Source organism: Pseudomonas sp. (assembly GCF_035512415.1).
GTDB lineage: Bacteria > Pseudomonadota > Gammaproteobacteria > Pseudomonadales > Pseudomonadaceae > Aquipseudomonas.
Genome location: NZ_DATKDZ010000028.1, coordinates 54,576 through 110,046, shown reverse-complemented (window position 1 = coordinate 110,046; position 55,471 = coordinate 54,576). Strand labels below are relative to the sequence as shown.

Below are 55,471 nucleotides of genomic sequence, written 5' to 3'. Positions count from 1 at the left end.
TGGTCAGCATATAAGCGAAGTTCAGGCCCAGCTGAGTGTCGCTGTCCAGGGTCGCCTTGGTGCCGGCTACGTCGGTGTTCAGTGCGCCAACCCAGATGTCGCTGCTGCTTTCGTGCGGGTCAACGGTGATCGCACCGGCGCGAACGATAATGTCGCCCGCCTGGTAGGCGTGAGCCATTGGGGCGGCGATGGACAGGGCCAGCAAAGAAGCGGTGAGAAGAGATTTGCGCATGGTGTGCTCCCAGAAAGCATCAGTTCGTATTGGCTGAGTGCGATGTTAGGCCTGCGGAAAAATCATCTTTTGATCCAGCTCAATAGATTAGCCTGCTATCTAAATCTTTAGCGCTTTGGTGCTGTCAGGGGCTTTTGGGGCAGGGCTGTGCATTTCTCTTCTGGCCAACGGTTGCCGGGAGAGGTTAATGCAGTTGATAATGCTTCTCTTTAAAGCACCCTCTCAAGGAATCTCTAATGCCCCTCGTGTCGACGCGCTTGCTGGCGGTTGCCCTGGTTTTGGCCAGTGCGCCGCTTGCGGCGACATCCCTGGACGCGGCGCTGGACGAAAGCCAGCGCCTGGCCGCCGAAGCCAAGGCCTCCCAGGCGCGCATCGAACAACTCGATGACGCCAGCCGGGAAATGCTTACCGAGTACCGCAACGCCTTGCAGCAGGCCGAAGCTTTGCAAGGTTATAACGCCCAGTTGCGCGAGCTGGTGGCGGCGCAGCGCAAGGAGCTGAGCGGTTATCAGGAGCAGCTCGATGGCATCGAGCGCACCCAGGAGGCGGTAACGCCACAGATGCGTCGCATGGTCGAGGTGCTGGGCGAATTTATCGCCGCTGATTTGCCCTTTCTGCCGGACGAACGCAGTGATCGCCTGGCCCAGCTGCAGGACCTCCTGCCGCGGGCCGATGTCAGCCTGGCCGAGAAATACCGGCGCATCCTCGAGGCCTACCAGGTGGAGAGCGATTACGGCCGCACCCTGGAAGCCTGGCGCGGTGAGCTGCCGAGTGAAGGCACTTCGCGCAGCGTCGAATTTCTCCGTCTGGGCCGGGTGATGCTGTATTTCCAGACCCTCGATGGCCATGAAAGTGGCTGGTGGAACCCGCAGACGCGCAGCTGGCAGATCCTCGACGGCAGCGCCCGCCGCCCGTTGCGTCAGGCTATTGCGATTGCCCGCCAGGAGCAGGCCCCGGCCTTGCTTGACCTGCCCGTGAAGACCCTGGCGCTGGAGGCCAAGCCATGAATTCTCGTGTTCTCGTTTTTACCCTGGCCCTGCTGCCCGCCCTGGCTGGCGCTGCCGAACCATTGAGCCCGGATCAACTGCTGCAACGTATTCGCAGCGAGCGCGCGGCGGAAGTCAGCGCCATGCAAAGCCGCGAACAGGCCTTTATTGCCGAGCGCGGCGAGCGTGCTCAACTGCTGGCTAGCGCGCGCAGTGCCCTGGCCGCACAGAAGGCTGAAGCCGAACAACTGAAAGCCGAGTTCGACCGCCAGGAAAGCCTGCTCGCCGAACAGGAAAAACTGCTGACCCAGCGCGTCGGCCATCTCGGCGAGCTGTTCGGCGTGGTCCGTCAGAGCGCCGGTGATGTCGCCGGCCACTGGCAGGACAGCCTGCTCAATGCCCAGTACCCCGAGCGCCTGGCGCGGCTCAAGGCGCTGGCCGAAAGCCGTACACTGCCCTCGGCTGCTGATCTCGATGGCTACTGGATGCTGCTGCTCGAAGATCTGACCGCCAGCGGCCGGGTTGAGCAACTGCAGCTGCCGGTGGTGGCCGCCGATGGCACGCGTAACGCGCAGGATGTGCTGCGGGTTGGCGCGTTCTCCGCCTACGGCGCCGATGCCTTTCTGCGTTATGACGCCGATGCCGGCGAGCTGTTGGCACCGCCGCGTCAGCCGTCTGGCTTGGGCCAGGTCGCGGATTATCTGGACAGCAGCGCGGCGGTTGCCAGCTTGCCGATTGACCCTAGCCGCGGCACCTGGCTGGCGCAGTTGCAGCGTCAGCCAAAACTGTGGGATCGCGTGCAGCAGGGTGGTCTGGTCGGCGGGGTGATTCTGGCCCTCGGCGCATTCGGTCTGCTGCTGGCGATCTGGCGCATGGTCTACCTGACCCGTGTGGGCCGCGGCGTCAATGCGCAGATGCATAACCTGAGTGCGCCTCGTGGCGACAACCCGCTGGGGCGGATCATCGGCGTGCTGGGGCCGAAACCGCAGTTGGCGGATCTGGAAACCCTGGAACTCAAGCTCGACGAGGCGATCCTGCAGGAAACCCCGCCGCTGGAAAAAGGCCAGGGCCTGCTCAAGCTGCTCTGCGCCGTGGCACCGCTGCTCGGCCTGCTCGGTACCGTGACCGGGATGATCGTCACCTTCCAAGCGATTACCCAGGGCGGTGGCGGCGATTCGCGGCTGATGGCTGACGGTATCTCGCAAGCGCTGGTGACCACCGTGCTGGGCCTGGTGGTGGCGATTCCGCTGCTGTTTCTGCACACCCTGTTGGCCAGCCGCAGCAAGGGCCTGATTCAGCTGCTCGAGCAGCAAAGCGCCGGGCTGATTGCCCTGCACCTGTCCGGGGCTCCGCGTCGTGACTGATTGGCTGGCGCTGTGGTTGCGCCTGGTTGACAGCAGCCACGCCCTGCTCGATTTCATGAGCGCCGGTGGCGTGGTGATGTGGGCGTTGGCGGGTCTGTGCGTGGTGTTCTGGACCCTGGTATTCGAGCGCTTTTGGTATATGCGCCGGGTGTTTCCGGAGTGGGTTGCCGAACGCCGTCAGGCCTGGCAGCAGGTGCTGAGCGATGACACCGGCAATTGGCAGCGGGCGGTGCGCAGTGCCTGGTTGGCCCAGGCGCAACAGCACCTGCTCGGGCCTTTGCGCCTGAGCAAGACCCTGGTGGCCATGTACCCGCTGCTGGGCTTGCTTGGCACGGTCAGCGGCATGGTCGCGGTGTTCGACGTGCTGGCCATCAACGGCACCGGTAACCCGCGCGGCATGGCGGCTGGGGTCTGGCAGGCGACCCTGCCGACCATGGCCGGCATGGTATTGGCGATTAGTGGATTGTTCAGCCTGGCGCGCCTCGAACGCGATGCGCGCCGGGCCCTAGAGCGGCTGGCTGACCAGCTGCGTCACGAATGAGACTCGACACATGAGAATGCGCCGTCACCACCAGCAAGACGAAGACACCGGCATCGACCTGACGCCGATGCTCGACGTGGTCTTTATCATGCTGATCTTCTTTATCGTCACCAGCTCCTTTATCAAGGAAGCCGGCGTCGAAGTGCAGCGGCCCCAGGCGCAAACCGCCAGCCCGCAGGACAAAGGCAATATCCTCATCGCCATCACTGCCGACGGGCAGGTGTGGATGGATAAGAAAGTCGTCGATGTGCGCAGCGTGCGCGCCCACGTCGAGCGCATGCGCGTCGACCAGCCGGACGGTGCCGTGGTGGTTCAGGCGGATCAGGATGCGCGTACCGGTCTGGTGGTGCAGGTGATGGATCAGGCGCGCCTGGCGGGTGTGCAGGACGTTGCCCTGGCCGCTACGGCGGGAGCGCTTTGATGCGTTTGCCACTGTCCTTTGTCGCGGCCTGTGTGATGGCGCTGGCGCTGTTTGGCCTGATGCTTTACATGGTCGCGCCGCCCAGCAGCAAACCGAGCGATGAGCCGGTGACGGTGGCCAATTTCGTCCGTCTGGACAGTGCTTCTAGCGATACCGCGACGCGCACCCGCCAGCAGGCACCGCAACCGCCGCAAGCACAAACGCCGCAAACCCCGACACCACCGACGCCGATAGCGGCTACCCCGAGTGCCAACCTGCCGGCACTGGATCTGCCGGTGCCGAGCCTGAGTACGGGTATTGCCGTAAACAGCGCGCCGACGCCGAGTCTGACTGGCCTGGCGGCGGGGGAGTCGGCACCGAGCGTGGCGACGCCCGGCGCTCCAGCCCCCAGCGATGCTGGTGGTCAGCCGGGCGGCCCGGAAAGTGAAGTAATGCCGCTTAACGATGTGAGCCCGGATTACCCGCGCTACGCCTTACAGCGCGGCATCGAAGGTCACGTAAAACTGGCGTTCACCATCAACCGTGCGGGCGCGGTGGAAAACCTCCGGGTTATCGAAGCCAGCCCGCAGAACGTGTTCGAACGCGATGCTCGCCGCGCCGCCGTGCGCTGGCGCTTTGCGCCGCGTACCGAGGGCGGCCTGGCGGTGGCCCGCGAAGCGGTGAAAACCCTGTACTTCCGCCTGGAAGGAGGTCGCTGATATGTATCGTCTAGTGTTGCTGATCGCGCTGTGTAGCGCTGGTGCCGCGCAGGCGGCTGGGCAGAGTGTTGACCCAGGCGTATTTCGCGCCCTGGATACGGCGCAGAGCGCACAGAAGAAGGGCGACTACGCAGCCGCGCGACGCGCTCTGGATGCTGCCAAGGGCGCGCCGGGTAGCCTGGAAGAGGCGTTGCTGTGGCGCAGCCGCGGTTATCTGGCCTGGGCCGAAGGGCAGAATGCCCAGGCTATCGAACTGCTGGAAAAGGTACTGAAAAGCGGCAAGCTGGACGCCGAGTTGCAGGCCGCTGAAGAGCTGAACCTGGCCCGCCTGAACCTGGTCGAGCGCCGCTACGCCCGGGTGGTGGCCCTGCTCGCGCCAGGCCAGGCCAACGCCAATGAAGAGGTGCTGCAGATGCTGGTGCAGGCCTATCAGGGCCTCGGCCAGCCGGCCAAGGCGCTGCCGCTGGCCGAGCGTTATATGCAGGCTAATCCGCAGGCCGCTGATAGCTGGCTGCAGTTTCTAGTCGCAATAAATGCGGACGTTAAACGCTACCCAGCCGCCGAGCGCTGGCAGCGCCAGTTGCTGGCGCGTCAGCCGAACAATGCTCAGGGCTGGCGTCAGCTGGCAGCCTTGCAGCAGCTGAGCGGCAGCCATGACAAGTCGCTGGCCACCTTGCGCACGGCCTACCAGAAGGGCCTGCGCTTCAATGAAAGCGAGCTGGACAATCTGGTGCTGCTGGCCGGGGCCGCCGACCAACCCTGGCAAGGGGCCAAGCTGCTCGCCGGCATGCTTGATCAGGGCCTGTTGCCGCGCACCAGCGCCCGTGAGGAGCGTTTGGGACTGCTCTGGTGGCAAGCCCGTGAACGCAGCAAGGCCGCCCTGATCTTCCGCGAACTGGCAGCCCGCTCAGGCAGCGCCAAACACTGGCTGAGCCTGGCCCAACTGGAGCTGGAGCAGGCGCGCTGGCAAGCCGGGCTGGATGCCCTGGCCAAGGCCGAGCGTGCCGGTGCCGAGCGCAGCAAGGTGCGCGCCTGGCGTAACTGGGCGGAAAGCGAGTTGAGCTTCGCGCGGGAAAAACGCGTAGCCAGCCGCGGCTGAGGCGCTGAGCGGATACAAAAGGCTATGTCCCAATAGCGTGCGCATGGTGCGTCCGACCGCCTCCTGGATGCAGTAACCCAGCCGAATACCTTGCGGGTAACGCTCAAGCATGAGGCACCAGCCAAGATAGTTCGGCAGGTGGCGCGTGGCAACGCGATGAAAGTGGCCGATCCAACTCTTCAATCGGCTGTGATAGGCATTGACGTTCTGGATGTGGAAAACGCCTTGGCGTACACGTTGACCCGGACGGGCATGCGCTATGTGGTGCGTAATCTCTTGCGCCCGAGCAACGCTCGGCATACACCGCTGCGTCTTTTCCCCCGCGAAAGGGCCGCGATAGCTACACCGGTACAGGTATCCGCGTAACCGCCTTAATTTCCCGCAGGGCAAGACTCGACTGAATCGATGAAATACCGGGCTGTCTACGCAAGACATCCTCGACGAATTGCCCATAGCTCTCAAGATCGGTCGCCAGCACCGTCAACACATAGTCTGCTTCCCCTGTCACCTTGTGACAGGACAGAACCTCCGGAAGCCCGAGGATTACCTGCTCGAAGTCATCAGGGGCGCTTGCCGAGTGGTTGCCAAAACGAACCTGGGCGAACGCCAGCACATCGAACCCCAGCTTGCGCCGGTCCAGATTGGCCTGATAGTCCCTGATAACCCCAAGATCCTCCAAGCGCTTACGGCGCCGCCAGCATGGGGTCACCGTCATCGAAAGCCGCTCTCCGAGCGCCGCACTGGACAGAGTGCCGTCCTCTTGCAGAAAGCGCAGTAGAGTCCGGTCAACCCCATCCAACCTGTCAGAAGCAATATTTTTGCCCATTAACCCCACCATTCACGAACATCTTTGCCAAAAGATCGGGTAATCACGAGCATAAAGCAAAGCATTTTCAGCACTTCATCGCGAGAATTGTCCTTATCAGATCTCCAACAAAAGGACACTCGCGTGCTGACAGTCTTCAGTTCCAAGCACCGCCTGCATCATGGCTCCGAGCTTAAAGACGGGGCTATAACGCCTTCCTTCGAAAATCCGCAACGCGCCGACACCGTGCTGGCTCGCGTGCAAAGCACGCGCCTGGGGGAGATCATCGCCGAGCAGGAATTCGACCGTTCCTGCTATGTCGCCGCTCACAGCGAGCGCTATGTAACCTTTCTCGAGAATGCCTGGACAGAATGGGCCGCCACCGGCAAAACGCATGACGCCCTGCCGCTCGTATGGCCGGTGCGTGACTTGGCCATCGACCAGGAGCCTGGCTTCATCGACGGCAAGCTCGGCTTCTATGCCATGGACGCTGGAGCCCCGATTACCCCTGGCACCTGGGAAGCGGTGCGCAGCAGCGCCAACGTCGCGCTGACCGCCATGGAACGGATCATTGCTGGCGCCCCTAGCGCCTTCGCCCTGTGTCGCCCGCCAGGTCACCACGCCGCTCGCGAGTACATGGGCGGCTACTGCTATTTGAACAATGCCGCTATCGCCGCCGAGCGCTGCCTGAGCCGAGGCGCGAAGCGTGTGGCCGTCCTCGATGTCGACTTCCACCATGGCAACGGCACACAGAACATCTTCTATGACCGGTCGGACGTTTTCTTCGCCTCGATTCATGGCGACCCCTACGTGTCCTACCCCTATTTCTCGGGGTACGCGCACGAGCAAGGCACCGGCCCGGGAACGGGTTTCACCGCCAACTACCCGCTGGCGAAAGGCACCACCTGGGATTGCTACCGCGAAGCGCTAAAGAATGCCTTGGATCGCGTCGTGGCCTACCAGCCGGAATTTCTGGTCGTATCGCTGGGCGTGGACACCTTCGAAGACGATCCGATCAGCCATTTCCGCCTCACCAGCGAGGACTTTCTGCGCATGGGCGAGCAGATCGCCAGTGCCCGTATACCCACGTTGTTCGTGATGGAGGGCGGCTACATGGTCGATGAAATCGGCATCAATGCGGTGAACACCCTGCAAGGGTTTGAAAGCAACAGCTAAGCCATTCAGCCCACATGAATACCCCGGCAGGCTAGGCGCTCGCGAGGGTTCACTACCTCCCTTGTGGCCACTTTTGCGCATACCTATCCCTGAAACTGACGGAGGTTCCCATGACCCGTTTCGTAGACGTCCCGACCATGTCGCAACTGGTCCATGACATCGGTATCGCCCAGTTTATCGGCGACCTTGCCGGTGCCATCCGCGATGACTTTATCAACTGGCCTTCGTTCGACAAATCGGCACGCGTCGCCAGCCACTCCGACCTCGGTGTCATCGAGCTGATGCCGGTGTCCAACGCCCAGCGCTATGCCTTCAAGTACGTCAACGGCCACCCCAAGAACACCCAGCGCGGCCTCTACACCGTCATGGCCTTCGGCATCCTGGCCGATGTCGAGACCGGCTATCCGGTGCTGCTCTCCGAGCTGACCGTCGCCACCGCACTGCGCACCTGCGCCACCTCGCTTATGGCGGCGCGTGCCCTGGCCCGCCCCGACTCCCGGCGCATGGCCCTCATCGGCAACGGTGCGCAGAGCGAATTCCAGGCGCTGGCCTTCCACTATCACTTGGGCATCGAGGAGATCGCGGTCTATGACGTGGATCCACTGGCCACCGAAAAACTCATTCGTAATCTGTCGGCCTACCCGTCGCTGAAGATCGTCCGGGCCTACTCCACGGCACGAAGCCGTGCGTGGCGCCGATATCGTCACCACGGTGACCGCCGACAAGGCCTACGCGACCATTCTCACCCCCGACATGATCGAGCCCGGCATGCACATCAATGGAGTCGGCGGGGATTGTCCGGGGAAGACCGAGCTGCATGCGGACGTACTCAAGGCCGGCAAGGTGTTCGTTGAGTACGAGCCACAGACACGCATCGAGGGCGATATCCAGCAAATGCCCGCGGACTTCCCGGTGGTCGACCTTTGGCGCGTATTAGCGGGCCAGCTTCCAGGGCGTGTCAGCACCGAGCAGATCACCATCTTCGACTCGGTGGGTTTTGCCTTAGAGGACTACTCCGTCCTGCGCTACATCAACGAGCAGGCCGAGGCGCGCAACCTGGGTATGGGCATCGAGCTAGTTCCCTGGGGCGAGCATGACGATAACAACGACCCGAAAGACCTCTTTCGCTACACCCGATCCAGCAAGGCTCGTAAGTCCGTGCGGCGCATAGCCTGATAGCGCAGCAGGAGCAGGGGCAGCCCCCGAATAATTTCGCATCTGCTTGATTATTCAAGCCAATACCGTGGCCTAACACAACAACAACTGGAGGCTTTACTAATGAAGATGATGAAATCCACCCTGGCTGTACTGGCTACGGCAGCAGTACTCGGCACCGGCAGCTTCGCCCACGCGGGGACAACCCTGGATGCGGTGAAGAAAAAAGGCTTCGTGCAGTGCGGTATCAGTGATGGCCTAGCAGGTTTCTCCTATGCCGATGAGAAGGGTAACTATCTGGGGCTTGATGTCGATGTCTGCCGCGCCGTGGCCGCCGCGCTATTCGGTGATGCCAGCAAGGTCAAATTCAGCCCGGTGACAGCCAAGGAGCGCTTCACCGCACTGCAGTCTGGTGAAATCGACATCCTTGCGCGCAATAGCACCTGGACCAGTTCCCGTGATAACGCTATGGGCATTACCTTCACCGGCGTGAACTACTATGACGGCCAGGGTTTATTGGTAAACAAGAAGCTGGGCGTCACCAGTGCCAAGGAACTCGATGGTGCCACCATCTGCATTCTGGCCGGCACCACCACCGAGCTGAACCTCTCCGACTACTTTCGAGCCAATGGCCTGAAGTACACCCCGATCACCTATGACGCCATCGATGAGAGCACCTCGGCGATGGAGGCCGGTCGTTGCGACGTGCTGACTGCCGATCAGTCTGCACTCTATGCACAGCGCATCAAACTGGGCGCGCCGCAGGAGTACATGGTGTTGCCGGAAGTGATCTCCAAGGAGCCGCTCGGCCCGGCAAGGGTGACGAAGAGTGGTTCGGCATCGTGCGGTGGACGCTGTTCGCTCAGTTGAACGCCGAAGAGCTGGGCATCACCTCGAAGAACGTCGAGGAACTGGCCAAAACCACTAAGAATCCGGACATTGCGCGTTTACTCGGCACTGAAGGTGAGTTCGGCAAAGACCTGAAACTGCCGAAAGACTGGGCTATGCAGATCGTCAAGCAGGTGGGCAACTATGGCGAGAGCTTCGAGCGCAACGTCGGCACCGGCAGTGAGCTGAAGATCGAACGTGGCCTTAATGCCCTGTGGAACAACGGTGGTCTGCAATACGCGCCGCCGGTGCGCTGACCGTCTTTGCTAGGGTCTCGCACCGTTCTGATGAGATGAACCCCATGCCCGCCAGTGCGGGCATGGGGGCCAAGAGGGGTCCTATGTACACCAATGTCATCAACTTAAGCCCCGCCGCACCTGGGGCAAGAAAACCCAGCGCGGGGGATCTCAGGGGCGGACCTACGCAACCCTGTACTTCCTCCTTTAGGGAGGTCACTGAGAGGCGGCGTTGGTTGTTATTGATGTTGTGCACGACGGCTGGCGTACAGGCGTCCGGACAAAGCGTCGAACCGAGTGTATTCCGCGCCCTGGATGTGGCCCAAGCGGCTCAGCAGCAGGGCGACGGACTCTGCTTCAGCTGTCCGGCATCTCATAGGCGTAAATTTTCTCGGCTTCCATCTGGTAGCCAGCCTCGGCCAGCTCGCTGGTGGTCTGCTCGACCTTCATCGACCCTTCGATCCAGAACGGCTGGTACAGCGCATCAAGCAGCACGCCCAGTTCGCTGGTGACGTGGACGATCTGATTCGAGGGCGGTGGCGGCACGTGGATGCACGCGCCGAAGTACGGCACTAGCAGGAACTCGGTCACCCGGCCTTCATCGGTGACATCCAGCGGCACGATATAGCCCGGCAGTTTTACCGATTGGCCATTCAGCTCCTCCACCACCGGCGCGGTGGGGGATTGCTGCATGGCCGCCGGGCCTGCTTCATCCTGTGAGGCGGCGAGGGCGTCGGCCAGCTGTGAGAGGTCGTGGATCGCTGCCGGTTCAACGACTTGCGGCGGCGCATCGGCCGGGACCATTTCCGACCAGGTCAGCTCGCGCACCTCGGCCGCCGCCAGAGGCAGGGCCAGGGTGAACAGCAGGGTGGCGAGCAGGGAGCGGTGCATGCAAAAAGCCTCATAAACGGATCGATAAGCCATCGGCCAGGGATTGGCGGTACGCGCGCCAGGCCGGTACACAGCCCATCAACAGGGCGGCGCTCAGGATAGCGCCGAGCAGCGTCCACTCATAGCGGCTCGGCAGATTCAGTGGCAGGTACAGGCCGTAATGCGCCTGCACATAGCCCTGCGAGCCGGCGATGCCCAGGTACAGCAACAGCAAACCGAGCAGCACGCCGGCCAGGGCCAGGGCAAAGGCCTCGACGATCAGCAGGCTGGCGATATGCCAGGGCCGCGCGCCCACCGAGCGCAGAATCGCCATTTCCCGGCGGCGCTCGTTAAGACTGGTGAGAATTGCCGTAAGCATGCCGATCAGCCCGGTCAGCACGACAAACAGTGAAACCACAAACAGCGCTTTCTCGGCGGTGCCCATCAGGCTCCACAGCTCCTGCAGGGCAACGCCAGGGAGAATTGCCAACAACGGCTCGCCGCGAAATTCGTTGATCTCCCGTTGCAGGCTAAAGGTGGCGATCTTGCTGTTCAGGCCCAGCAGAAAGGCAGTGATCTGCTTCGGCTGCAAATCCATATTTCTGGCTTGGTCGGCGCTGACCACGCCAGCGCCGCGGGCTGGCATACCGTTCTGCCAGTCGACGTGCAGGGCTTCCATGCCGGCCAGGGAAATATGCAGGGTGCGGTCCACCGGCGTGCCGGTGCGTTTGAGTATGCCGACCACCTTGAACGGTTTGTCGTCATGTTTGACCAGGCTGATGGTGGCCACGCCATGGGCCAGCACCAGTTCCTGCTCGAGCTGGTAGTTGAGGGCCTGGGCCACCTCCGCGCCGAGCACCACCTCGAACGGATCATCGGCAAAGGCGCGGCCGCTGCTCAGCTGCAGCTGTTGGGTGCGGGCATAGCGATAGTGTTCGAAGTACGCCGGGCTGGTGCCCATTACCCGGTAGCCACGGTGCGAATCGCCCAACGAGATCGGGATGGCCCATTTGACCTGACGATGCTTGGCAAACTGCTCGAAGCTTTCCCAGCGAATATTGTTGGTGGCATTGCCGATGCGGAACACCGAGTACAGCAGCAGATTCACGCTGCCCGAACGCGCGCCGACAATCAGGTCGGTGCCGCTGATGGTGTTGGCAAAGCTGGCGCGGGCCTCGGTACGCACCCGCTCGACCGCGAGCAACAAACACACCGAGAGCGCGATGGCGAACACCGTCAGCCACGCAGTAAAGCGGCGGTTGCCCAGGCTGGCCAGGGCGAGACGCAGTAGATACATCGTTAAATCTCCGCCAGACGAGTGGCTTTGTTCAGCTCGGCGAGCGACAGGTCGCGGTCAAACAGCCGCGCCAGGCTCTGGTCGTGGCTGACAAACAGCAGGCTGGAGCCAGCCTCGCGGCACTCGGCAAACAGCAATTCGAGAAAGGCTTCGCGGGCGTCGGCATCCAGGGCCGAGGTCGGTTCGTCGGCGATCACCAGTTCCGGCTGGCCGATCAGCGCGCGGGCTGCGGCCACGCGCTGTTGCTGGCCGATCGACAGGTCACCGGCGCGGCGTTGCAGCAGTTCCGGCTGCTGCAAACCCAGGTGGGCGAGCAGGGCGCTGGTGGCCTTGGCCACGCTGCCATGGCGCTGCACCGCGCGGCTGGCGCGTAGTTTGGAGAAGTGACAGGGCAGTTCGACGTTCTCGCGTACCGAGAGAAACGGCAGCAGGTTGAACTGCTGGAAAATATAACCGGTGTGGTCGACGCGAAAACGGTCGCGGGCGCTGGCGGACAGTGTGCTTAGGTCCTGCCCCAGCAGCTGAATGCTGCCGCGATTGGGCTTCTGTACGCCGCCGAGCAGGCCCAGCAAGGTGGTCTTACCGCTGCCGCTGGGGCCTTTGAGAAACAGGCTTTCGCCGCGTTGCAGGGTGAAGCTGTCGATATCCAGCAGCTCGGGCTGGCCTGGCCAGGCAAAGCCGAGGTTGGACAGTTGGATCAGGGCTGAACTCATGGGGAACTCGTTTGGCGCGTAGGGCGGGTCGGGGCGCGTAGCTGACGCTCTTTTCATCCACCACAAAATTGAATGGTGGATGGGTGAAGCGTCATCCACCCTACGTTAAACCGGCAAATCAGAAACTCAGGGTTGGCTGTGCGGGCGTCAGCTCCAGGCCCTGCTGGCCATTCGGACCGATCAGTTGTACCTGAATTTTCTCGGTGGCGGGGAAGCGCTTGAACAGCTCGCCCAGGTCAAGTTGTTGCAAATCTTCAGGTTTCTGACAGTCGAGGCTGTAGTGCGCGTGGATATCGCTGTGCTCGCTGTCATGGGACTCTTCATGCTCATGCTCATGCTCATGCTCATGCTCGTGTTCAGCGAACAGCGGGCTTTGCAGTTCCTGCTTGCTGATATTGCAGTCGCCCGCGTTCAGGCCGAACAGCGTCTGCGGCTGTTCCAGCTGGCTGCGGGCGGCGGCGACCTTGGCTTTGTCGGCGTCACTTTTGGCTGCATGCTCGAAGCCCACCAGGTTCATCGCTGGGCTATCCAGTTGCAGGTGCAGCATCTTGTCGTCGAGCACCACATTGAGCTGCGCCGCGCCGTGCTCATGGGCATCCAGGCTGCCGTGTTCGGCGTGATCGTGGTCGTCATGTTCATGGCTGTGTTCAGCAGCAATGGCGGCGAGGGGCAGCAGGGCGAAAGGCAGGGCAAGTAGCAGGCGGCGCATGGCGATCTCCGGTCAGAATAATTACTTGTTACGTTATAACAACTTTATGGCGGTCATGGCCAGCCTTCCTTGGCGACCCGCTGTGGACGTGGGAGCATGGCGGCTGATTAGGAGAGGGCAGAGTGATGGTGCGAATTCGTGGGCAGATCGGCACCTGGCCGGTGGACCTGACGGTTGAACTGGATGCGCAGGATTGGGCGCAGCTGGCCCAGCACATTCCCCTTGAGGCGGCACCTGCGCCGGCAGCAGCTGCCGCGCCAGTGGCTAATGATGCTTTGTGGCAGACCACGCTGGAGCTGCTGCGCCAGGCCGGGCAGATCGAAGGGCCGCAGTTGCTTGGGCAACTGGCCGGGCTGGCGGGTGGAGATGCGGCAGGCAAACGCCTGCTGGTGCGCCTGCGTCATTGCGACCAAGTGCGCATGGAAACGGGCGTGGATGCGCCTATCTATCACTGGGTGGGCTAAACCGCGTCGATGGGGGTTACCCATCGACGGTTGTTGCGATCAGTAAATCGCCTGATACAGTTTGCGCCGATAGGCGGTGACCAGCGGATGCTCGTTGCCCAGCAGATCGAAAACTTGCAGCAGGGTCTTGTGTGGCAGGCCGTCGGCGTAGCTGCGGTTGCGGATAAACAGCTTGAGCAGGGCGTCGAGCGCCGGCTCGTAGTGCTGGCGCGCCAGTTGCTGGATGGCCAGCTGGTAGCTCGCTTCATCGTCTTCGGCGTTTTGCGCCAGGCGGGTTTTCAGGCTGGCGACATCGGGCAGGTCGGCGGCCTGGCGCAGAAAGGTCAGTTGCGCGCGGGCACCGGCCAGGGCCTGTTTGTGTTCATCGCCTTTTACCGCGCCCAGCACTGCCTCGGCTTCGCCCAGCTCGCCACGTTCGGCCAGGCAGCGGGCGTAGAGGATCAGTGCCGCGGCGTGTTCGTTGTTCTCTGTCAGCAGCACCTTGAGCACGGCTTCGGCGTCGGCAAAGCGGCCTTCGTTGAACAGTGCCTGGGCCGCTTCCATCGGGTCGGCGGCGGCCGGTGCCGGTTCGGCGACATGGGGCTTGAGCATCTCGCGGATCGCCGCTTCGGTCTGCGCACCGGCAAAACCGTCGACTGGCTGGCCATTTTTGAACAGCACCACGGTGGGCAGGCTGCGGATGCCGAAGCGGGCGACGATGTCCTGTTCGATATCGCAGTTGACCTTGGCCAGCAGCAGCTCGCCCTGATAACCCTCGGTAATCTGCGCCAGCAGCGGCATCAGCGCCTTGCAGGGCGCGCACCATTCGGCCCAGAAGTCCACCAGCACCGGTTTCTGAAACGAATTTTCGATCACCAGCTGTTCGAAGCTGGCGCTGCCTGCAATATCAAAGATGTAAGGGGAGTCGCTCATGGTCGGTCTCGGCTGGGCGCAAGTTGTAATGGGCTGAAGTGCGATGAACTATAAATATGGGCGCGGCGTGGCGGATGCAAGTCTGTGATTCAGGCGCGCTCGGCGTGATACAGGCTGACATGGCGAAACTCCGCCGGCTCGGCTAGATCCGGCCAGGTGCAGGCCTCCAATATGCCGAGACGCTGGTACAACGGGTGCTGGAAGTCGCGTACCCGAGAGTCGGCCACCAGCGCCTGGCGGCCACGGCTGAGGAACTGGTCGAGCAGCGGCAGGTTGGCTCGGTCGTAAAGCACGTCGGCGACGATAATCAGGTCGAAGCGGTCAGTCTCGGCGAAGAAGTCTGCGGAGTAACTCAGCTCCACATCATTGAGCGCGGCATTGGCCTGGCAGGAGGCAATCGCCAGTGGGTCAAGATCGCAGGCCACCACTTCCAGCGCGCCGGCCTTGGCTGCGGCAATCGCCGCCACACCGGAGCCAGCGCCGAAATCCAGCACGCGCTTGCCGCGCACCCACTCGGGATGCTCGGCCAGCCAGCGTGCCAGCACCAGGCCGCTGGCCCAGCAGAAGCACCAGTAGGGCGGCTCTTCAAGGATCAAGCGGGTTTCTTCCGGGCTGAAGCAGCGGTCCATATTCGCCGGGTCGATCAACCACAGCTTGATTGCGGTGCCGGGCAGGGTTTGCGCGCTGAGCTGGGCGTCGCCCAGCAGTTCGCTGAGGGCAGCCTGCAGGGCGGCCGGTGCTGTCATGGTGCTGGTACCAGACGCAACTCTCCGAGGGCCTGGGTTTCGCTGCGGGCAATCGGCTGCGCGGGCAGGCGCAGAATCAGCCGACCGGCCTGGTTGGCGCGGCCGTGCAGTTCGATGCGCGGGTGCTTGTTAAAGGTCTCCGGGTTGAATGGCAGGCGAAACGCCAGCGGGTTACCGGTGCCGCGCAACTGGATATTGCCCAGCAGCGCCTGCGGCCGGCCGCGCTCGTCGACCGCCAGCAGGGCCAGTTCGACATCCGCCTCATTGGGCACGTTCAACAGGCTGCCGCTCAGCTCGCGCTGATAGGCCGGCAGTGGCGCTGCCTCGGCCGGGGCCTGAACCGGTGCGGGCGGGGTGGGCTTTGCGGGCGGAGGGCTGTCGCTGGCGCAGGCCGTCAGCAGGGCGATCAGGCTCAGTAGAATCAGCGGTTGTAATGGCATAGGGGTTTTCATCGAGGGCATCAACTCCGCTGGTTTGATTGGTCGCCTGTATACCGCAAAGCCCTCGGCTTGTCTTGCCCGGGGGATGCGCTAACATGGCTTCTTTCGTCCTAAGGCTAGCTTTAATTTATGCACTGCCCCTTTTGCGCTGCCAACGACACCAAAGTCATCGATTCGCGCCTGGTTGCCGAGGGCGAGCAGGTGCGCCGTCGGCGCGAATGCCTGGCCTGTGGCGAGCGCTTTACCACCTTTGAAACCGCCGAGCTGGTGATGCCGCGGCTGATCAAGCAGGACGGCAGCCGTCAGCCCTTCGATGAAGACAAGCTGCGTGCCGGCATGCAGCGCGCGCTGGAGAAGCGCCCGGTGAGCATCGAGCGCCTGGAAGCGGCCATCGCCCATATCAAGCACAAGCTGCGCGCCACCGGCGAGCGCGAGATCAAGTCGCTGGTGCTGGGTGAGTTGGTGATGGGCGAGCTGCAGAAACTCGACGAAGTTGCCTATATCCGTTTCGCCTCGGTGTACAAACGCTTTCAGGACCTCAACGAGTTCCGCGAGGAAATCGACCGCCTGTCCCGCGAACCCGCCCAGGGCTGATGATGAACAGCGATCATGCCCTGATGGCCCGCGCCCTGGAGCTGGCCCGTAAAGGCCTGTATTCCACCCATCCCAATCCCCGGGTCGGCTGCGTCATCGTCCGCGACGGTTGCGTCGTCGGCGAGGGCTGGCATGTTCGCGCTGGCGAGCCCCATGCCGAGGTGCATGCTCTGCGTCAGGCCGGCGACCAGGCCCGCGGTGCCACCGCCTACGTCACCCTGGAACCCTGTAGCCACCATGGCCGCACCCCGCCCTGCGCCGATGCGCTGATTGCGGCCGGGGTGGCGCGGGTGGTGGTGGCCATGCAGGACCCCAATCCGCAGGTCGGCGGCAACGGTCTGCTGCGCCTGATGCAGGCCGGGATCGCGGTGCAGGGTGGGGTACTGGAAGCCGAGGCGCGGGCACTTAATGTCGGCTTTATCAAGCGTATGGAGCAGGGCCTGCCGTTTGTCCGGGTCAAGCTGGCCATGAGCCTGGATGGCCGTACCGCCATGGCCAGCGGCGAAAGCCAGTGGATTACCGGGCCGGCGGCGCGGGCGGCAGTGCAGCGCCTGCGCGCCCGTTCCAGCGTGGTGCTGACCGGTGCCGATACCGTGCTGGCCGACGCCGCGCGTCTGACCGTGCGCCCCGACGAACTGGGCCTGGACCCCGAGCAGACGGCCCTGGCCGCCAGTCGTGTACCGTTGCGGGTACTGGTCGATGGACGTCTGCGGGTACCGCTGGATGCCGCCTTTTTCCAGGCTGGTGCCTCCATGGTGGCGACCTGTGCGACCTGTGCGGCCGTCGAAGCCCGGGATCGCTATCTGAACGAGGGGCACGAACTATTGGCCTTGCCCAGCAGCAGTGGGCAAGTTGACCTGCAGCGCTTGCTGGCCGAGTTGGCGCAGCTCGGTGCCAATGAAGTGCTGGTGGAAGCCGGACCGCGCCTGGCCGGGGCCTTTGCCCGCCTGGGGCTGGTGGATGAGTACCAGCTGTTCGTCGCGCCGAAGTTTCTCGGCTCCAGTGCGCGGCCGTTGCTGGAGTTGCCGCTGACGCGCATGGTCGATGCGCCGGCGCTGAAAATTGTCGAGATGCGTGCGGTCGGGGATGACTGGCGGATTATCGCGGTGCCGCAGCCGGCTGTTTGATGGGCGGCCATTGGCGATGACTAGTCATTAGCAATGCCACACCATTCATCCTGTCGTTTGCCGATGCAGGGCGTCGGCAATTTGTGGTAAAACGCGTCTCGGCTGCGCAAGTAGCCGTAACGTTCTCAGGGCGGGGTGTGATTCCCCACCGGCGGTAATGGCTGCAAGGCTTAGCCCGCGAGCGCTTGTCAGGTGGTGTAAATCACTGGGCAAGGTCAGCAGACCCGGTGTGATTCCGGGGCCGACGGTTAAAGTCCGGATAAAGAGAGAGCGGGATTGCCTCAACAAGGCGCGTTCAGGCGTGCCTCGAAATCCCTATCGATCAAACGCGCCCTGTTTTTTATAAAACAGGAGTTGGTTTAGATGTCTGATTTTTATTCTGTGCCCCGGGCTTCTGGCGTTGTTCGCCAGTGCTTTGCTATGGGCGCGACGCAGGGGGTGGCATGTTTACCGGCATAATCGAAGCCATTGGCAGCATCCGCGCGTTGACCCCAAAGGGCGGCGATGTGCGGGTCTATGTCAGTACCGGCAAACTCGACCTGGGCGACGTCAAGCTGGGCGACAGCATCGCGGTCAACGGCGTCTGCCTGACTGCCGTGGAGCTGCCCGGCGATGGCTTCTGGGCGGATGTCAGCCGCGAAACTCTGGCGCATACCGCTTTTATCAGCTTGAAAGCCGGCAGCCCGGTCAACCTGGAAAAGGCCCTGACGCCCACCAGTCGCCTCGGCGGCCACCTGGTCAGCGGCCATGTCGATGGCGTCGGCGAAGTCATCGCCCGTGCCGATAACGCCCGCGCCGTGCAGTTCACCATTCGCGCGCCGCGCGAGCTGGCCAAGTACATCGCCCACAAGGGCTCGATCACCGTCGATGGCACCAGCCTGACTGTCAATGCGGTCAACGGCGCTGAATTCGAACTGACCATCGTGCCGCATACCCTGGCCGAGACCATCATGGTCGACTATCGCCCTGGCACTCAGGTCAACCTCGAAGTGGACCTGTTGGCGCGTTATCTGGAGCGTCTGCTGCTCGGCGACAAAGCCGCCGAGCCGAGCAAGGCCGCCGGTATGACGCAAAGCTTTCTGGCCGAACACGGCTACCTGAAGAATTAAGGAATCGCCAGCATGGCTCTTAACAGTATCGAAGAACTGATCGAAGACATCCGCGCCGGCAAGATGGTCATCCTCATGGATGACGAGGATCGCGAGAACGAAGGCGACCTGATTATCGCCTCCGAGTGCGTCAAGGCCGAGCACATCAACTTTATGGCGCGCTTCGCCCGCGGCCTGATCTGCATGCCGATGACCCGCGAACGCTGCGAAACCCTCAAGCTGCCCCTGATGGCCCCGCGCAACGGCTCCGGCTTCGGCACCAAGTTCACCGTCTCCATCGAGGCCGCCGAGGGCGTCACCACCGGTATCTCCGCCGCCGACCGCGCGCGCACCGTACAGGCCGCCGCGGCGAAAAGCGCCAAGGCCGACGATATTGTCAGCCCCGGCCATATCTTCCCGCTGATGGCCCAGCCTGGCGGCGTGCTGGCCCGTGCCGGCCACACCGAAGCGGCCTGCGACCTGGCGCGCATGGGCGGTTTCGAGCCGAGCGGGGTGATCTGCGAAATCATGAATGACGACGGCACCATGTCCCGTCGCCCCGAGCTGGAGGAGTTCGCCAAGGAGCACGGCATCAAGATTGGCACCATCGCCGACCTGATCCACTACCGCCTGATCCACGAGCGCACCGTCGAGCGCGTCAGCGAGCAGGTGCTGGACAGCGAGCTGGGCCAGTTCAACCTGGTCACCTACCGCGACTCGGTGGAGAACGACGTGCATATGGCCCTGACCCTGGGCACCATCTGCGCCGAGGAACCGACCCTGGTACGGGTGCACAATATGGACCCGCTGCGCGACCTGTTTATGGTCAACCAGCCGGGCCGTTGGAGCCTGCGTGCGGCGATGAAGCAGGTGGCTGCGGACGGCAGCGGCGTGGTGTTGCTGCTGGGCAATCCGCTGACCGGCCCGGACCTGCTGGCGCACCTGGAGCGCCAGCTGGGCGGCGAAACAAAAGTCGCCAACCCGACTACCTACAGCACCGTCGGTGCCGGCTCGCAGATTCTCCGTGACCTCGGCGTGCGCAAGATGCGCCTGATGAGTTCGCCGATGAAGTTCAATGCAATATCCGGTTTCGACCTGGAAGTTGTAGAATACCTGCCCTCCGAATAAGAGCGGCCGAAGGCCGCAGCCTTTCTTCTCCCTCGGGAGAAGGTGGCGCGTAGCGCCGGATGAGGGTTGCTGATTCACCGAAGCCGCAAGATTGCGGACGATTTTATTTTCAGGGCGCGCCACTGTGCGCTCTGGCTCTTTAAACACTGTGAGAACACGCTATGACCCTGAAGACCATCGAAGGTACTTTTATCGCCCCCAAGGGCCGCTTTGCCCTGGTGGTCGGCCGCTTTAACAGCTTCGTTGTTGAAAGCCTGGTAAGCGGCGCAGTTGACGCCCTGGTTCGCCACGGCGTGAGCGAAAGCGACATCACCATCATCCGCGCGCCGGGTGCCTTCGAAATCCCGTTGGTCGCGCAGAAAGTCGCCCAGCGTGGCGATTTCGACGCCATCATCGCCCTCGGTGCAGTGATTCGTGGCGGCACCCCGCACTTCGAATACGTCGCCGGCGAATGCACCAAGGGCCTGGCCCAGGTGTCCATGGAGTTCGGCGTGCCGGTTGCCTTCGGCGTACTGACTGTTGATTCCATCGAACAAGCCATCGAGCGTTCCGGCACCAAAGCCGGCAACAAGGGCGCGGAAGCTGCACTGTCCGCCCTGGAAATGGTCAGCCTGCTGGCGCAGTTGGAGGCCAAGTGAGCCAGAACGACGGTAACGGGCAGCAGCCACAAGCACCGAAAAAAGGTCCTAGTACCAAGACCCTCGCGCGCCGGCAGGCGCGCACCCTGGCCATGCAGGCGCTGTACTCCTGGCATATGGCTGGGCAGCAACTGAACGAGATCGAAGCACAGTTCCGCGTCGATAATGACTTCACTGCGGTGGACGGTGCCTACTTCCACGAGATTCTGCACGGCGTGCCGCGGCAGAAAAGCGAGATCGACGGGGCCTTCGAGCCGCTGCTTGACCGTCCGATCGCCGAGATCGACCCGGTCGAACTGTCGATCCTGCGTCTGTCGACCTACGAGCTGAAAAACCGCATCGATATTCCCTATCGCGTGGTGATCAACGAAGGCATCGAACTGGCCAAAGTGTTCGGCGCCACCGACGGGCACAAGTTCGTCAACGGCGTGCTGGACAAGCTGGCACCGCGCCTACGCGCGGACGAAGTTCGCGCTAATAAGCGTTAAGCCTGTTTTGGGTGAGTTCGAGCTGATCCGTCATTACTTCGCCGCTGCGTCCTGTGCGCAGGCTGGCGAAGGCGTGGCATTGGGCATCGGCGACGACTGCGCCCTGCTGCAAGTGCCGCCTGGCGAGCAGCTGGCAATTTCTACCGACACCCTGGTCGCCGGGGTGCATTTCCCCGAATCTGCCGATCCTTTTCTGCTGGGCCAGCGTGCGCTGGGCGTCTCGGTCAGTGACCTGGCCGCCATGGGCGCAGCGCCTGTTGGCTTTACCCTGGCCTTGACCTTACCCAGTGCTGAGCCGGGCTGGCTGCAGGCCTTTGCCCGTGGTCTGGATCAGATGGCGCAGCACTGCGCGATTCGTCTGATCGGCGGCGATACCACCCGTGGTCCCCTGAGTCTGACCCTGACCGTCTTCGGCCGTGTGCCGACCGGTATGGCATTGACCCGCAAGGGCGCGCAGGTCGGTGATCTGCTCTGCGTTGGCGGTGAGTTGGGCGATGCCGCTGGTGCCTTGCCGCTGGTGCTCGGGCAACGCCAAGCCGAGCCCGCAGTGGCCGAGGCGCTGCTGGCGCGCTACTGGTCGCCTATACCGCAGCTCGATCTGGGCCTGGCGCTACGCGGCAAGGCCACGGCCGCTCTGGATATTTCCGATGGCTTGCTGGCCGATTGCGGGCATATCGCCGCGGCGTCCGGTGTGGCGCTGCTGATTGAACAGGCGCAGGTGCCGATGTCCGCCGCTTTGCTGGCATTCGCCGGGGAGACGGCGGCGCGCCAGTGCGCATTAAGCGGTGGCGATGATTACCTTCTGGCCTTTACCCTGCCGGCGCAGTATCTGGCGGATTTGCAGCAGGCTGGCTGGCCGGTGCGAGTGATTGGTCGTGTTGTGGCCGGCCAGGGCGTTACTCTGTTGGACTCGCAAGGCCAGCCCGTGCAGCTGCCACGCAGCGGCTATCAACATTTTGGAAGTGCCAGTGACTGATCATCCCAAGCAAGTCCCCGCCGAGTTCGTCCCGCCTTCGGTATGGCGCAACCCCTGGCACTTCCTGGCCTTCGGCTTTGGCTCCGGCACCTTGCCGAAAGCTCCCGGCACCTGGGGCTCGCTGGTGGCGCTGCCGTTTATCCCGCTGTTTCAGATGCTGCCGGACTGGGGCTACTGGCTGATGCTCGGCATCACCATGCTGTTTGGCTTCTGGCTGTGCGGCAAGGTGGCCGATGACCTGCGTGTGCACGATCACGAAGGCATCGTCTGGGACGAAATGGTCGGTATGTGGATCACCCTCTGGCTGGTGCCGGACGGTTGGGGCTGGCTGCTGCTAGGCTTTCTATTGTTCCGCCTGTTCGACATCCTCAAGCCCTGGCCGATCCGCTGGATCGATCGGCATGTGCATGGCGGTGTCGGCATCATGCTCGATGACGTACTCGCCGGCGTGTTCGCCTGGATGGCTCTGCAGTTGTGTGTTTGGGGCTGGGCCAACGGCGTGGCGGCGGCATTGTTGGGTTGATCATTGGTTGGGCTGATCATTAAGAGGTGGCGTATGGGCCGCAGATATTGGATCTCGCTCTTCGCTTTACTGGCCTGCTGCACCGTGCAGGCCAATGCCCCAATGCCGGAACAGGTGCGCATTGCCAGCGAGGTATGGACGCAGCATACCCATGCCGATGGCACGGGCCTGGCCTGGGACATTATGCGCCTGGTATTCGAGCCGGCCGGTGTGGAGCTGCAGATCCAGAGCGTGCCTTACACCCGCTCCATCGGCCTGGTGCAGCGTGGCGAGGCAGATGCCTGGGTCGGCTCTTACCACAATGAAGTCGATGAGGGGGTGTTCTACCCGCGCCTCCCCTACGATGCCGATCGGATTGCCGCCCTCGGCCTGGCGGACAAGCCGCTGCCCAGCCTGGCCAACATCGGCGAGTTTCGTCTGGTGTGGATCCGCGGTTATGAGTACCAGCGCTATCTGCCAGGCTTGCGCCAATACCGCGAAGTGCAGCGCCGTAGCGGTATTCTGGGCATGCTTGACCTTGGCCATGCCGATTTCTATATCGATGCCCTGAGCGAGGTCGAGGATCTGCTGGCCACGACCGAGGCTCCGGAACGTTACCGCTCGACCATTCTGACCGCGCTGCCGCTCTACCTGGGTTTTGCCGATAATCCACGGGGCCGGGCACTGGCCGAGCTCTACGACCGACGCATGGAGCTGCTGCTGGAAGAGGATCGTTTGCGCGAGCTCTTTACACGTTGGCAGCAGCCCTATCCCTTCGATTAACCGCCACGAGAAGCCGTATGCAGGGTATCAAGTTTTTCATTCTGGGCTGGCTGCTGCTGGCCGCCAGTTGCGTCTGGGCCGCTCCCCAGGTGCGGGTTGTGGGGCTTTTCCCGGGCGCAGCGGTGTTGAATGTCGACGGCCAGCGCAAGCTGGTCAAGGTCGGCCAGACCGGCCCCGGTGGAGTGGTGGTGGTCAGTGCCGACAGCCGTGGCGCGGTGTTGCGCGTCGATGGCGTGGAGCGCAGCTATGGCCTGAGCCGTGAATACAGCGAAGGCTTTGCCGCACCGGTGAAGAAGCAGTTCAGCATCGCCAAGGGCATCGGCGGGCATTACTGGGTTGCCGGCTCGGTGAATAGCCAGTCCGTGCAGTTTCTGGTCGACACCGGGGCAACGTCGATAGCCCTCAATGATGGCCATGCCCGTCGTCTGGGTATCGATTACCGGGTCAGCGGCAGGCCGCTGCAGGTCAGCACGGCCAGCGGTACGGTGCGCGGCTGGCAGGTCAACCTCGATCGGGTCAAGGTCGGCGAGCTGGAAGTGCTGGGCGTCGACGCCGTGATACTGGAGGGTGGTTCACCCACCGAAGCGCTGCTCGGTATGAGCTTTCTCGGTCGGATTGGCTGGCGCGTCGAGCAGGACATGCTGGTGCTGGAATCCAAGTTTTAACGGTCGCGTCATGCCACCCGCGTGCGGGGCAAGGCCAGGCGCTGCTTCGATCCTTATCATCGGTAATTCAGGCTGACCCGCTGACGAGGCCTGCTGTTACAATGCCGGCCTGAATTTATCGTTCATTTCTCTATCTTAGGAGCATCCGGTGCCCGTCGTATTCGTCGCCGCCTCCCAGCTGCCTACGCCCTTTGGCGTGTTTACCATGCATGGCTTTCTCGAAACGGCCTCCGGCAAGGAACACGTCGCCCTGACCTATGGCGATGTGGCCGATGGCGAGCCGGTGCTGGGGCGCCTGCATTCCGAATGCCTGACCGGCGACGCGCTGTTCAGCCTGCGCTGCGATTGCGGCTTTCAGCTCGAAGCAGCGTTGCGCGCGATTGCCAACGAAGGCCGCGGCGTATTGCTCTACCTGCGTCAGGAAGGCCGTGGTATCGGCCTGCTGAACAAGATCCGCGCTTACGAGCTGCAGGATGGCGGTGCCGATACTGTCGAGGCCAATGAGCGTCTGGGCTTTGGGGCCGATCAGCGTGAGTACGAGATTTGCCTGCCGATGCTCGAACACCTGCGCATCAAGGCACTCAAGCTGATGACCAATAACCCGCGCAAGGTCAAAGCGCTGGGCGATATGGGCATCAATGTGGCAACCCGGGTGCCGCTGCAGATCGACCACAACCCGCACAACAAGAAGTACCTCGCGACCAAGGCCGGCAAGCTCGGGCATATGCTCGGCAGCCTGCACCAGGGCGAGGTCGAGGAGAGCCTGTGACCCGCAGCGAAGTGCGCAGCCGTCTGGCGCTGGCCTGGTGGCGGCAGCTGGCGCTGACCCTGCTGCCGCTGTTTGTGCTCAACCTGCTGTTCGGCGCGGGCCAGCAAACCAGCGTGCTGACCATGCCGCTGTTTATCGCCGGGGTCGCCTCGATGTTTATCAGCCTGCCGCTGTTCAGCGCCTACAAGCGCGCACTGGTGGCCACTGAAAAAGCCCTCGATACCCCCGCCGAGCACGATGCCTGGCTTGAGCTGGCGCGCGTGCGCCGTACTGCTTTTCTCGGTGCCGGCCTGCCGGCCTGGATCGCCGCATTTGCGGTGTTCGCCGGGCTGGAGGCGATTCCCCTGATCCTGCTGGCGATTTCCAGCATCGTCCTGCTGTACCTCTACCGCATACCTCGCCAACTCGGCTAACAGGCCGCTGAAGAACTACCTGCGTAGCCGATGCTGCGTTGAAACCGGTCTCGAAATGCTCATTTACAGCAGTAAACTCCGCTTAACTCGCTGTGCTCGCCCTTTGGGCCAGCCGTTGGCTGTTACTTCGCTGCGCTCGTGTCTCGACCGTTTTCGCCTTGCCTCGGCGTCCTCGGTAACGTTCTTAAGCGGCCTGCTGATGCGTGTCATTACTCTCTGCCTGATGCTGTTGCTGGCCTGGCCGGCAGCGGCGGTCGAACGGGTGGTCAGCCTGGCACCCTCCCTGACCGAAATCATGCTGGAGCTGGATGCGGGCGATTTGCTGGTTGGCCTGCTCGATGGCGGCGAGCGCCCGGCAGCGCTAGCGCAGCTGCCTTCGGTGGGGCGTTATGGCCAGCTTGAGCTGGAAAGCCTGCTCCAGTTGCAGCCCGATCTGGTGCTGCTCTGGCCGGATAGCATCGGCAGCGCCCAGCGCCAGCAATTGCAACGTCTGGGCATTCCCCTACTGATCGCCGAACCGCGCAAACTGGCCGATCTGGCGGAGAACTTCGTCGAAATCGGCGCACGTATTGATCGCGCCGAACAAGGCCGGCAGCTGCAGCGACAATTCAATACAGGCCTGGCCGAGTTGCGTCAGCGCTACCAGCGTGAAAAGCCGTTGCGCCTGTTCTATCAGGTCTGGGATGTACCGCTGTATACCATCGGCGGCCAGCAGATTATCAGTGACGCCCTGGGTATCTGTGGGGCCGAGAATATCTTTGCCGAGCTTGCCTTGCCTGCGCCGCAGATCAGCGTGGAGGCGGTGCTGCAAGGGAACCCCGAGGTGATTCTGGCCGGCGTGCAAGGGCAGCTGGATGCCTGGCGCAGCTGGCCGGGGGTGGCCGCGGTGGCCCGCGAACAGCTGTGGCTGGTGCCGGATGCAGGCCTGGAGCGGCCGAGTTTTCAGATGCTGGGGGCGCTGCAGCAACTCTGTGAGCAGTTGGCCGAGGCGCGCTAAAGCCCTGAGCCAATCCAGCAATGGTCTTTAACCCTTGCAGCGAATCCCCGGATTTCATCCGGGCTACCCAGTGCGCTTTTGTAGGGTGTACATAGCGAAGCTTTGTCCACCGCTGGCACCCTAATGGCGGACAAGCCTTCGGCATATCCGCCCTACGAGATTGCAGGCTTTGCAGGCAAGTATAGGAGCTACGGGGCTCCTACGTTCTGGCGTTTACCCGCTACGTTAGGGGCTTAAAGCTGAGGAGTCCAGGTCACGGCAAACAGCGCGGTGCGGCCTTCGCTGTTGTAGCCGAAGCGTCCGTTGGTGGTGCTGTAGGTCGCCTCGGCATAGTCCTTGTCGAAGAGGTTGTTCAGTTTCAGGTCGAAGGCCACTTCCTCGCTGGCTTGCCATTTGCCGCGCAGGCTAAGCAGGCCGTAACCGCCCAGCTCACGAGTGTTGGCGGCGTCGTCATAGCGACCACTGACTGCGCGCCAGCTGGTGCCCACGGCGAAGTCACCGAACTGGCGATCCAGGTCCAGGCTCAGCGTGCGTTTAGCGCGGCGGGCGAGGGTGTGTCCCGTGTCGCGATCCCGTGGGTCGATCAAGGCGAGTGCCAGGTTGCTTTGCCAGCCGAACAACTCCTGTTTGAGCGCCGCCTCGAAGCCATTGATGCGGGCGGTCTGGACGTTCTGCGGGATAAAGTTCTGGTCGAGAACAATCGCGTCCTGCAGGTCGATGCGATACAGCGACAGTTCCAGTGCGCCGGTTTCGCTGTAGCGACTGCGCCATTGGGCTTCGTAGCTTTTGGACGTTTCCGGCTCTAGGTCCGGATTGGCACTCGGGAAGCAAAAGCCGCTGAAGCAGAAGTCCGGGTAATACAGATCGTTGAAGGTCGGTGCGCGGAAGCTTTCGCTGTAGGACAGGATCAGGTCATTGGCGGTGTTGAACGGCACGGTCAGCGCGGCGTTCCAGCTGTTTTCACTGCCGAACTGCTGGTTCTTGTCATGGCGCAGGCCCAGTTCGGTCGAGAAATATTCAGCGCTGTAGCGGTGCTGAATAAATGCCGCCTGGTTCCAGCGCGAATCCTCAGTAAAGGTCTCGCTGCCCGTCACTCGATCTTCATACCAGTCGGCCCCCAGCAGCACCTGGTGGCGCTCGTTGAGCGCCAGGGTATTCACCCAGTTGATCGAGTCACGGTAGGTGTTGAAGCTGTAGAACGCGTCGGCGCTGGCTTGTGGCTGATCGTTGCCGGTGTCGCGCTTGTCCTCGCTGTGACCGATTTCCAGGCGGCTATTCCAGGCTTCGCTAAGGTTGGCGTCGATATAGCTGGACAGACTGCTGAGCTGGAAGTCCGTGGTGGGCAGCGAGGTGCTGAAGATATCCTCGAACTCGGCCTGGCCGCGCTGGTCGAGGGCGCTGAAGCCGACCTTCAGGTCGTCATTGAATTGGTGCGAGAGGTTCAGGCTCAGCGATTTATTGCGGTAGGCATCGTCATCGCCGTTGGCCCCGAAATTGTCGCGTGTGGCGTCTATACCCTGGGTTTCATCGAGTGCGGCCCCCAGGTTGAAGCGGGTTTGCCCGTCGCCGCCGGACAGGCCAAGGCTGCGCTCGAAAGTCTGGTTGCTGCCGACGCCAAGGCGAACATAGGGTTTGAGGCCATCGCCACTGCCTTGGCGGGTGAAAATCTGCACCACCCCGCCGATGGCATCCGAGCCATAGAGCGCCGAGCGCGCGCCACGCACCACTTCCACCCGCTCAATCTGCTCCGGGCTGAGAAATTCCAGGCTGCTGGTGCCACTGGAGGCGGCGGAAATACGTTGGCCGTCTACCAAAACCAGGGTTTGTGCGGTCGAGGTGCCGCGCATAAACAGGCCAGTCTGGCTCCCCGCGCCGCCGGTACGGCTGACGCTGATGCCGGGTACACGCTCAAGTAGCTCCGCCACGCTGCGCACTTGCAGACGCTCGATGTCCTTGCGGGTAAACAGGGTGGTGGCAGCGGTCGCTTGCTGAACCGGTTCGGCGTGCCGTCCGGAGGTCACGATCAGCGGCTGCAGCTCGAGTGAGTCGACAGGGCTGGACTGATCAGCATGGGCAGCCAGCGGCAGCAGTGCCACAGCCAGAGCAAGACGGGACAATTTCATTGGAGAATCCTCAAAAGACAGAAAAACTTTCGAGGAGGGCAGGGACAAGCACCGGGCAAGGAGGCGATAGCCAGCGCTTGACGGTGATGCCCTCCGCAACACCAGTCACTTCACGCCGAGGCAGGTCTCCGGGCTGCCGACTGTCTTTCTCACCTTCCCAGGCGAACCCAGTGGTATTTGAGAAAGGCTGCGCTTGCGCGCTGTCGGTTACCGTTGCGGGGGCAGCGCAGGCCTTGCGGCTGTCGAGTCGACAGCGGCGCACCTGCTTCCCTTTTCACGCTGCTGGTTTGGCAGCGACCTCAGACAGATAAAACGTCGCGCACCTTAAGGTGCTGCGAGTAGAAGCACAAGCCGCTCGCCGTAGCGAGCGGCGCGCCTACATTATTGGGGCGTTTCCAGCTGCACCAGGCGCTGGCGTACTGCTGCTTCAATGCCGGCCGCATCCAAACCGCACTCGGCGAGCATCTGGGTCGGTTTGGCGTGTTCGACGTAGTAGTCTGGCAGGCCCAGCTGCAGCAGCGGCTTGAGGATATTCTCGCGGGCGAGGCATTCGCCGACCGCACTGCCGGCACCGCCCATCACGCTGTTTTCTTCGACTGTAACCAGCAACTCGTGGCTGGCGGCCAGCTGGCGCACCAGGGCCTCATCCAGTGGTTTGACAAAGCGCATATCGACCACTGTGGCGTCGAGTGCTTCGCCGACCTTGAGCGCCTCGCTCAGCTGCACGCCGAATACCAGCAGAGCCACTTTCTGGCCCTGGCGGCGGACGATGCCCTTGCCGATTTCCAGCGGCTGCAGGCCCGGCTCGATAGCCGCATTCGGGCCGCTGCCGCGTGGGTAGCGTACCGCCGCGGGGCCGTCGAACAGGTGGCCGGTGGTGAGCATGCGGCGCAGTTCGTTTTCATCGCTTGGCGTCATCACCAGCATGCCGGGGATGCAGCGCAGGTAGGACAGGTCGAAGCTACCGGCGTGGGTCGGGCCGTCTTCGCCGACCAGGCCGGCGCGGTCGATGGCGAACAGCACATCGAGGTGCTGCACGGCCACGTCGTGAATCAGCTGGTCATAGGCGCGCTGGAGGAAGGTGGAGTAGATCGCCACCACCGGCTTGGCTCCGTCGCAGGCCATACCGGCGGCCAGGGTCACCGCATGCTGCTCGGCGATGGCGACGTCGAGATAGCGCTCGGGGTAGCGCTCGCTAAAGGCCACCAGGTCCGAGCCTTCCTTCATTGCCGGGGTAATGCCGACCAGGCGTGGGTCCTGCTCAGCCATATCGCACAGCCACTGGCCGAATACGCTGGAGTATTTCGGGCCGGCGGCTTGCTTGGGGGCTGCTGGCGCGTTGATCGGCTCCAGCTTGGTGATCGCGTGGTAGCCAATCGGGTCGACCTCGGCCGGGGCAAAGCCCTTGCCCTTCTTGGTCACCACATGGAGGAATTGCGGGCCTTCCAGATCGCGCATATTGCGCAGGGTGGCGAGCAGGGTCGGTAGGTCATGGCCGTCGATCGGGCCGATATAGTTCCAGCCCAGTTCCTCGAACAGGGTGCCGGGCACCAGCATGCCCTTGGCGTGTTCTTCTGTCTTGCGCGCGATTTCCCAGGCACCGGGCAGGCGCGAGAGGATCTTCTTGCTGCCCTCGCGCATGCTGGCGTAGGTGCGGCTGGAGAGGATCTTGGCCAGGTAGTTGGACAGGCCGCCGACGTTCTTGGAGATCGACATATCGTTGTCGTTGAGGATCACCAGCATATTGGCGTTGACGTCGCTGGCGTGATTCAGCGCCTCGAAGGCCATGCCGGCGGTCAATGCGCCATCGCCGATCACCGCCACGGCCTTGCGCTTGCTGTTCTGCAGCTTGGCGGCGATGGCCATGCCCAGTGCGGCGCTGATGCTGGTGCTGGAGTGGCCGACGCCAAAGGTGTCGTACGCGCTTTCCGAGCGACGCGGGAAGGCGGCGATGCCGTCCTTCTGCCGCAGGCTGCCCATCTGCTCGCGGCGGCCGGTGAGGATCTTGTGCGGGTAGGCCTGATGACCCACGTCCCACACCAGGCGGTCATCCGGGGTGTCGAAGACGTAATGCAGGGCCACGGTCAGCTCGATCACACCCAGGCCCGCGCCGAAATGCCCGCCAGTCTGCCCGACCGTATACAGCAGGTACTGGCGCAGCTCGTCGGCCAGGGTTTCCAGCTCGGCTTCGCCCAGGCGGCGTAGCTCGTCCGGCGTGTTGGCGCGGTCTAGAAGGGGCGTCAGCGGGCGCTCACGGGGAATCTCGTGGAAGGTCGTCGGCATCAGGCAGATCGTTATAGGTATAAAAGATGCGGCAGTTTACCCGAAGCGCCGGAAACTGCCCAAACATGGTTCGGCCAGTCCGGCAGCCAATAAATTCGTAGGATGGGTGGCAACCCATCACCGCGATTGATGGGTTGCCACCCATCCTACGTTCTACCAGGTATCGACCGTGCGCTTTTTGCCTTCACGCGCTGCCGGCCTGGGTGTGGCATTTAGCCCGCGCAGCAGCCAGGCGCGGGTTTCCACGGGGTCGATGACCGCATCTATCTCGAGAAAACTGGCCATATTGATGCCCTTGCCGTTCTGGTAAGCCTTGGCCACCAGCTTGTCGAACAGCTGCTGGCGCGCCGCGGGCTCTTCGATAGCCGCCAGCTCCTTGGCAAAGCCCAGGCGCACCGCCCCTTCCAGCCCCATCGCACCAAACTCGGCGCTGGGCCAGGCGATGGTAAACAGCGGCGAATGGAAACTGCCGGCGGCCATGGCCTGGGCACCGAGGCCGTAGCCCTTGCGCAGCACCACGGTAAAGAACGGCACCGTCAGGCTGGCGGCGGCGACAAACATGCGCGACACATGGCGTACCGTGGCCTGTTTTTCCGCCTCCGGGCCGACCATAAAGCCGGGGGTGTCGCACAGCGACAGCAGCGGAATATCGAAGGCGTCGCACAGCTGCATAAAACGCGCAGCCTTGTCGCCGGCCACTGCATCGATGGCCCCACCCAGATGCACGGGGTTATTGGCCAGCAGGCCGAACGACTTGCCCTCGATACGGATAAAGGCGGTGATCAGCCCCGGCGCGAACTGGCGGCGCAGTTCCAGCACCGAGTCCGTGTCGGCCAGGGTGGCGATCACCTGGCGGATATCGTAGACGCGCAGGCGGTTTTCCGGGATCAAGTGGCGCAACTCGCGCTGATCGGCACAGTCCCATTCGCTTAGCGCCCCCTGGAAGTAGCTCAGGTACTGCTTGGCCACGCGCACCGCCTCGGCTTCATCGGCCACCCGTACATCGATCACCCCATTGGGGCCCTGCACACTGACCGGGCCGACTTGCTCGGGGGTAAAGCTGCCCAGGCCGCCGCCTTCGATCATCGCCGGGCCGGCCATGCCGATGGTGGCGTTGTCAGTGGCGATAATCACATCGCAGCAGCCGAGCAGGGCGGCGTTACCGGCAAAGCAGCGGCCGGAGACTATCCCGACGGTGGGGACCAGCCCGGACAACCGCGCCATGCCGACAAAGGTGTGGCAATCCAGCCCGGCCACGCCGACAAAGTCGGTATCCCCCGGTCGGCCACCACCGCCCTCGGCAAACAGTACCAGCGGCAAGCGCCACTGCGCGGCGAGGCCGAGCATGCGGTCGGTCTTTTTGTGGTTCATCACCCCCTGGGTGCCGGCGAATACCGTGTAGTCGTAGGCGATGGCCATGCAGCGCGCGGCCTGGCTACCGAACGCCTCGGCGTTGACCGTGCCGGTACCGGCCACCAGACCATCGGCTGGGCTTTGTTCGATCAGCTCTTCCAGCGAACGACGACGCCGTTGCGCGGCAATCGCCAGCGCGCCGTATTCGCTAAAACTGCCGTCATCCAGCAAATCCGCCAGGTTCTCGCGCACGGTGCGCTGGCCAGTCTTACGGCGTTTGGCCACGGCCTGGGGACGGCGCTCGTCGCGGGTCAGCGCATGGCGTTCGAGCACTTCGGCCAGATCCGCGCGGATATGCGTGAGGCCCAGGCTGTGTTCGTTCTGGCTGGCGGCGGCGTCGACGTCCGCGGGTTCGATAAACAGCAGCGCCTGGCCTTCATTGAGTGCGCTGCCGACCTGCACGGCCAGTTGGCGGACGATACCGCTGTGGCTGGCAGTGACCACAAACTCCATCTTCATCGCTTCCTGCACGGCGATGCTCTGGCCGATGGCCACCGCATCGCCCTCGGCCACCTCCAGGCTGACTACCACACCGGTGCTGTGGGTCAGCAGCGGCAGGCAGCCTGGCGGCGCATCCTGTACCGGCTCGGCGTTTTGGCTGGCGGTCTGCGCACCGGCAAAGAAGTGATGTGGGTGGGCCTGGGCTTGAGCGGCTAATAGCTCGCTTAGCTGGCTTTCGACAAAGCGCGTGGTCAACTGGTAGCTCGCCACCTGGGGCAGACGCAGCAGGTTCTGCAGCAGATGCAGATTGCTGGCCACGCCTTCCAGGCGGAATTCGCACAGCCCGCGATAGGCGCGGCGCAGGGCGCTGGGGTAGTCCGGGGCATGGGCGATCAGCTTGGCCAGCAATGAGTCGTAGCTGGGGCTGACCGGGTAGCCAGCGTAGCCATAGCCATCCACCCGCAGGCCCGGGCCGCTGGGCGGTTGGTAGGCCGTCAGGGTACCGGCGGCCGGGCGGGTGCTGCCATCGCTGCCCATGCTTTCCAGATTGATCCGCAGTTGCACGGCGCAGCCATTGAGCGGCGGCGGTTGCAGCAGGCCGAGGTCGGCCAGGGTTTGGCCGGCAGCGAGCTTGAGCTGGGTGTGCAGCAGGTCGACGCCGGTGACCTGTTCGGTGACCGTGTGCTCGACCTGGATACGCGGGTTGGCTTCCATAAAGTAGAAGCGCTCGGGCTGCTCGGTATCCAGCAGAAATTCAAAGGTGCCCAGGCCCTGGTAGTGCGCTGCGCCGGCCAGCTTCAACGCGGCCGCGATCATGCGTTCGCGGGTGGCGGTCGGCAGGTCCGGGCTTGGGGCGATTTCCACCAGCTTCTGCTGACGGCGCTGCAGGCTGCAGTCGCGCTCCCATAGATGGCTGACCGCGCCTGTGCTGTCGCCCAACACCTGAATCTCGATATGCCGGGCGCTGCGCACCAGCTGTTCGATATACAGCGCGTTATTGCCAAAGGCACTTTGCGCCTCGGATTGGCAGCGGGCAAAGGCGTCATCCAGCTCACTGGCAGCGAATACCGGGCGCATGCCACGGCCGCCGCCCCCGGCCAGGGCCTTGAGCATTACCGCGCCATGCTCGGCGAGAAAGCCATGGGCTTCATCCAGGCTGATCGCTCGATTTATCCCCGCCACCAGCGGCACGGCACAGCGCTCGGCTAACTCCCGCGCCGCTGCCTTGTCGCCAAACAGCTGCAACACCTCAACGCTGGGTCCGACAAAGCACAGGCCGGCGGCCTGGCAGCGGCGGGCAAACTCAGGGTTTTCGGCGAGAAAACCATAGCCAGGGTGGACGGCATCGCAGCCCTCGGCTTGGGCAATCTCGATCAGCTGATCCATGTCCAGATAGGCCGGCACGCCACGGCCCTTGAGCGCTACCGCGCTATCGGCCTGGCGCAGATGCAGGGAGGCAGCATCGTCTTCGGCGTAGATGGCCACCGAGCGGATACCCAGTTCACTGGCTGCGCGGGCGATACGGATGGCGATTTCGCCACGGTTGGCGATCAGCAGGGCGGCGAAGGGCGCGGTCGTAACGTGCATGGTGGCTCCAGGTTTTTATTCTGCAGCCATCTTAGGCGCTCGGCGGTGGAGGTAAACCAAGCCTTAGCGGGTAAGGGTTGGGCTATTGATATGGGTGATAAGGGGCGGGGTGATCGCGGGCGTGGACTAGGCGTCCCCGCCGCTCCTACAGGGTACGTGGATGACCTGTAGGAGCGGGCTTGCCCGCGATGGGCATTCTGCTGGCTTAGCTGCGTCGTTCGACGATATAGCGGGCCAGCTCGCGCAGCGGCTCGGCGGCCGAGTCGAAGGGGTGCAGGGCGTGCAGGGCCTGGTCGCGCAGTTCCAGGGCATAGGCCTTGGCGGCGTCGAGGCCGAGCAGGGCCGGGTAGGTGGGTTTGTCGTGGGCCTGGTCCTTGCCCTGGGTCTTGCCCAAGGTGGCGGTGTCGCTTTCCACGTCGAGGATATCGTCCTGTACCTGGAAGGCCAGGCCGATGGCGCGGGCGTAGCTGTGCAGGGATTTCAGGGCATGCTCGTCGGCGCGCTCGCTGGCCAGGGCACCGAGCTGCACGCTGGCTTCGATCAATGCGCCGGTCTTGTGCCGGTGCATGATTTCCAGGGCGTTCTGATCGAGCTGGCGACCCACCGAACCGAGGTCGATGGCCTGGCCGCCGACCATCCCGGCCGGGCCGGCGGCGCGGGCCAGGGTGCTGATCATGGTCAGGCGCAGCTGGGTGTTCTGCGGGTTGCGCCGGGCATCGGCCAGTACCTCGAAGGCCAGGCTCTGCAGGCCATCGCCGGCGAGTATGGCGCAGGCTTCATCGAAGGCCTTGTGAGTGGTCGGCTGGCCGCGACGCAGATCGTCGTCGTCCATTGCCGGCAGGTCGTCGTGGACCAGGGAGTAGGCGTGGATCAGCTCCACCGCGCAGGCTGCGCCGTCGGCCCGATCGGGATCACCGCCAAGGGCTTCGCAGGCTGCATACACCAGCAGCGGGCGCACGCGCTTGCCGCCGTTGAACAGGCTGTAGCGCATGGCCTGGTAGAGCCGCGCCAGCTGTGGCTGCTCCTGGCCGAACAGGCTGTCCAGGGCGGCGTCGACACGGCTCTGGCAGCGCGCCTGGTAGGCCGCGATCATGTCAGACGATCCGCGTCAAAGGGGGCTTCCTCCAGCTCGCCGTCGCGTTCCATCAGGATTTGCACTTTCTGTTCGGCCTGGGCCAGGGCGGCCTGGCAGTCGCGGGTCAGGCGCACGCCTTGTTCGAAGGCGGTCAGCGAGTCTTCCAGCGACAGCTCGCCGTTTTCCAGACGCTCGACCAGGTTCTGCAGATCGGTCAGGGATTGCTCGAAGTCGAGCGCGGCTTTTTTGCGGGCGGCCATGGCGAATTTCTCGGGGCAGATCGGGGAAGTGGAACCGGCGCGACACTAGCAGAGCAGGCGCGTACGGGCAAATCAGCGGGGCGGTATATGGGATTGTGGGAGGGGCTTTCGACTCTGGCTCCTGCTTCGACCTACCTCCTGCATCCATGCAGTCGTAGCCGCGACAGTTGTTCGCCGCTAAAGCGCCTCCCACAAGGGTTGAGGTCTGCTTGGCTGTCAGCCGATCAGGCCGTGGCCGCGCGCCATCAGCACCGCTAACAATGGGATGGCCAGCAACAGCAACAGTTCCACCCGGATCGCCATGATCACCCAGCGTGCCTGGCTTGCGCTGACCTGGGGGACCTGGCCGGCCTTGAGGGCATTGCGCCAGTTGATAAAGACGAAGGTCGGCCCTGCCGAAATCAGCCCGACCAAAATAAACAGGCCGACCTTGGCATGAAACAGGCTGTTGCCCAGGTAGTAATCCAGGCCCTTGCCGTACCAGATCACCCGGGCCAGGCCGCTGAACAACACCAGCCCGGCAAAGATGCCGTAGGCCAGGTCGGTGATGATCAGGCTGCGCGCGCGCTGCAGGTCCAGCGGCAGCTTGAACTGTACGTGCTCGATGGCGAGCAGGGCGAACAGGACGAAGATCGACAGGTAGTGGATATAGGCGGCGATAGCTTGGGCCATTGGCGAGTCCTAGGGTTGAGTAATGGGGGGCGTTTAGTCGGCCATTTCCACCCGGTTACGGCCGTTGCCCTTGGCCCGGTAGAGGGCTTCGTCGGCGCGCTTCAGGCTTTGTTCCGGCTGTTCCTGGGCGCGGCCCATGGCTGCGCCGATGCTGATGGTCAGGTTGAGTGGGGCGGCATCGGTGGTGATCGGTTTCTGGTTGACGGTCTTGAGGATGCGGTTGGCAATTCGCAGCAATTCCTGCTGGTCGTGTACCTGCAGCAACACTACGAACTCTTCGCCGCCGCTGCGGGTCACCACATCCTGGGGGCGCACGGCGGCACTGATGCGCCGGGCGGTTTCCCACAGGGCCTGGTCGCCCGCGGCATGGCCGTGGGTGTCGTTGACTGGTTTGAAATGGTCGAGGTCGCAGAACAGCACGCCGAGTTGCAGGCCCTGTTCTTCGGCCTGCAGCAGCTGCTTGGGCAGGAAGTGGTTAAGGCCGGCGCGGTTCCACAGCTGGGTTAGCGGGTCGAGCATGGACTTGCGCTGTTCGCGGCTCAGGGCGGCGCGCAGCTTTACCGTCTGCTCGCTGACCCGGCGCAGCTTCAGGTAACCCTCCACCAGCACCGCCATATCGATAAACAGGCGCAGCTGCTGGTCGCTCATTTGCCGGGGTACTGAGTCGATCATGCACAAGGTGCCGAGCGCCTGGCCATCTTCGGAATACAGCGGCTGGCCGGCGTAGAAGCGAATATGCGGGGTTTGCGTCACCAGCGGGTTATCGAGAAAACGCGGGTCGCTGAAGGTGTCTTCGATGATCAACGGCTGGGTGGCGAGAATGGCATGGCCGCAAAAAGATATGGAGCGCGGCGTTTCCGCCGTATCCAGGCCCAGGCGAGCCTTGAACCACTGGCGGTCGTGGTCGATCAGGCTGACCAGCACGGTTTTCACGGCAAACACTTCCCGCACCACCCGCACCAGGGTGTCCAGGTAGGGGTCGGCCGGCGTGTCGAGCAGTTCATGGCTATCGAGGCTCTGCTGGCGCAGCGTTTCATCGCAAGGCAGTTCAGGGATGAGCATTGACCGCTCCTAATCGAGATGGATCGAACCAGCCGTCAGCGCGGCTTAGACGATAAGCATAGACGCCCAGGATGAGGCTTCGCAGCAGCATAAACCACAAGAAGGCCAGCCACAGGCCATGGTTGCCCAGGGCCTGCAGCCACAAGGCCAGGGGCAGACTCAGGAGCAGGCTGAGCAGCATGGCATCGCGCATTTCGCGGGCGCGGGTGGCCCCGATAAACAGACCGTCGAGCAGGTAACTCCAGACCGCGATCAGCGGCAGCAGGGCGAGGTACGGCAGATAGTCGATGGCCTGGTCGCGGACCACGGCGATATTGGTCTGCAGGCTGATAAACCAATGGCCGCCGAACAGGAAGAACAGGGCAAAACCCAGGCTGGCCAGCAGCGACCAGCCGCCGGCGACGATCAGGCTGCGCCTCAGGGCGTTGCGGTCGCGCGCGCCCAGGGCATGCCCGCACAGTGCCTCCACCGCGTGGGCCAGGCCATCCAGGGCGTGGGCGGTGAGCAGCAGGCCGTTAAGCAGCAGGGCGTTGGCCGCCACCGTGGCATCACCCAGGCGCGTGCCCTGCACGGTGATCAGAAAGAACACCGCCTGCAGCGCCAGGGTGCGGATAAAGATGTCGCGGTTGACCGCCAGCAGCGGTCGCCAGTTCAGCCAGCGCCCCAGCGCCGCCCAGTCGAGCCGCCCGGCATAGCTGCGCAGGGCGCGCCGCGCCAGGTACAGACCGAGCAGGGCACCACTCCATTCGGCAATCACCGAGGCCCAGGCCGCGCCCGCTACGCCCCAGTGCAAACCGAGGACAAACAGCAGGTCGAGGGCCACATTGAGCAGGTTGGTGGTCAGCAGAATCGCCAGCGGCCCACGGGCGTTCTGGGTGCCGAGCAACCAGCCGATCAGGGCATAGGTCGCCAGGGCTGCCGGCAGGCCGAACAGGCGAATATGCAGATAGTCGCGGGCCAGGGCATCGAGGTTGGCGGAGGGTTGCATCAGGCTGAGGGCGGCGTTGCTCAAGGACAGCGCCAGGCCGATCAGCAGCAGCGCCAGCCCGCCGCCGAGCAGCAGGCCCTGCAACAGCACCTGGCGTAGCGCGCTGCCGTCGCCCCGCCCGGCGGCCTGGGCACTGAACCCTGTGGTGCCCATGCGCAGAAAGCCCACCGCCCAGATCAGCAGGGTGTAGAGGCTGCCGCCCACCGCCACAGCGGCCAGTTGATGGGCGTGGGGCAGGTGGCCGACCACGGCACTGTCGACCAGGGCCACCAGCGGCACCGACAGGTTGCTCAGGATCATCGGCGCGGCCAGGGCCCAGACCTTGCGCTGGGTTGGCTGGTGCTGCCAGGCGTCGCGTATGGCGTTTATCAAATGTGCTCTCGATCTTGATTGGAGATGCCAGCAACGAGTACACGGGCGCGTGTCACCGGCGGGTTATTAAACACTGATCAACTGACGTGCGCTGCTGAGCAATTTTGCCTATGCCCCTTAGTTGTATTTAGACGGCTCGACTATAGTGTCAGGCCTCTGCACCTACCCTTGTTGGAGCCCGCAATGCCGAAGAAAGGACTGCTTCTGGCACTTGCCCTGAGCCTGCTCAGCGCCTGTGATTCTTCCACCCCCGAGCCTGCCCAGGTCAGCGTCAGCGCTCCCGCCGCCACCGCTGAAACTGCGCCGCCACTGGACAAGGCGGCCCTGGCCGAGCGCTACGCCGGCCGTGAGCTGACGGTGGTGGATGTTTCCGAAGTGCAGCTGGAGGGAGCCAGCACGCTCTCGGTCAGCTTCTCGGTGCCGCTCGACCCCGAGCAGAAACTCGCCGAGCGCCTGCATCTGGTCGACAGCAAGAGCGGCAAGGTCGATGGAGCCTGGGAGCTTGCCGACAACCTGATGGAAGTTCGCCTGCGCCACCTTGAGCCGCAGCGCAAGCTGGTGCTGACCGTGGATGCCGGGCTGCTCGGGCTGAATGGCAAGAGCCTCGCCGCCGAGCAGGTGACCCGCCTGGAAACCCGCGACCTGCAGGCCAGCGTCGGCTTCGCCAGCCGTGGCTCGCTGTTGCCGACCCGCCTGGCCGAGGGCCTGCCGGTGATCGCGCTGAACGTCGACAAGGTCAATGTCGAGTTCTTCCGGATCAAGGCCGAAGCCCTGCCAAAGTTTCTTGCCCAGTGGGGCCGCAGCAGCAACCTGGACACCTGGGAGGCGCGTTCGCTGCTGCCCATGGCCGATCTGGTGTATGGCGGCCGCTTCGACCTCAACCCCGCGCGCAATACCCGCGAAACCCTGCTGCTGCCGATTGCCGGCCTGGAGCCATTCAAGCAGCCCGGGGTGTACCTGGCAGTGATGCGCGAGGCCGGCAACTACAGTTATTCGCAGCCCGCTACGTTGTTTACCCTGAGTGATATCGGCCTGTCCGCCCACCGCTACCGCAACCGCCTGGATGTGTTTACCCAGGCCCTGGCCGGCGGTGAGGCGATGGCCGGAGTTGCCCTGGAATTGCTCGATGGCAAGGGCCAGCTGCTGGCCGAGGGCAAGACCGACAAGGCCGGCCACGCCGAATTGCCGCTGGCCGCCAAGGCCGAGGTGCTGCTGGCCCATCTGGGCGAGCAGACCAGCCTGTTGCGCCTGAACGGTCCCGCCCTGGACCTGGCCGAGTTCGATATCGCCGGGCCCCAGGCCCATCCGTTGCAGTTCTTTGTATTTGGTCCGCGGGATCTCTATCGCCCGGGCGAAAACGTGCTGCTCAACGGCCTGCTGCGCGATGCCGATGGCCGCGCGATAAAAGCCCAGCCGGTGAATGTCGAGGTGCGCCGGCCGGACGAACAGGTCAGTCGCAAGTTCGTCTGGCAGGCCGATGCCAGTGGGCTCTATCAGTACCAGCTGCAGCTGGCCGAAGAAGCCCCGACCGGGCGCTGGCAGCTTCTGTTCGACCTCGGCGATGGCAAGCCGCAGCTCTACGAGTTTTCCGTGGAGGACTTTCTTCCCGAGCGCCTGGCCCTGGAACTCAAGGGCAGTGAAACGCCTTATGAACCGGCGCAGGCCGCCGACTTCGAGGTGAGCGGGCGCTACTTGTACGGCGCGCCGGCTGCCGGCAATCGTCTCAGTGGCCAGCTTTATGTGCGGCCGCTGCGTGAGGCTGTGGAGAGTTTGCCGGGCTATCAGTTCGGCTCGGTCACCGAGACGGAACTGAGCCAGGATATCGAGCTGGAAGACACCAGCCTGGACGAGCAGGGCAAGGCCCAACTGAGTATCGACAGCCGCTGGGCCAGTGCCAAATCACCGTTGCGTCTGATTCTCCAGGCCAGCCTGCAGGAGTCCGGCGGCCGGGCGATTACCCGGCGCATTATCCAGCCGGTATGGCCAGCCGAGCGACTGCCCGGGGTGCGCGGCCTGTTCGATGGCGAGCAGGTGGACGCCGACAGCCTGGCCGAGTTCGAAGTGCTGGTGGCCGATGCCGCCGGCAACAAGCTGGCCGCCGAACAGTTGACCGTGCGCCTGGTGCGCGAGCGCCGCGACTACTTCTGGAACTTCTCCGAGAGCGATGGCTGGAGCCATAACTACAACGAAAAATTCCTTACCCTGGGCGAGGAAAACCTCAAGGTCGACGCCGGCGGCACGGCCAAGATCAGCTTCCCGGTGGAGTGGGGCCCGTACCGCGTCGAAGTTATCGATACCCAGACCGGCATGCTCAGCAGCCTGCGGTTCTGGGCCGGCTACCGCTGGCAGGACAACGCCGATGGCGGTGCCGTACGGCCGGATCAGGTCAAACTGGCGCTGGATAAACCGGCTTATGTCGATGGCGAGACCGCCCAAGTCACCGTCACCCCGCCTTCTGCGGGCAAGGGCTACCTGATGGTGGAGTCCAGCGAAGGACCGCTGTGGTGGCAGGAGGTCGAGGTGCCGGCCGAGGGCAAGACCTTCGATATCCCGATTGCCAAGGACTGGGCGCGGCATGACCTGTACCTCAGCGCCCTGGTGATCCGCCCCGGCGAGCGCAAGAGCAATGCCACGCCAAAACGCGCGGTCGGCCTGCTGCATCTGCCGCTGGAGCGCGCGCCACGCAAGTTGGCGCTGACCCTCAGCGCTGCGGAAAAAATGCGCCCCAACCAGCCGCTCACGGTCAAGGTGCAGGCGCGCAACGCCGATGGCAGCATCCCGAAACAGGCGCAGGTGCTGGTGGCCGCGGTGGATGTCGGCATCCTCAATATCACCGGCTACGCCACCCCCGATCCCTTCGCCAACTTCTTTGGCCGCAAGGCCTATGGCGCGGATCAGCTGGATATCTACGGCCAGCTGATCGAAGCGGGGCAAGGCCGGGTGGCCAAACTGGCCTTCGGTGGTGACGCGGCGCTGGCCGGTGGCGGCAAGCGCCCGGACACCAGCGTGCTGATCGTCGCGCTGCAGAGCGAGCCGCTGGCGCTGAATGAGCAGGGTGAGGGCGAAGTCAGCCTGAATATCCCCGACTTCAACGGCGAGCTGCGGCTGATGGCGCAAGCCTGGACCGATGAGCATTACGGCATGGGCGAAGGCAAGACCGTAGTCGCCGCGCCGCTGATCGCCGAGCTGTCGGCCCCGCGCTTTCTCGCCGGTGGCGATGAAACCACCCTGGCCCTGGACCTGAGCAACCTGTCCGGGCGCGAGCAGCAGCTGGATGTGCAGTTCAGCGCCGAAGGCCAGCTGCGCCTGGCTCCGGGGGGCGAGGCCAGCGTTGTGCCGATCACCCTGGCCGATGGTCAGCGCAGCATTCTGCGCATCCCGGTGACTGCGCTGGGTGGTTACGGGCAAGGGCGTTTCAAGGTCAGCGTCAATGGCCTGGCCCTGCCCGGTGAGGAGCTGCCGCCGTTCAGCCGTGAGTGGACCCTGGGCATTCGCCCGGCCTACCCGGCGCAGTTGCAGCACTTCCGCGCGGTGCTTAAAGACCAGCCATGGAGCTTGCCGGCCAATGCGCTGAGTGCCTTCGAAGCTGCAGGTCTGGAAGCGCGATTGGCGATTTCCAGCCGGCCGCCACTCAACCTGGGCGAGCAGATCCGTGCACTCAAGGCCTATCCCTATGGCTGCCTGGAGCAGACCACCAGCGGCCTGTATCCGTCGCTGTACACCGATGCCGCCACGCTGAAACGCCTGGGCGTGGAAGCCGAGCCGGATGAGCAGCGCAAACGTTCCATCGAGCTGGGCATCGAGCGTCTGCTAAGCATGCAGCGCTACAACGGCAGCTTCGGCCTGTGGGGCGCGGACAGCGATGAGGAATACTGGCTGACCGCCTATGTCAGCGACTTCCTCCTGCGCGCCCGCGAGCAGGGCTTTGGCGTACCGGAAGAGGCGCTGAAAAAGGCCAACGAACGCCTGCTGCGTTACCTGCAGGAGCGTCACCTGATTGAGGTCAACTACAGCGACAACGCCAACCACAGCCGCTTTGCCGTGCAGGCTTACGCCGGTTACGTGCTGGCACGCAGCCAACAGGCACCGCTGGGTGCCCTGCGCAGCCTGTACGAGCGGCGCAGCGATGCGCTGTCCGGTTTGCCCTTAGTGCACCTGGCCGTGGCCCTGCAGAAAATGGGCGACCAGCCGCGTGCCGATGAACTGCTGAGCGCCGGCCTGGCTCGTGGCCGTGAGCGCAATAACTGGCTGGCCGATTACGGCAGCCCGCTGCGCGACCAGGCGCTGATTCTGGCGCTGTTGGAAGAGCACGACCTGGCCGGCAATCGCCGTGAAGAGCGGCTGTTCAACCTGGCCGATGAAGTGGCCGGGCAGCAGTGGCTGTCGACCCAGGAGCGCAACTCGCTGTACCTGGCCGGGCGCAACCTGCTGAGCAAGCCGGAGCCGAGCTGGAGCGCAGTGCTGCAAAGCGGCAGTCTGGTCTTCGAGATGAGCAATGCCCAGCCGGGCCTCAAACTCGATGGCAGCGATCTGGCCCCTCCTTTGAGCATCATCAATTCGGCGAGCAAGCCGAGTGATACGCCGCTGTATCAGCAACTGACATTGTCCGGCTATCCGAGCCAGGCCCCGGCGGCGGGCGGTGAAAACCTCAGCATCTACCGCGAATACCTGGGCATGGATGGCCAGGCGCTGGATCTGAGCAACCTGCAGAGCGGCGAGCTGGTGCTGGTGCACCTGGCCGTAGCAGCAGACCAGCGGGTGCCGGATGCCCTGGTGGTCGACCTGCTGCCGGCGGGCCTGGAGCTGGAAAACCAGAACCTGGCGCAAAGCTCGGCCAGCCTGGACGACGCCAGCAGCGCGGTAAAGGAATGGCACAAGGCAATGCAGAATGCCGCGATCAAGCACCAGGAGTTCCGTGGCGATCGCTACGTTGCGGCGCTGGATGTCAACGGCTATGAAACCACCCACCTGCTGTACCTGGCCCGCGCCGTCACCCCCGGCAGCTACCGAGTGCCGCCACCGCAAGTGGAGTCGATGTACCGACCGAACTGGCAGGCCCTGGGTGCAACGCCGGGGCGGCTGGTGGTTAAAGAGCGCTAGAACGCACAAGGCCCGCCAAGTTGGCGGGCCTTGCCTGGATAAAGCTGCCGCCGTCGAGGCGTCTGCTGGATGCCTGAGCCGCGCCGGCAAGGTTCGCTTGCCCGGTTGAATACCCTGTAATACATTGCATTCAACTGTATGGAGGGCATCCTATGAGCGTCACAACCGTTCGGCTACAACCTGAGCTGGAGGAAAGCCTGGGCGCTATGGCCGAGAAGCTTCAGCGCAGCAAGAGCTGGCTGATTAACCAGGCGCTTAGAGAGTTTTTTGAGCGCCAGGAGCAGGAGCAGAACCGTTGGCAGGAAACGCTGCAGGCCATGGAGTCCGTGGCGCAAGGCAAAGTCGTTTCAGCTGAAGCAGTCAATACCTGGCTGCAAAGCTGGGGCAGCGCCAATGAGCTGTCGCCACCCAAGGCGGGCGAATGAGGCTGGTCTACTCAGAAGAGGCTGTGGCCGATTTAGTTCGTCTGCGCGCATTTATTGCTGAGAAAGATCCTCTTGCAGCTACGCGCGTAGCAGCAGAACTTATTGCGCGTATCGAGAGCCTTCGCCTATTCCCGGCAATGGGCCGAGTAGTTGAGTTGGCACCTGACCCGAAAGCTATTCGTGACGCCATTTTTGGCAAATACGTAATCCGTTATACGACTCATACCGAAACTGTCGTCATTCTTCGTTTATGGCACCACTTCGAAGACCGTGAGCACCATACCTGAGCCGCTCCAGCGCCCACGCATCAGCCAACCGCTAACCAATCAGCCCGCTTAGCAACCACAACCCCAGTACCAGCCAGATCAGCCCGGCGATAATCGAGCGGCGGATAAAGGCGCGCACCGCCAGGTACAGCAGCCAGAGACCGGCGACCAGAACCACGATGCTGAGAAATGACGGCGTCACCCCCAAGGCTTTGGACATGCCCGCGATAAAACTGCTGACCGCTCCGCCGAATATGCCGAAAAAGCCGCTCAGGCCTTCGACGATAAAGCGGATTACCGACCCGACCGCCTCGCCAAGGGATTCAAAAAAGCCTTCTACGCGCATCTGCATGGTTCCTGTCAGCTGAGCGCCTTGCGGGAGGCTTTTGCCAACCCACGCCTGCGCCAAGGGGCGCTAGTGTGCCATTCATTAGGCGTATTCGCAGGTCTATTGGTGATGACGGCCCGCATAAGGATCGGGCGCTGAGTGTGTTCAGGCAGGAGGCTGCTTCAGGGATGGGCTGTGATTGAGTTCAGTAAGAGACCCCCCGTCGTCCAGACGCCGCGCTGTCGAGCAGCAAACTGGGGCAATTGCGTCTATCGGCTTGTAGGTACCTGTAGGAGCGGGCCATGCATGCGATGCGTTTCGCGGGCATGGCATTGGGCGTCCCCCATCCCGCACCTACAGGTCTTTGTGTGGATTAAATTTCTATATATAACAAAGAGTTATTTTTTGTTTGATGAGAGAGGGAGGGGTCAGGATACTCAGGCTGTCTTCTTTGTCTGTATGTCGAACGCGACAAAGGTGTAAGGCCGCCAGGGCGCTTGCACCTTTGTCGCGAGCGAGGTGATTGACTCGGCAACAGTTACTGGCCGCTGATCAGCTGGGTGACATTGATCAGCATGGACTGGCCGACCGAGACATAGTCGGGTTCCTGCATGGGCGAGTCGATCTCTGCTGTGGCCAAATACATTTCCTCCTGGCTACAAGCCGCTGCGGCAGAGTCTAGTAATGCCGATACGGCATCGTGGACATTAGCCCCGATCTGATAGGCCTGGTTGAGCGCAGCTTGCGCCTCGATAATCTCGGTGTCGCAATGTCCGGCCATAGCCGGACCGCTTAGCAGCACCAGAACGCTCCAGATTGGAATCACATATCTGCTCATGACTAACCTCCTGGGTTGCCGTGTTAATTGGTAAAGGCGCAGATGGCGTAAGCCATAACAGTAATTGCCGTTGCTCCCCCTGATTTACTTAACGTTGCTGTCCAGCTCGAATCGGAGAGTGGATAGCTTTGATTGACCTGCCAGGTAGCGCCGGAGGTGTAGCCCACGCCGCCACCCAGGATGAATTTGCCTTCACTGCAGGTTGCCGTGCAGGTAATGGTCGTCGTATTGCCGATGCAGGTGTTGGGCATACGTTCCCATTCGGCCAGGCCGGTACCGCCTTGCTGGCCCACTGGACCCTCTGGTCCGGCCTCGCCTTGCGGGCCCTGAGCACCGGTTGCCCCGGTTTCACCCTGTGGTCCTTGTGCGCCGGTTTCGCCCTGCGCGCCGGTGGGTCCGGTCTCGCCTTGCGGGCCCTGGGCACCGGTTGCCCCGGTTTCACCCTGTGGCCCCTGTGCACCGGTTTCGCCCTGCGGTCCTGTGGGGCCGGTCTCGCCAGTGTCGCCCTTGGTTCCCGGACATTTGCCATTCACCCCGCGCTCGCAGTCCCATACCCGTTGCTCAAGGGCACCGAGGCCGCCTTTTAGGTTGGCAATGCTGTGCTCGGGATCATGATCGGCCAGCACCGGTGCACTTATCCCGAGTAAGGCCGTCGACAGCAGGGCTGTCGGTGCGAGAATTGTGAGGTTGCGCCAGCGCGCGGTTGCAATTACCGCAGCCGTTGCGCAGAAGTGCGGTCTCTGTATTCCTGAGGAGTAGCGGATCATGATCAATGCCCTGCTTTGAGAGTAAGAGCACCCTGCCTGCAACCGTGAGCAACCAATCTGTCGATGATTTTCCCGGGCGGGCCTGCCTATAGTGCGCGGGATGAAACCCAGGTGAGTTTTCACCTTGCGCGCTACCCTCTGGTTTCAGATGCTACGGCTGAGGTTAAGGCCTATCTTTTGCGCGCCATTGACCTGAAGCGCGCCATGATTTTGATATCACTGTGATATTGATTTAGGCCTGAGCCTGGGCCTTGTAAAGCTGCTTCAAAGCTGAAATATGTAAATTTGACGCCGATCCGATAAGTGGTTGCTTTGTGATGGTTTATTGGCGGCGACTGTCTGTCGAGGTGTTGGGCTCCATGTATAAACCCTGGAAAGGATGGCTGGGTGAGCGCTTGCGGATAGGCGCGGTCATGGGTGACAAGCCCCCACAGTGGGGAGTGTCGCGTGGCTGGTGGTTCTTACTATTGCCGGCCCTGCTGTGGAGCGCCGACCGCCTGTTTCCGCTGCCCCTGCCTGCAGACGATCTGGCCCGGGTGGTGTTGGCCGAGGACGGTACGCCGTTGTGGCGTTTCGCCGACCGCGATGGTGTATGGCGTTACCCGGTCAGCCCCAGTGAGGTTTCGCCCTATTATCTGGATGCGCTGCTGACCTACGAGGACCGCTGGTTCTATCGCCATCCCGGGGTCAACCCGCTGGCCCTGGGCCGTGCGGCCTGGCAGAACCTGCGCGGTGGGCGGGTGCTATCCGGCGGCAGCACCCTGTCGATGCAGGTGGCGCGGCTGCTCGATCCCCATGCGCGCAGCTATAGCGGCAAGCTCAAGCAGCTGTGGCGCACCGCGCAGCTGGAGTGGCATCTGTCCAAGGACGAGATTCTCACCCTGTACCTTAATCGCGCGCCCTTCGGTGGCACCTTGCAGGGCGTGGCGGCGGCCAGCTGGGCTTATCTGGGCAAGTCGCCGCGCCAGCTGACCCGGGCCGAAGCGGCCTTGCTCGCGGTACTGCCGCAAGCGCCCAGCCGCTTGCGCCCGGACCGTCACCCTGAGCGCGCCCAGGCGGCGCGGGATAAGGTGCTCAAGCGGTTGTCCAGTTTCGACGTGTGGCCACAGTCGGCGATCACCGATGCGCTGCAGGAGCCGGTGCTTCTCGCGCCGCGTCAGGAGCCCAGCCTGGCCCCCTTGCTGGCGCGACGGCTAAATCGCGCCGGTAGCCCGCCATTGATCCACACCACCCTGGACGCCGCCCTGCAGCGCCGCCTGGAAGACCTGCTGCTGGGCTGGCGGGCGCGGCTGCCGGAGCGTACCTCGGCAGCGATTCTGGTGGTCGAGCAGCCGAGTATGGCGGTGCGGGCCTACCTGGGCTCGGTGGATATCGGCGATGCCAAGCGCTTCGGCCATGTCGATATGGTCAGCGCGGTGCGCTCGCCCGGTTCGACCCTGAAACCCTTTCTTTACGGCATGGCCCTGGACGAGGGGCTGATCCATTCCGAATCCCTGCTGCAGGATGTGCCGCGGCGTTACGGCGATTACCGCCCGGGCAATTTCGCAGCCGGTTTCAGTGGCGCGGTGTCGGCCAGTGAGGCTTTGGCCAGCTCGCTTAACCTGCCCGCCGTGCAGCTGCTGGAAGCCTATGGACCGAAGCGCTTTGCCGGTGAGCTGCGCAGCGCTGGCGTGCCGTTGCTGTTGCCGCCGCTGGCCGAACCCAATCTGGCATTGATCCTCGGCGGTGCCGGCAGTCGCCTGGAGGAGCTGGTCAGTGGTTACAGCGCCTTTGCCCGGGGCGGCAAGGCGGCGCGTCTGCGTTTTCAGCCACAGGACGAACTGCTGGAGCGTCGCCTGCTGTCGCCGGGGGCTGCCTGGATAGTGCGGCGCATCCTCAGCGGTCAGGCGCGGCCGGACCGCGACCCGCGGGCGCAGCTGGTGCAGCGCCCGACCCTCGCCTGGAAGACGGGCACCAGTTACGGCTTTCGCGATGCCTGGGCGATTGGCGTGGCCCCGCGCTATGTGATCGGCGTGTGGATCGGCCGCCCGGATGGCACCCCGGTGCCCGGTCAGTTCGGCCTGGCCTCGGCCGCGCCCCTGCTGCTGCAGGTGCACGACCTGTTGGCCAACCGCGACAGCCAGCGCGGCATTGCCCCTAAGCCGGAGGCACAACCCGCCGCAGTGGGCGTGGCGGCGATCTGCTGGCCGCTGGGTCAGGCCCTGCCACGCAGCGACCCCAACTGCCGGCGTCAGCGTTTCGCCTGGACCCTGGCCGGCACCGTGCCGCCGACCTTGCAGGCGCAGGATCAGCCACTGGGGCTGGGGCTGCAGGAGCATCTCTGGCTTAACCCACAGGGTTTACGCGTCGATGCCGCCTGCCCGGGTGCCGCGCGCCATAGCCTGGCCCTATGGCCCGCACCTCTGGAGCCCTGGCTGCCGCGTCGTGAGCGGCGCAGTGCGCGGCTGCCGGCCGTCGATCCGGCTTGCCCGCCGCAGAGTGCGCCAGCGGTCGCGCCGCTTTCCATCGTCGGGGTGCGTGAAGGCGATCGCCTGCGCCGCCCAGCCGGCACCACCGAGCCCCTGCGTTTGCGCCTTACGGCCCTGGGCGGCAGCGGCCGACACTGGTGGTTTGTCGATGGCCAACCGGTGGCCCAAAGCCTGGCCGGCAGCGCCATCAACCAGCGCTTTAGCCGCCCCGGTGACTATCAGTTGAGCGTGCTGGATGAAAGCGGGCATACCGCGCGGCTGCAGTTTCGTGTGCTGGATTGAGCGCGCACCCGCGCAGGGCATAGAGTTGGCCATGGGCAATGCCGTGCGGGCGGATTTGTTGGTTCAACTACACTGAGGCCAATTGAATCGTCCTGTGTCCGTGGCCTGCGGTTCGCTGCAGCGCGCCGCGGGCTTTTGCCTGTCCTTTCGGCACTGCTCCGGCTGGACGGCTCAGGTACGGGTGTAGCGCGCAACGGGGCCGACGCATAGTGGGTGGGGTAATTATGGTTTGTTGGGCCTTGCGCCTGTTGTGCATCTCGCTGCTTGGCTGCCCCTTGGCCATGGCGGCGGAGTTGCAGCTGTACACCGAGGAAAATCCACCGCTCAACTTTAGCCGCGACGGCCAGGCCGATGGTCTGGCCAGTGAGGTGGTGCGTGAGCTGTTGCGGCGTACCGGCGACAGCGCGAGCATTCGTGTGGTGCCCTGGGCGCGAGGTTACCGGCAGGTACAGGGCAAGGCCAATGTTGGCCTGTTTGTGGCTGTGCGTACTCCTGAGCGCGAGCCGCTGTTTCACTGGGTCGGCCCGCTGGTCTCGACCACCACCAGCTTCTATGCCCGCCGTGGCAGTGGCCTGCGCATCGCCAGTCTGGAGGATGCCAAGCGGGCTGCCGGCATCGCCGTGCCGCGGGACTGGTATTCGCACCAGTTTCTGCAGAAGGAGGGGTTTACCAACCTGATTCTGCAACCCAAGCCCCATGAGGTGCTGCGTATGACCCTGTATGGCCGGGTGCCCGTGCTGGTCTATGAAGACCAGCTGCTGCCGAGCCTGGTGGCCGAGGTGGGGGCTTCCATGGACGACCTCAAGCGCCTCTACAGCTTTATGCAGAGCAGCAGCTATATCGTCTTTTCCAAAGCCACCGACGTGCAGCTGGTGCAGCGCTGGCAGCAGGCCCTGGAGCAGATGGCTGACGATGGCAACCTGGCCCGCATTCAGCAGCAGTGGCTGCCGCAACCGGCTGTCACTTCGCCATAAGTACAAGGTGCGCCGTGCAGCGGTCGCCAGGCAGCTTGTCGGATTGCGGCTTGTATTTTGTATACAGTTATGTGTCCAATGCCTGCGTATTCCAATAACAATTAGGGGTAACCCACCATGAAGCTCTGGCGGCGCAGTATCCAGTGGCAACTGATTCTCAGCATGGGCGCGGCCCTGCTGGCCAGCATTCTGATCGTGGTGGGAGTGTACTCGGCGGTGGTCAACCGCCTCACCGAGCGCTACCTGGTCGAGGAAGCACTGCCGGCCCGGGTCCTGGCGATCCGCAACGATCTGGAACGGGTACTGAGCGGCCCCATTACCGCCAATGCCGGCATCGCCGAGAACACCCTGGTGCAGGATTGGCTGGCCGCAGGTGAAGATCCCGAGCAGCGCGATGCCATGGCCCGTTATCTGGAAGGGGTGCGTGCGCAGCAGAATGCCATGACCACCTCGATTGCCGTGCTCGCCAGCGGCAACTACACCACCGGCGAGGGCCTGGCGCGGGTCATCAGCCGCGATCAGCCGGAGAACCAGTGGTTCTACAACCTGGTCGATAGCAGCCGCGACCGCGTGCTGGAAATCGACATCGACAAGGGCACCCGGCTGCCCACCCTGTTTATCAACCAGCGGATCAAGCAGGGCGGTAAAACCCTCGGCGTCTCCGGCCTGGGTTTCAGCCTGAAAGCCATGTCGGAAATGATCCGCGACTTTCGCTTTGGTGAGCGCGGCCAGGTGTTTCTGATCGATGCCGGCGGCGATATCAAGGTCCATCCGCAGGCGGAACTGAGCGGCAGCGGGCGTTTGGCCGAGCTGTTTGGCAGCGCTTCGGCCCAGGCGTTACTGGGTGGCGACGGCAAGGCCGTGCGCTTCGAGCGCGACGGCGAAACCTATCTGGCGGTGGCGCAGAAGCTCACCAGCCTGGACTGGTTGCTGGTCAGCGAGGTGCCGGAAGCCGAGATCTATGCCGAGGCGCGCCAGGCCCTGTTGATGACCAGCGTTATCGGCCTGGGCGTAGCCCTGCTGTTTCTCGGCCTGGTGGTGCTGCTGGCGCGCGGTCTGGTACGGCCGATTCGTCAGGTCACCAGCGCCCTGGTGGAAATCGGCGGTGGCGGCGGCGATCTGACCCGGCGTCTGGATGAGTCCCGCGCCGATGAGTTGGGCGACCTGGCGCGCGGCTTCAACCGCTTTATTGGCGGCCAGCGCAGCCTGATCAGCGATGTGCTGGCGACCAGTGAGCGCCTGCGCGCCTCGGTCAGCCAGGTGGCGCAGGTGGTGGACAACACCGCCGGGCGTTCCAGCCAGCAGCAGGAAATGACCGATATGGTCGCCACTGCGGTGCATGAGATGGGCCTGACCGTGCAGGAAATCGCCCGTAACGCCAGCAGCGCCGCCCAGGCATCGCAAAGCGCCCGCAACGAGGCGCAGCGGGCCCGCGAAGTGGTGGGGCAGTCGATTGGCCATATCGAACATATGTCGGCGGAAATTGGCGACGCCGCCACGGCGGTCGCTCAGCTGGCCACCCAGGTGGCCTCCATTGACCAGGTGTTGGCGGTGATTCGTGGCATTTCCGAGCAGACCAATCTGCTTGCGCTGAACGCGGCGATCGAAGCCGCCCGTGCCGGCGAGCAGGGCCGCGGCTTTGCCGTGGTGGCGGACGAGGTGCGCACCCTGGCCCGGCGCACCCAGGCCTCCACCGATGAGATCCAGCAGATGATCGCCCGCCTGAAACAGGGTGCGGAGACCGCCGTCAGCTCCATGCACGCAGGCCAAGCCGCTACCGGCACCGGGGTCGAGGCCAGCCAGCGCACCGGCCAATCGCTCAGCGCCATCACCGAACAGGTGGAGCGCATCAGCGATATGAACACCCAGGTGGCAGCTGCCACCGAGGAACAGTCATCGGTGACCGAAGAGATCAATCGCAACGTGCAGGGCATCGCCGATCTGGCGCATGCCACCGCCGGTGAGGTGCAGGTGTGTAAAGAGGACTGCCAGACCCTGCGCGGCCTGGCCGATGATCTGGCCAAGCAGATGGGCAGTTTTCGCTTGTAGAGGTTATTCGCGCTACCAGCGGCCTGCCAGGCGGCGCACCTCAGGCCAGCTCCAGACGGTTGCGCCCTGCGGCCTTGGCCCGGTAGAGGGCGTTGTCGACCCGGGTATAGAAGGCCTCGGCAGAGTCGTCGCAGAGCGGCTGGAAGGTACCGACACCGAGGCTGCAGGTCAGCGGCAGGTGTTGCGCCTGGCTCGGGCTCTGCACCTGCAACGGTTGCTCGGTGAGCTCGGCGCGAAAGTGCTCGGCCAGGGCCATGGCTTGCTCCAGGCTGGTGTCGGGCATCAGCACGGCAAACTCCTCGCCGCCCAGGCGCAGGAGGATATCGCTGTCACGGCGGAACACCTGGCGCATGCGCTCGGCGAAAGCTTGCAGGTAGAGGTCGCCAGCGCGGTGGCCGAACTGGTCGTTGATCTTCTTGAAGAAGTCGATATCCAGCAGCACCAGCGCCAGCGCGCCGTTCTGCCTGCGCGCGCTGGCCAGCCAGTTGGGCAGCAGGGCGTTGAACTGGTAGCGGTTGTTCAGGCCGGTGAGGGCATCGGTGCGGCTGAGGCGGTCCAGCTGTTCGCCCTGTTGCAGCAGGCGTAACTCGCGCTCGAGGCCGATACGGTACTCGTGGTTCCAGCGATACAGGAGCAGGGCCAGATAGCCCAGGTAGAGCACCAGAGCCACCGACCCGCCGATATCGCCGATGCCCAGGTGGATCTTGATTGCGGTACTGGGCAGGTAGGTCAGCAGGATGGCCAGGGCGCAGCGCGCCGTGCGCATCGGGTAGGTGAACGCCAGGGCGGTGCCGAACACCACCACGCAAAGCATGGCCACCAGATGCGAGGCGATAATCCCGGGGTACAGCTGGATGCCCCCGAGCATCAGGCCCCAGGCCAGTGACTGCAGCAACAGAAGGGTCCAGCGCCGGTCCAGCCAGCGCTGCAACTGCGCCGGCTGCAGGTGTTCGGCGGGGCGCTGACGGCTGCGCAGGATAAAGAACACCAGTAACAGCAGACCGCCGCCGCTCCAGATCAAGAGGTTCTGCTCGGGGTTGCTGCTGGTTAGCCAGAGCATGGCCCAGGCGAGCAGGTAGTAATAGCCGCCGAATCGGGAACGGACATGGGTATCGCTCGCCTCCCGCCAGAGCCTTAGGCGGGGGCCGGTTGCCGCGGATATCGGCGTCATCGGCAGCTACTCGCACGGTCACCCAGTGAGTCTAGCCGGGTGATTGCTATTTGCCTTGGGTGGCCTCAGGCCAGTTGCAGGCGGTTGCGGCCCATGCCTTTGGCCAGGTAGAGGGCGTCGTCGACACGTTTGAAGAAGGCTTCGGCGTTGTGATCGCGCTGTGGGTCGAAGCAGCCGACGCCGAGGCTGGCGGTCAGCGGCAGGCAGTTGTCGTCGATGTCGAAACCCTTTTGGGCCAGCGCCAGGCGAAAGCTTTCTGCCAGCTGACAGGCTTTCTCCAGCGGGGTATTGGGCATCAGCACACCAAACTCTTCGCCACCCAGGCGCAACAGGGCGTCGCTGTCGCGGCGGAACACCTGGCGCATGCGCTCGGCAAAGGCGCTGAGGCAGGCATCGCCACAGGCATGGCCATGCATATCGTTGACCTGTTTGAAAAAGTCGATATCCAGCAGTACCAGCGACAGCGGGTCGCTCTGCCGCTGGGCGTTGGCGACCATCACCGGGAACAGGCTGTTGAACTGATGACGATTGCCCAGCTGGGTCAGGCTGTCGGTGCGGCTAAGCACTTCCAGCGACTCCTGTTGTTCCAGCAGCTTGAGCTCCAGGGCCAGGGTGGCGTGGTATTCGCGATGGCTGCGGTTGAGGGCCAGCAGCAGGTAGCTGAGGTAGGCGGCGAGGGTGATCAGGGTAGCCCGCTGCTCGCCCCAGGCCAGGGCCATAACCAGCAGGCCCGGCAGGTAGATCAGCAACAGGGCCAGGATGGCGCGGCCTCGGCGCATTGCGAAGTTGAAGCCCATGGCCGTGCCGAAGGCGACGGTGCTGAGGGTGGCGATGGTGGCGCTGCTGCTCAGCAGGGGTTGGCTCAGCACCAGGGCATGGATCAAGCCCCAGCTCAGGGCGGTGAACAGAATCAGCCCCCAATGCCGGTTGAGCCAGCGCTGCATGACCTCCGGGCTCTGTTCGCTGGGCAGGCGGTGCAGCAGGCGCAGCGCCAGCAGCAGGGCGAACAGGGCGGCAACGGCCAGGCCCAGGCCGAGCTGGGTCATGGGGGTGGTGCTGAAGAGCCAGGTCAGTAGCCAGGCCAGCAGGTAATAGATACCGCCCAGGGTCGAACGGCTGCGCGTGTCCTGAGCTTCACGCCATATGGCAAAGGCCTGGGGCTGGCGAGGGGTGGTGGAGTCAGTCATGGCCTGTGATCACAGATAGGCGGTAGCCTGAGCATAACTGCTGCAGCATGAAACGCACTGTCAAATGGCCACTGCAGACGGGCGGCATATACGGCTGTTTGTGCGGCGCGCCGCGCCGCCGTGTCAGACGCCTGCTGCGTTTAGCGCAGGATCAGCAGCGGGCTGGTGCTGGTGCGCAGCAGGTGGCTGGTGGTGCTGCCAACCAGGAACTGGCGGATCCGCGAATGGCCGTAGGCCCCCATTACCAGCAGGTCGATGCCCTGTTCGAGCTGATAGGCGTGCAGGGTCGGTTCGACCTCGCCGGCGCGAATCGCCAGTTGCACCTCATGGCCGCCCTTGACCAGGCGCTGCTCGGCCTCCTTGAGCTGTTCCCAGGCTGGGCCGGTGTCCGCGCCGACCATCAGCACATGGATCGGCAGACCCTTGAACAACGGGCTGGCGGCGAGCATGTCGATGCCCTTGTGGCAGGTCGGGCTGCCATCGAAGGCCAGCATCAGGCTTCGCGGGGCCTGGAACTGGCCCGGGGTGACCAGGATCGGCCGGTGCAGGGTGCGGATCACGCTTTCCAGATGGCTGCCCACCAACTGGCTGAGGTTGTCGCTGGTCTCGCCCTGGCGACCGATCACCAGCAGGCGGATGTCCTGCTCCAGCTCGCCGAGGCAGGTCACCAGGTCACCGTGACGCTGGCGCAATTGCGGGTTGTTGACGCCATCGCGCTGGGCGCGCTGCTTGGCCGCTTCCAGCGCCAGGCGGCCCTGCTCAAGGGCCAGGGTGCTGCGTTGCTGGTCGAGGTCGGCCAGATCCTGCAGCAGCTGCTCGCGGCTGCCCAGGGTGATATTGCCGGAGAGGTTGCTCAGCGGCGGGTACTGCTTGTGATCCAGTACGTGCAGCAGGGTCAGCGGCGCGTCGAGGCGCAGGCTGGCCCAGGCGGCGTAGTCGCATACCGCTGGGGAAGACAGGGAACCATCGATGCAAGCCATAACCTGGGACATGGTGTTCTCCATATAGTGTGAAAGTCGCGTAGCGACGACCGCCCCTGTCCTTCTCCCTCCGGGGTACGGACAAGGGCGGTGGGTATGCCCGTCAGTGGCCCGACAGCAGGTCGCTGGCGTTCTCTTTGTCGTGTACGCCAAAGCGGTCGACGATGGTGGCGCTGGCTTCGTTCAGGCCCAGTATTTCCACCTCGGTGCCTTCGCGGCGCAGCTTGATTACCACCTTGTCCAGGGCCGCCACTGCGGTGATATCCCAGAAGTGCGCGCGGGACAGGTCGATCACCACCTTAGCAACGGCTTCCTTGAAATCAAAGGCCGCGACAAACTTGTCTGCGGAGCTGAAGAACACCTGGCCGACCACCTTGTAGGTGCGCTGACGGTCTTCGTTGTCGGTTTCCGAGTTGATATAGAGGAAGTGGCCGATCTTG

At 63.6% G+C, this 55,471-nt stretch carries 51 protein-coding genes, 3 pseudogenes and 2 riboswitches (2 of these 56 only partly in view); of the genes and pseudogenes, 30 read left to right on the top strand and 24 right to left on the bottom strand.

Going from position 1 to position 55,471, the window contains the following annotated elements; translation table 11 throughout:
- Nucleotides 1–232: the start of an OmpW/AlkL family protein gene (locus VMP31_RS14770; protein WP_325508377.1), read on the bottom strand. Its footprint begins 455 nt before the window's first position; the window shows 232 of its 687 coding nt (coding positions 1–232); its start codon is at nt 230–232; its stop codon lies off the left edge, out of view.
- A gap of 236 nt (nt 233–468) precedes the next feature.
- Between VMP31_RS14770 and VMP31_RS14765 the strand changes: the two genes are divergently transcribed.
- The 6 genes from VMP31_RS14765 to VMP31_RS14740 are packed head-to-tail and all read left to right on the top strand — an operon-like array spanning nt 469 to nt 5,341.
- Nucleotides 469–1,239: a DUF3450 domain-containing protein gene (locus VMP31_RS14765; protein WP_325508375.1), complete on the top strand. Its 771-nt coding sequence runs from the start codon at nt 469–471 to the stop codon at nt 1,237–1,239.
- Nucleotides 1,236–2,582 carry a MotA/TolQ/ExbB proton channel family protein gene (locus VMP31_RS14760; protein ID WP_325508373.1) on the top strand — a complete coding sequence of 449 codons (1,347 nt, stop codon included), beginning with the start codon at nt 1,236–1,238 and terminating at the stop codon, nt 2,580–2,582. Before VMP31_RS14765 ends, VMP31_RS14760 begins: the two co-directional genes overlap by 4 nt.
- Nucleotides 2,575–3,123, top strand: coding sequence for a MotA/TolQ/ExbB proton channel family protein (locus VMP31_RS14755; protein ID WP_325508371.1), 549 nt, complete (start codon nt 2,575–2,577; stop codon nt 3,121–3,123). Before VMP31_RS14760 ends, VMP31_RS14755 begins: the two co-directional genes overlap by 8 nt.
- Nucleotides 3,124–3,133: 10 nt before the next feature.
- The gene (locus VMP31_RS14750) at nt 3,134–3,544 is read left to right on the top strand and encodes a biopolymer transporter ExbD (RefSeq protein WP_325508368.1); all 411 of its coding nucleotides are present in this window, start codon (nt 3,134–3,136) and stop codon (nt 3,542–3,544) included.
- On the top strand, nt 3,544–4,242 hold the full coding sequence (locus VMP31_RS14745) for a TonB family protein (protein ID WP_325508366.1): 699 nt from the start codon (nt 3,544–3,546) through the stop codon (nt 4,240–4,242). The genes VMP31_RS14750 and VMP31_RS14745 overlap by 1 nt, the downstream gene beginning before the upstream one ends.
- 1 nt (nt 4,243) lies before the next feature.
- On the top strand, nt 4,244–5,341 hold the full coding sequence (locus VMP31_RS14740) for a tetratricopeptide repeat protein (RefSeq protein WP_325508364.1): 1,098 nt from the start codon (nt 4,244–4,246) through the stop codon (nt 5,339–5,341).
- A 340-nt stretch (nt 5,342–5,681) separates the two neighbouring features.
- Here VMP31_RS14740 and VMP31_RS14730 read toward each other — a convergent pair whose 3' ends face one another.
- Nucleotides 5,682–6,167, bottom strand: coding sequence for an Lrp/AsnC family transcriptional regulator (locus tag VMP31_RS14730; protein ID WP_325508362.1), 486 nt, complete (start codon nt 6,165–6,167; stop codon nt 5,682–5,684).
- Between the two features lie 123 nt (nt 6,168–6,290).
- Between VMP31_RS14730 and VMP31_RS14725 the strand changes: the two genes are divergently transcribed.
- The 3 genes and pseudogenes from VMP31_RS14725 (at nt 6,291) to VMP31_RS14715 (ending at nt 9,622) form a co-directional block, all read left to right on the top strand.
- Nucleotides 6,291–7,322 (top strand): histone deacetylase family protein, encoded by a 1,032-nt coding sequence (locus tag VMP31_RS14725; RefSeq protein ID WP_325508360.1) that lies wholly within the window; start codon nt 6,291–6,293, stop codon nt 7,320–7,322.
- A gap of 110 nt (nt 7,323–7,432) precedes the next feature.
- Nucleotides 7,433–8,498: pseudogene (locus tag VMP31_RS14720) on the top strand (ornithine cyclodeaminase).
- Nucleotides 8,499–8,600: 102 nt separating this feature from the next.
- A pseudogene (locus tag VMP31_RS14715) lies at nt 8,601–9,622 on the top strand (amino acid ABC transporter substrate-binding protein).
- A 336-nt stretch (nt 9,623–9,958) separates the two neighbouring features.
- Here VMP31_RS14715 and VMP31_RS14710 read toward each other — a convergent pair.
- The 4 genes from VMP31_RS14710 to VMP31_RS14695 form a co-directional block, all read right to left on the bottom strand.
- A complete protein-coding gene (locus VMP31_RS14710) occupies nt 9,959–10,492 on the bottom strand; it encodes a DUF3299 domain-containing protein (protein ID WP_325508359.1) in 534 nt (177 codons plus the stop codon).
- 10 nt (nt 10,493–10,502) lie between these two features.
- A complete protein-coding gene (locus tag VMP31_RS14705) occupies nt 10,503–11,768 on the bottom strand; it encodes an ABC transporter permease (protein WP_325508357.1) in 1,266 nt (421 codons plus the stop codon).
- 2 nt (nt 11,769–11,770) lie between these two features.
- Nucleotides 11,771–12,481, bottom strand: a complete 711-nt coding sequence (locus VMP31_RS14700) for an ABC transporter ATP-binding protein (RefSeq protein WP_325508355.1) — start codon at nt 12,479–12,481, stop codon at nt 11,771–11,773.
- A 118-nt stretch (nt 12,482–12,599) separates the two neighbouring features.
- Nucleotides 12,600–13,190, bottom strand: coding sequence for a DUF2796 domain-containing protein (locus VMP31_RS14695; protein WP_325508353.1), 591 nt, complete (start codon nt 13,188–13,190; stop codon nt 12,600–12,602).
- Between the two features lie 125 nt (nt 13,191–13,315).
- On the opposite strand from VMP31_RS14695, the gene VMP31_RS14690 reads away from it, so the two are divergent.
- The gene (locus tag VMP31_RS14690) at nt 13,316–13,654 is read left to right on the top strand and encodes a hypothetical protein (RefSeq protein ID WP_325508351.1); all 339 of its coding nucleotides are present in this window, start codon (nt 13,316–13,318) and stop codon (nt 13,652–13,654) included.
- 39 nt (nt 13,655–13,693) lie between these two features.
- Here the strand turns inward: VMP31_RS14690 and trxA are convergent, their stop codons facing one another.
- From trxA to VMP31_RS14675, 3 genes are all read right to left on the bottom strand, one after another.
- A complete protein-coding gene (gene trxA, locus VMP31_RS14685) occupies nt 13,694–14,566 on the bottom strand; it encodes a thioredoxin (protein ID WP_325508349.1) in 873 nt (290 codons plus the stop codon).
- An 89-nt stretch (nt 14,567–14,655) separates the two neighbouring features.
- Nucleotides 14,656–15,312 (bottom strand): class I SAM-dependent methyltransferase, encoded by a 657-nt coding sequence (locus VMP31_RS14680; protein ID WP_325508347.1) that lies wholly within the window; start codon nt 15,310–15,312, stop codon nt 14,656–14,658.
- Entirely contained in the window at nt 15,309–15,752 is a 444-nt protein-coding gene (locus VMP31_RS14675; protein WP_325508345.1) for a YbaY family lipoprotein, read from the bottom strand. Before VMP31_RS14675 ends, VMP31_RS14680 begins: the two co-directional genes overlap by 4 nt.
- A 129-nt stretch (nt 15,753–15,881) precedes the next feature.
- On the opposite strand from VMP31_RS14675, the gene nrdR reads away from it, so the two are divergent.
- The 13 genes from nrdR (at nt 15,882) to VMP31_RS14610 (ending at nt 25,920) form a co-directional block, all read left to right on the top strand.
- Nucleotides 15,882–16,346, top strand: a complete 465-nt coding sequence (nrdR, locus tag VMP31_RS14670; RefSeq protein WP_325508343.1) for a transcriptional regulator NrdR — start codon at nt 15,882–15,884, stop codon at nt 16,344–16,346.
- Entirely contained in the window at nt 16,346–17,473 is a 1,128-nt protein-coding gene (ribD, locus tag VMP31_RS14665) for a bifunctional diaminohydroxyphosphoribosylaminopyrimidine deaminase/5-amino-6-(5-phosphoribosylamino)uracil reductase RibD (protein ID WP_325508341.1), read from the top strand. Before nrdR ends, ribD begins: the two co-directional genes overlap by 1 nt.
- 117 nt (nt 17,474–17,590) lie before the next feature.
- A riboswitch (FMN riboswitch) is annotated at nt 17,591–17,749 on the top strand.
- Between the two features lie 167 nt (nt 17,750–17,916).
- Nucleotides 17,917–18,582, top strand: a complete 666-nt coding sequence (locus tag VMP31_RS14660) for a riboflavin synthase (RefSeq protein WP_325508339.1) — start codon at nt 17,917–17,919, stop codon at nt 18,580–18,582.
- Nucleotides 18,583–18,594: 12 nt separating this feature from the next.
- Complete coding sequence (gene ribBA, locus VMP31_RS14655; protein WP_325508337.1) at nt 18,595–19,689, top strand: bifunctional 3,4-dihydroxy-2-butanone-4-phosphate synthase/GTP cyclohydrolase II; 1,095 nt, start codon at nt 18,595–18,597, stop codon at nt 19,687–19,689.
- Between the two features lie 161 nt (nt 19,690–19,850).
- Nucleotides 19,851–20,327 carry a 6,7-dimethyl-8-ribityllumazine synthase gene (gene ribE / locus VMP31_RS14650; protein WP_087515564.1) on the top strand — a complete coding sequence of 159 codons (477 nt, stop codon included), beginning with the start codon at nt 19,851–19,853 and terminating at the stop codon, nt 20,325–20,327.
- Complete coding sequence (gene nusB, locus VMP31_RS14645; RefSeq protein WP_325508333.1) at nt 20,324–20,815, top strand: transcription antitermination factor NusB; 492 nt, start codon at nt 20,324–20,326, stop codon at nt 20,813–20,815. Before ribE ends, nusB begins: the two co-directional genes overlap by 4 nt.
- Nucleotides 20,816–20,822: 7 nt before the next feature.
- A complete protein-coding gene (gene thiL / locus VMP31_RS14640; RefSeq protein ID WP_325508331.1) occupies nt 20,823–21,791 on the top strand; it encodes a thiamine-phosphate kinase in 969 nt (322 codons plus the stop codon).
- Nucleotides 21,784–22,314, top strand: coding sequence for a phosphatidylglycerophosphatase A (locus VMP31_RS14635; protein WP_325508329.1), 531 nt, complete (start codon nt 21,784–21,786; stop codon nt 22,312–22,314). The genes thiL and VMP31_RS14635 overlap by 8 nt, the downstream gene beginning before the upstream one ends.
- A gap of 33 nt (nt 22,315–22,347) precedes the next feature.
- Nucleotides 22,348–23,076, top strand: a complete 729-nt coding sequence (locus VMP31_RS14630) for a transporter substrate-binding domain-containing protein (RefSeq protein ID WP_325508327.1) — start codon at nt 22,348–22,350, stop codon at nt 23,074–23,076.
- Nucleotides 23,077–23,093: 17 nt separating this feature from the next.
- Nucleotides 23,094–23,741, top strand: a complete 648-nt coding sequence (locus VMP31_RS14625) for a retropepsin-like aspartic protease family protein (RefSeq protein WP_325508325.1) — start codon at nt 23,094–23,096, stop codon at nt 23,739–23,741.
- Nucleotides 23,742–23,889: 148 nt separating this feature from the next.
- Complete coding sequence (gene ribA, locus VMP31_RS14620) at nt 23,890–24,510, top strand: GTP cyclohydrolase II (RefSeq protein WP_325508323.1); 621 nt, start codon at nt 23,890–23,892, stop codon at nt 24,508–24,510.
- On the top strand, nt 24,507–24,923 hold the full coding sequence (locus VMP31_RS14615; RefSeq protein WP_325508321.1) for an MFS transporter: 417 nt from the start codon (nt 24,507–24,509) through the stop codon (nt 24,921–24,923). Before ribA ends, VMP31_RS14615 begins: the two co-directional genes overlap by 4 nt.
- A gap of 199 nt (nt 24,924–25,122) precedes the next feature.
- Nucleotides 25,123–25,920 carry a helical backbone metal receptor gene (locus tag VMP31_RS14610; RefSeq protein WP_325508319.1) on the top strand — a complete coding sequence of 266 codons (798 nt, stop codon included), beginning with the start codon at nt 25,123–25,125 and terminating at the stop codon, nt 25,918–25,920.
- Between the two features lie 233 nt (nt 25,921–26,153).
- On the opposite strand, the gene VMP31_RS14605 is transcribed toward VMP31_RS14610, so the two are convergent.
- The 8 genes from VMP31_RS14605 to VMP31_RS14570 all read right to left on the bottom strand — a co-directional run bounded on the left by VMP31_RS14605 (nt 26,154) and on the right by VMP31_RS14570 (nt 38,193).
- Entirely contained in the window at nt 26,154–28,043 is a 1,890-nt protein-coding gene (locus VMP31_RS14605) for a TonB-dependent receptor domain-containing protein (protein ID WP_325508317.1), read from the bottom strand.
- 102 nt (nt 28,044–28,145) lie between these two features.
- Nucleotides 28,146–28,360: riboswitch (cobalamin riboswitch) on the bottom strand.
- 64 nt (nt 28,361–28,424) lie between these two features.
- Nucleotides 28,425–30,326: a 1-deoxy-D-xylulose-5-phosphate synthase gene (dxs, locus tag VMP31_RS14600; RefSeq protein ID WP_325508315.1), complete on the bottom strand. Its 1,902-nt coding sequence runs from the start codon at nt 30,324–30,326 to the stop codon at nt 28,425–28,427.
- Nucleotides 30,327–30,479: 153 nt separating this feature from the next.
- Nucleotides 30,480–33,767, bottom strand: a complete 3,288-nt coding sequence (locus VMP31_RS14595; RefSeq protein ID WP_325508313.1) for a carboxyl transferase domain-containing protein — start codon at nt 33,765–33,767, stop codon at nt 30,480–30,482.
- A gap of 205 nt (nt 33,768–33,972) precedes the next feature.
- On the bottom strand, nt 33,973–34,860 hold the full coding sequence (ispA, locus tag VMP31_RS14590; protein ID WP_325508311.1) for a (2E,6E)-farnesyl diphosphate synthase: 888 nt from the start codon (nt 34,858–34,860) through the stop codon (nt 33,973–33,975).
- The gene (locus VMP31_RS14585) at nt 34,857–35,102 is read right to left on the bottom strand and encodes an exodeoxyribonuclease VII small subunit (RefSeq protein WP_325508309.1); all 246 of its coding nucleotides are present in this window, start codon (nt 35,100–35,102) and stop codon (nt 34,857–34,859) included. Before VMP31_RS14585 ends, ispA begins: the two co-directional genes overlap by 4 nt.
- A 216-nt stretch (nt 35,103–35,318) precedes the next feature.
- Entirely contained in the window at nt 35,319–35,774 is a 456-nt protein-coding gene (locus VMP31_RS14580) for a DUF2214 family protein (RefSeq protein ID WP_325508307.1), read from the bottom strand.
- Between the two features lie 33 nt (nt 35,775–35,807).
- Nucleotides 35,808–36,836: a sensor domain-containing diguanylate cyclase gene (locus VMP31_RS14575; protein WP_325508305.1), complete on the bottom strand. Its 1,029-nt coding sequence runs from the start codon at nt 36,834–36,836 to the stop codon at nt 35,808–35,810.
- Entirely contained in the window at nt 36,823–38,193 is a 1,371-nt protein-coding gene (locus VMP31_RS14570; RefSeq protein ID WP_325508463.1) for an MATE family efflux transporter, read from the bottom strand. Before VMP31_RS14570 ends, VMP31_RS14575 begins: the two co-directional genes overlap by 14 nt.
- A gap of 186 nt (nt 38,194–38,379) precedes the next feature.
- Between VMP31_RS14570 and VMP31_RS14565 the strand changes: the two genes are divergently transcribed.
- The 3 genes from VMP31_RS14565 to VMP31_RS14555 all read left to right on the top strand — a co-directional run bounded on the left by VMP31_RS14565 (nt 38,380) and on the right by VMP31_RS14555 (nt 44,008).
- Nucleotides 38,380–43,296 (top strand): alpha-2-macroglobulin, encoded by a 4,917-nt coding sequence (locus VMP31_RS14565; protein ID WP_325508303.1) that lies wholly within the window; start codon nt 38,380–38,382, stop codon nt 43,294–43,296.
- A 152-nt stretch (nt 43,297–43,448) separates the two neighbouring features.
- On the top strand, nt 43,449–43,721 hold the full coding sequence (locus tag VMP31_RS14560) for a CopG family ribbon-helix-helix protein (protein ID WP_325508301.1): 273 nt from the start codon (nt 43,449–43,451) through the stop codon (nt 43,719–43,721).
- Nucleotides 43,718–44,008, top strand: a complete 291-nt coding sequence (locus tag VMP31_RS14555; protein ID WP_325508299.1) for a type II toxin-antitoxin system RelE/ParE family toxin — start codon at nt 43,718–43,720, stop codon at nt 44,006–44,008. The genes VMP31_RS14560 and VMP31_RS14555 overlap by 4 nt, the downstream gene beginning before the upstream one ends.
- A gap of 31 nt (nt 44,009–44,039) precedes the next feature.
- On the opposite strand, the gene VMP31_RS14550 is transcribed toward VMP31_RS14555, so the two are convergent.
- The 3 genes from VMP31_RS14550 to VMP31_RS14540 all read right to left on the bottom strand — a co-directional run bounded on the left by VMP31_RS14550 (nt 44,040) and on the right by VMP31_RS14540 (nt 45,920).
- Entirely contained in the window at nt 44,040–44,333 is a 294-nt protein-coding gene (locus VMP31_RS14550; protein WP_325508297.1) for a hypothetical protein, read from the bottom strand.
- 520 nt (nt 44,334–44,853) lie between these two features.
- A complete protein-coding gene (locus tag VMP31_RS14545) occupies nt 44,854–45,153 on the bottom strand; it encodes a hypothetical protein (RefSeq protein WP_325508296.1) in 300 nt (99 codons plus the stop codon).
- A gap of 23 nt (nt 45,154–45,176) precedes the next feature.
- Entirely contained in the window at nt 45,177–45,920 is a 744-nt protein-coding gene (locus tag VMP31_RS14540) for a hypothetical protein (protein WP_325508294.1), read from the bottom strand.
- Nucleotides 45,921–46,333: 413 nt separating this feature from the next.
- Here VMP31_RS14540 and pbpC point away from each other — a divergent pair, with 413 nt between their 5' ends.
- The 4 genes and pseudogenes from pbpC (at nt 46,334) to VMP31_RS23405 (ending at nt 51,693) form a co-directional block, all read left to right on the top strand.
- Complete coding sequence (gene pbpC, locus VMP31_RS14535; protein WP_325508292.1) at nt 46,334–48,670, top strand: peptidoglycan glycosyltransferase PbpC; 2,337 nt, start codon at nt 46,334–46,336, stop codon at nt 48,668–48,670.
- A gap of 224 nt (nt 48,671–48,894) precedes the next feature.
- Nucleotides 48,895–49,644 carry a substrate-binding periplasmic protein gene (locus tag VMP31_RS14530; RefSeq protein ID WP_325508290.1) on the top strand — a complete coding sequence of 250 codons (750 nt, stop codon included), beginning with the start codon at nt 48,895–48,897 and terminating at the stop codon, nt 49,642–49,644.
- Between the two features lie 117 nt (nt 49,645–49,761).
- Nucleotides 49,762–50,823 (top strand): annotated as a pseudogene (locus VMP31_RS23410) (HAMP domain-containing protein); the annotation flags it as partial.
- Nucleotides 50,824–50,955: 132 nt separating this feature from the next.
- Entirely contained in the window at nt 50,956–51,693 is a 738-nt protein-coding gene (locus VMP31_RS23405; protein WP_414705463.1) for a methyl-accepting chemotaxis protein, read from the top strand.
- 40 nt (nt 51,694–51,733) lie between these two features.
- Here VMP31_RS23405 and VMP31_RS14520 read toward each other — a convergent pair whose 3' ends face one another.
- From VMP31_RS14520 to VMP31_RS14505, 4 genes are all read right to left on the bottom strand, one after another.
- Nucleotides 51,734–52,864, bottom strand: coding sequence for a GGDEF domain-containing protein (locus VMP31_RS14520; RefSeq protein WP_325508286.1), 1,131 nt, complete (start codon nt 52,862–52,864; stop codon nt 51,734–51,736).
- 65 nt (nt 52,865–52,929) lie between these two features.
- Nucleotides 52,930–54,051 (bottom strand): GGDEF domain-containing protein, encoded by a 1,122-nt coding sequence (locus VMP31_RS14515; protein WP_325508284.1) that lies wholly within the window; start codon nt 54,049–54,051, stop codon nt 52,930–52,932.
- A gap of 140 nt (nt 54,052–54,191) precedes the next feature.
- Complete coding sequence (locus VMP31_RS14510; RefSeq protein ID WP_325508282.1) at nt 54,192–55,043, bottom strand: universal stress protein; 852 nt, start codon at nt 55,041–55,043, stop codon at nt 54,192–54,194.
- Between the two features lie 91 nt (nt 55,044–55,134).
- Nucleotides 55,135–55,471 carry the end of a SulP family inorganic anion transporter gene (locus VMP31_RS14505; protein ID WP_325508280.1) on the bottom strand. The gene runs 1,151 nt beyond the window's last position, so only the last 337 of its 1,488 coding nucleotides appear in the window; its start codon lies beyond the right edge, outside the window; its stop codon occupies nt 55,135–55,137.

Bases quoted from the DNA above. Each gene is read 5' to 3' on its own strand.
- VMP31_RS14705 (WP_325508357.1), bottom strand. From the start codon at position 11,768: ATGTATCTACTGCGTCTCGCCCTGGCCAGCCTGGGCAACCGCCGCTTT.
- VMP31_RS14605 (WP_325508317.1), bottom strand. From the start codon at position 28,043: ATGAAATTGTCCCGTCTTGCTCTGGCTGTGGCACTGCTGCCGCTGGCT.
- VMP31_RS14575 (WP_325508305.1), bottom strand. From the start codon at position 36,836: ATGCTCATCCCTGAACTGCCTTGCGATGAAACGCTGCGCCAGCAGAGC.
- VMP31_RS14595 (WP_325508313.1), bottom strand. From the start codon at position 33,767: ATGCACGTTACGACCGCGCCCTTCGCCGCCCTGCTGATCGCCAACCGT.
- VMP31_RS14610 (WP_325508319.1), top strand. From the start codon at position 25,123: ATGCGTGTCATTACTCTCTGCCTGATGCTGTTGCTGGCCTGGCCGGCA.
- ribD (WP_325508341.1), top strand. From the start codon at position 16,346: ATGATGAACAGCGATCATGCCCTGATGGCCCGCGCCCTGGAGCTGGCC.
- nrdR (WP_325508343.1), top strand. From the start codon at position 15,882: ATGCACTGCCCCTTTTGCGCTGCCAACGACACCAAAGTCATCGATTCG.
- VMP31_RS14700 (WP_325508355.1), bottom strand. From the start codon at position 12,481: ATGAGTTCAGCCCTGATCCAACTGTCCAACCTCGGCTTTGCCTGGCCA.
- dxs (WP_325508315.1), bottom strand. From the start codon at position 30,326: ATGCCGACGACCTTCCACGAGATTCCCCGTGAGCGCCCGCTGACGCCC.
- ribBA (WP_325508337.1), top strand. From the start codon at position 18,595: ATGGCTCTTAACAGTATCGAAGAACTGATCGAAGACATCCGCGCCGGC.
- VMP31_RS14520 (WP_325508286.1), bottom strand. From the start codon at position 52,864: ATGACGCCGATATCCGCGGCAACCGGCCCCCGCCTAAGGCTCTGGCGG.
- VMP31_RS14545 (WP_325508296.1), bottom strand. From the start codon at position 45,153: ATGAGCAGATATGTGATTCCAATCTGGAGCGTTCTGGTGCTGCTAAGC.
- VMP31_RS14680 (WP_325508347.1), bottom strand. From the start codon at position 15,312: ATGACAGCACCGGCCGCCCTGCAGGCTGCCCTCAGCGAACTGCTGGGC.
- VMP31_RS14585 (WP_325508309.1), bottom strand. From the start codon at position 35,102: ATGGCCGCCCGCAAAAAAGCCGCGCTCGACTTCGAGCAATCCCTGACC.
- VMP31_RS23405 (WP_414705463.1), top strand. From the start codon at position 50,956: ATGACCGATATGGTCGCCACTGCGGTGCATGAGATGGGCCTGACCGTG.
- VMP31_RS14515 (WP_325508284.1), bottom strand. From the start codon at position 54,051: ATGACTGACTCCACCACCCCTCGCCAGCCCCAGGCCTTTGCCATATGG.
- VMP31_RS14565 (WP_325508303.1), top strand. From the start codon at position 38,380: ATGCCGAAGAAAGGACTGCTTCTGGCACTTGCCCTGAGCCTGCTCAGC.
- VMP31_RS14765 (WP_325508375.1), top strand. From the start codon at position 469: ATGCCCCTCGTGTCGACGCGCTTGCTGGCGGTTGCCCTGGTTTTGGCC.
- VMP31_RS14625 (WP_325508325.1), top strand. From the start codon at position 23,094: ATGCAGGGTATCAAGTTTTTCATTCTGGGCTGGCTGCTGCTGGCCGCC.
- VMP31_RS14710 (WP_325508359.1), bottom strand. From the start codon at position 10,492: ATGCACCGCTCCCTGCTCGCCACCCTGCTGTTCACCCTGGCCCTGCCT.
- VMP31_RS14690 (WP_325508351.1), top strand. From the start codon at position 13,316: ATGGTGCGAATTCGTGGGCAGATCGGCACCTGGCCGGTGGACCTGACG.
- ispA (WP_325508311.1), bottom strand. From the start codon at position 34,860: ATGATCGCGGCCTACCAGGCGCGCTGCCAGAGCCGTGTCGACGCCGCC.
- trxA (WP_325508349.1), bottom strand. From the start codon at position 14,566: ATGAGCGACTCCCCTTACATCTTTGATATTGCAGGCAGCGCCAGCTTC.
- VMP31_RS14750 (WP_325508368.1), top strand. From the start codon at position 3,134: ATGAGAATGCGCCGTCACCACCAGCAAGACGAAGACACCGGCATCGAC.
- VMP31_RS14540 (WP_325508294.1), bottom strand. From the start codon at position 45,920: ATGATCCGCTACTCCTCAGGAATACAGAGACCGCACTTCTGCGCAACG.
- VMP31_RS14560 (WP_325508301.1), top strand. From the start codon at position 43,449: ATGAGCGTCACAACCGTTCGGCTACAACCTGAGCTGGAGGAAAGCCTG.
- VMP31_RS14730 (WP_325508362.1), bottom strand. From the start codon at position 6,167: ATGGGCAAAAATATTGCTTCTGACAGGTTGGATGGGGTTGACCGGACT.
- VMP31_RS14555 (WP_325508299.1), top strand. From the start codon at position 43,718: ATGAGGCTGGTCTACTCAGAAGAGGCTGTGGCCGATTTAGTTCGTCTG.
- VMP31_RS14580 (WP_325508307.1), bottom strand. From the start codon at position 35,774: ATGGCCCAAGCTATCGCCGCCTATATCCACTACCTGTCGATCTTCGTC.
- VMP31_RS14675 (WP_325508345.1), bottom strand. From the start codon at position 15,752: ATGCCATTACAACCGCTGATTCTACTGAGCCTGATCGCCCTGCTGACG.
- VMP31_RS14660 (WP_325508339.1), top strand. From the start codon at position 17,917: ATGTTTACCGGCATAATCGAAGCCATTGGCAGCATCCGCGCGTTGACC.
- VMP31_RS14530 (WP_325508290.1), top strand. From the start codon at position 48,895: ATGGTTTGTTGGGCCTTGCGCCTGTTGTGCATCTCGCTGCTTGGCTGC.
- VMP31_RS14760 (WP_325508373.1), top strand. From the start codon at position 1,236: ATGAATTCTCGTGTTCTCGTTTTTACCCTGGCCCTGCTGCCCGCCCTG.
- ribE (WP_087515564.1), top strand. From the start codon at position 19,851: ATGACCCTGAAGACCATCGAAGGTACTTTTATCGCCCCCAAGGGCCGC.
- VMP31_RS14740 (WP_325508364.1), top strand. From the start codon at position 4,244: ATGTATCGTCTAGTGTTGCTGATCGCGCTGTGTAGCGCTGGTGCCGCG.
- VMP31_RS14695 (WP_325508353.1), bottom strand. From the start codon at position 13,190: ATGCGCCGCCTGCTACTTGCCCTGCCTTTCGCCCTGCTGCCCCTCGCC.
- VMP31_RS14630 (WP_325508327.1), top strand. From the start codon at position 22,348: ATGGGCCGCAGATATTGGATCTCGCTCTTCGCTTTACTGGCCTGCTGC.
- VMP31_RS14550 (WP_325508297.1), bottom strand. From the start codon at position 44,333: ATGCGCGTAGAAGGCTTTTTTGAATCCCTTGGCGAGGCGGTCGGGTCG.
- VMP31_RS14745 (WP_325508366.1), top strand. From the start codon at position 3,544: ATGCGTTTGCCACTGTCCTTTGTCGCGGCCTGTGTGATGGCGCTGGCG.
- VMP31_RS14510 (WP_325508282.1), bottom strand. From the start codon at position 55,043: ATGTCCCAGGTTATGGCTTGCATCGATGGTTCCCTGTCTTCCCCAGCG.
- pbpC (WP_325508292.1), top strand. From the start codon at position 46,334: ATGGGTGACAAGCCCCCACAGTGGGGAGTGTCGCGTGGCTGGTGGTTC.